This window comes from Litorivivens sp. (genome assembly GCF_041624475.1).
Classification (GTDB): Bacteria; Pseudomonadota; Gammaproteobacteria; order Pseudomonadales; family Spongiibacteraceae; genus Litorivivens.
The window spans coordinates 115,343-165,699 of the sequence record NZ_JBFJUX010000007.1; the positions used below are offsets into that span (position 1 = coordinate 115,343).

The window sequence follows — 50,357 nt, forward strand, 5'->3', positions numbered from 1 at the left end:
AGTGGCATATTGTCCTGTACGGTTTGATTCGGAGCAAGGGCTCTGTGTACTGGTGTGGTTGCTGCGACCAATTTTTAGAGATGTAACCCGATGAGTAACGATAATAAGGTAGTGCATTTGCGTGCAGGCCGGACAGCCTCCGGAGCACTGCCACCAGTATTTTCTGACTTGCAGAATTGTGCCTGGCGGTATCTGTCTGACTGCGCCCACCGTTTGCTGGATAATGCCGACGACGCGCTTTTTGAACTTGCCGACCGAGCGCTTCACGCCAATGAGCAGAACCTGTATTTCGAGGCGATGCGCGAGATTCGGGTGCACCGCCGCCGTATAGAAGCAGAATTTCGCCTGCAGCTGGCCAGCCCTTTGCAGATATTGGTTCAGGGTGGTCGCCATCAATCCGGTCAGGCCAAGCCGTTAGAGCTGCTCGATTATGAAGACATGGAAGAGCAGGTTGCGGTCGAGAGCATGGCCAGCAAGGCCAGCAAGCGCTACGCACAGGCCTTGTCCGCGCTTTCTGCGAGCTTCCATGCCTGGGGTGATTCCCAGGACGTGACACTGTCCGTGAATGAGAATTTCCTGCCTTTTACCCCGCTGAGTATCTGCGACGCCTTCGCCCAGGCGACCCGTGAGCTGGATCTGAACATCAAGCCCAAGCTGGTGTTGTTCAAGCTGTTTGATCGCCATGTGGTGTCTGAGCTGGGTGGTCTGTATCTGGAACTGTCCGGTGTATTGAAAACTGCAGGCTATTATCGCGAAGGCGAAAACAGTCTGCGTCCTCGCCCGGATGTTGCCGACCCGTCTGATCAGACGGTGCCCAATGAGCCTGTTGAGCAGGCTGAAGAATCTGTTGATGTCGACGAACTGGCGCAGCACACCGCAGGCACGGTATTTGATGTGCTCAAGGGCCTGCTTGCGGCCGACGGCAGCGAAGCGGGCGGCGGTAAGGTTCAATTGTCACGCGGCTCTCTGTTGAAGGTGCTGCAGGAGCTGCAAGGCTCCCAGCTTGAGCGCTTGCATGTCACCGCGCATTCCTCTGCGGGCGAAGTCGCCCAGTTGCCCTCTGACCTGGCTGACAAGCTGCGCAATGTGCGGCGCGATATGCTGGACGATTCAGACGAAAGCGTCGCCCAGCGCGATTTTGATGTGATCAACTTGGTGTCGCTGCTGTTTCAGTACGTGCTGGAAGACGACAGTCTGGCGAGTCCGATGCGTGCGCTGATCGCGCACCTGCAGATTCCCGTGCTGAAAGCCGCCATGCTCGACAAGCGTTTTTTCAGCAAAGAAGGGCATCCGGCCCGCCTGTTGCTGAACACCATTGCCGATGCCTGCATAGGCTGGCAGCCCGGTGGCGACCTGGAAGACGACCCGTTATACGCTGAAATTGAAAATCTGGTGCGGGATGTACTGGCGCGCGCTGATGGCAGTGCCGGGGTCTTTCAGGACGCACTGGATGAATTTAAAGTCTATCTGGAGCAGGAGCGGCGACGCGCAGACCGGGTTACCCAGCGCGTGCTCGATGCCCACGACGGCAAGCAGGTCGCCGAGCAGGCGCGTGAAATTGTCGATAGTCTGATTCAGGCCAAGCTCAGTGAAGTGTCTTGTCCCGACGTTCTGGCCACCCTGCTGACCGAGGGCTGGAGCAAGGTCCTGTTTTTGCAGTATGTGCAGCAGGGCGAAAACAGTGAGGCGTGGCGACAGGCGGTTTCTGTAGCCGACAACCTTCTGTGGAGTGTACAGCCGGTAGAGAGCACCGCGCACCGCGACAAGCTGCTGGCTGATTTGCCCAACATTCTGGAAAGCCTGCGCGCCGGTCTGAATCAGATTGGTTACAATCCCTACGATTTAAAAGAACAGCTTCAGCAACTGGAAGCTGTTCATATGGGCTTGCTGAAAAAAGGTCGCGACAATGATAGCGATGCGGTGGCAGAGGCGACTCCTGTCGAGAGTAGTCCCGAGAAGGATGTTGATCTGGACGCGCTGGATGCCTCACTGGCGGCCTCGCTGGGCGAAGCTCCGGCAGCCAGCGATTCCGAGCTGGATGAAGCTGAGCGCCGTCTGACCCGCCTGCAAGTCGGCAACTGGGTAGAGTTTTTGCAAGACGACGGTAATCGCCTGCGCTGTCGCCTGGCGGCCGTTATTGCCAGTACCGGGCGTCATATTTTCGTGAATCGCTCGGGCATGAAGGTGGCCGAATACGAGAAGAACGATCTCCTGCTCAAACTCGCCGGCGATCAGATGACGATGCTGGACGACGGCATGCTGTTCGACCGGGCTCTGGAATCTGTAATCAGCAACCTGCGTGATATGAAAGACAAGCCGGTTTGATGGCGTGCCAGTGGTGGCTTTGTGACCACAGGTGATCAGACTGCAGGTGAAAATTCCATCTCAACCAGCGGCTGGCTGACAGCCGCCGAGATATGCCCCTCTCCCAATTTCAATGAGCGCCCGCCAGGCTGCGAAGTCAGCCTGCTGGTGATTCACAATATCAGTTTGCCACCGGGTGAGTTTGGCGGCCGGCAGGTGCACGATTTCTTCACTAACTGCCTGGATTGCGATGCGCATCCGGCGCTGGCCGATCTGCGTGACCTGCAGGTCTCTTCTCATTTGCTGATAGACCGCCAAGGCCAACTTACCCAGTTTGTCCCCTTTGATAAGCGAGCCTGGCATGCGGGGGTATCCTGCTTTGCCGGTGTGGAGAATTGCAATGACTTCAGTATCGGGGTGGAGCTGGAGGGCACAGATGATACTCCCTACACGGAATCGCAATACGCGGCGCTCGCCCGCGTGACAAAGATACTCATGGCGCACTATCCTTTGCTGAATCCGGCGCGTATTGTCGGGCACAGTGACATTGCCCCCGGACGTAAAACCGATCCGGGGCCAGCGTTTGATTGGCATAACTACAAAAAACGGCTGAGTTAATGGAATTTCTAGCGATCATTACCGTGCTGGCAGCACTTCAGATCTGGGGCTATGGTGCAGTGCCGCAGCATGATGACTGGTTGGTTGCAGTTCACCAACGGGTGTCTTCGATCAATAATCTGCGTCTCCGTCTGGCGCTGCTGATCATGTTGCCGGTATTTGCGGTTTTGCTGCTGCAGGTGGCGCTGGAAGGCGTGCTGTGGGGCTTGCCCCTGTTGCTGTTTTATGTGGCGGTTTTGCTCTACAGCCTGGGGCGGGGCGATTTCCGCTCGCACTTGGCGCTGTATACCGACGCCTGGCACCGCGGTGATCTGCAGGGCGCAACAGAACAGGCCCATGAGTTGGAAGGTTTTGACCTGTCGGCGGTGCCGGGCAATGCCTCCGAGCTGCATGCCGAAGTTCGCAAGGCGCTTTTTTATCAGGGTTTTGAGCGTTGGTTTGCGGTGGTGTTCTGGTTTGTGCTGCTGGGCCCCGCTGCCGCGTTGGCCTACCGCCTGTTCCGCTTGTTGGGCAATCGGCCGGAAACCAGCCCAGAAGAACAGCAGTTGCTGGATCAGGGCATACAGTTTCTGGAATGGCTGCCAGCGCGTTTACTGGCCTTTACCTTTGCGGTTGTCGGTGATTTTGACCGTGTTGTCAGCGCAGTGAGTGCTCACCTTGTAGAGGCAAGCCGGGCGCCAGACCTGCTGGCCGACAGCGGCCACGCAGCTCTGGCCAGCCCCATGCGCGATGACTGCCCGGCGGACCAGTTCGCCAGCGAAGCCGAGGCGGAATTGAGCTGTGCCCAAAAGCTGATTTCCCGCAGCGTGGTGTGCTGGGTCGCCGTACTGGCCGTGCTTCAACTCTTTTAAGCGATGCGAATTGGCATTGATCTCGGCGGCACCAAAATTGAAGCCGTGCTTATGGATGAGCGCGGCCAGATCCATCAAACCCTGCGCGTAGCCACGCCGGCTTCGCATTACACAAAAACCCTTCAGGCAATTGCCGAGCTTGTATCCCAGCTGGAAGCCGACTGCGGCAGACCTTGCCCAGTCGGGATCGGCACGCCTGGTTCTCCCGCTCGCGCCAGTGGCCTGATGAAAAACTGCAACAGTGTGGTCTTGAACGGCAAAGCCCTGAAGGCCGATCTTGAAGCCCTGTTGCAGCGTGAAATTCGAATGGCAAATGATGCGGATTGTTTTGCCCTGTCCGAAGCCACTGATGGTGCAGGTGCTGGCTATAAAACTGTATTTGGCGTGATTCTCGGCACCGGAGTCGGCGGCGGGCTGGTGGTTAACCATCAGCTGATAGCCGGGCCGAATGGTCTCGCGGGAGAGTGGGGGCATAATCCGCTGCCCGGCGCCGATGAGCAGCGCCCCTGCTACTGCGGCGGCAGGGATTGCATCGAGAGCCACTTGAACGGCGCCGGACTCTTGACCATGGCTGTCGCGTCAGGCCGATCTGAACTGAATAAACTAACGAGCGCGCAGCAGCTCAGCGTTCTGGCCGAGCAAGGCAGTGAGTATGCAGCGGCGATCCTGCAAGACTATGCCCGCAAGCTGTCCCGAGCCCTGGCCACGGTCATCAATATCGTCGACCCGGACATCATCGTGCTGGGCGGTGGCCTGTCGAATATCCAGCGCCTTTACCGCCTGTTACCGCCGATGCTGGCAGAAGATGTGTTTGGTCGAGACTGTGTAACGCCGGTGGTTGCTGCCCGTTACGGTGATGCCAGCGGTGTGCGGGGCGCGGCCTGGTTGTGGCCGGTCGCGTCTGCGGAATTAAAGTAGAGTCGTTGTCATTGCGAGGAGCGTCAGCGACGGTTTACTTCGGATCGTCCTTGGGTTTGGCCGGTTGCCAAAGCACTTCCTCACCTCCATCGCGGCGGGCAATCAGACGCGCCAGTACAAATAACAGGTCTGAAAGACGATTGAGGTATTTGCGCACCGGCGGGTTAACCTCATCGGTTTTGGTCAGGGTGATCACGCAGCGCTCGGCCCGCCGGCAGACCACGCGCGCCAGATGGCATTGGGCCGCTGCCAGACTGCCGCCGGGGAGAATAAAATTCTTGAGCGGCGGCAGAGCTTCGTTCAGGCGGTCCAGCTCTGTTTCAATCGCGCTGATGCGTTCATCGCTGATCAAAGTAAAGCCGGGCACCGCAAGTTCTCCGCCGAGATCAAACAGGTCGTGCTGTATCTGTGAAAGCAGCGGCAGGTGCTCGTCGTTGGCAGGCAGTGACGCGATCAGTACGCCGACATGACTGTTGACTTCATCGACCGTGCCGATGGCTTCCATGCGCGGCGCATCTTTATCGATGCGGCTGCCATCGCCGAGACCGGTCGTGCCATCGTCGCCGGTGCGGGTATAGATTTTTGAAAGACGATGCCCCATGGTGTCCTCGTTTTGACCCTGTTTTGCAGTCGCTGCTGCGATAGAATAGCCATTTTGCCAGAATCGCAGGCGCGAGTCCTGGCGCTGGTCAGGAATAACCCGAATGATAGAATTCTTTCTCGGTGGGGCGCGTTCCGGCAAAAGTCGTCTGGCTGAAGCGGCGGTAGAGCGCAGTGGGTTGCAGAAGGTCTATCTCGCCACGGCCCAAGCCCGGGACGATGAAATGCAGCAACGTATTGCGCGGCACCAAAACGACCGCGGAGCGCAGTGGCTCACACTGGAAGAACCGCTGGCACTGACCCGGGTTTTGCAGGAGCAGGCCTCGCCGGATCGTTGTATTCTGGTGGACTGCCTTACGCTGTGGCTGAGTAACTGGCTGGAAGCGGACGAGGCCCGCTGGCCGCAGGTCAAACAGGAATTTATTGCTGCGCTACCCACGCTGCCGGGCCGGATTGTCCTGGTGAGCAATGAGGTAGGGCAGGGCATCGTGCCAATGAATGCGCTGGCGCGCCGATTTGTTGATGAGAGTGGCTGGTTGCATCAGGACTTGGCCGGCGTGTGCCAGCGGATGAGCTTTGTGGTCGCTGGAATACCTATAACACTAAAGGAGAATTGAGGTGGAAGAAGCGTGGTACCTGGAAGAAGCACCGGCGCCGGATGAGGATATTCTGGTGCAGGCCCGTGCCCGACAGGACAGTCTCACCAAGCCGAAAGGCGCACTGGGCCGGTTGGAAGAGGTGGTCATTCAGCTGGCAGGTAATCAGCGCACCCTCACCCCCGGTATTACCAAACCCGCAATTGTGGTTTTTGCCGGCGATCACGGTGTAGCGGCCGAGGGCGTTTCTGCCTATCCCCAAGCCGTTACCGGCGAAATGGTGCGAAACTTTTCCGCCGGCGGCGCGGCGATCACCGTGCTGGCGAGAAACCTGAATGTGCCCTTTCGGGTCTTTAACATGGGTACCGTCGATTCTCTGGAAGAGCTCCCCAACGTTGAAGACCGCCGTGTTGCCGGTGGCACCCAGAACATCTGCACCAGTCCGGCCATGGACGCGCGCCAGCTTGAAGACTGTATGACTGCAGGCAAAGAAGCCGTGGACTCGGCTGGTGATATCGATTTGTTTATCGGCGGTGAAATGGGGATTGGCAACAGCACCATTGCGGCGGCACTGGCGGTGGCTCACACCAAGCTTGCGGCTCAGGCGATGGTGGGACGTGGAACCGGTATTGATGATCAGGGTTTTGCGAAGAAGTCGGCGGTGGTGACTCGGGCGTTGTCCAAACACCTGCCGCATATGCGTATAGGCATTGATTACCTGCAGCGTATTGGTGGCTTCGAAGTGAACGCCCTGGCTGCGGCCTATATCCGCGCTGCACAAAAGGGTATTGCGGTTATGGTGGATGGCTATATCTGCACGGCGGCGGCGATGGCGGCGGTCAAAGTAAACCCGAGTATCCGGCCGTGGTTGTTTTTCTCTCACTGCTCAGCCGAGCCCGGCCACGAAAAACTGCTTAACAAACTTGAAGCGAAACCCCTGCTGTCACTGGAAATGCGGCTGGGCGAAGGCAGTGGCGCGGCGCTGGCCCTGCCTATTCTACAGTCAGCCTGTGCCCTGCATCGGGAAATGGCAAGTTTCGATGAAGCCGGCGTCAGTCGCAGTGTTTGATTTCAAAGTCACCACCATCGATCTATTGCGCCACGGCGCCTGTGAAGGCGGCGAAATTTTTCGTGGCAGTACCAACGTTGCGCTGAGTGACAAGGGCTGGTCGCAGATGCGCTCGGCCGTTGCCGAAGAGAGTGGCTGGTCGCAGATCGTCAGCTCTGATCTGAAGCGCTGCCGGGAGTTTGCTCACTGGCTGGCCGAAGAGCGCGGCATAGCCGTTGAAACCGATGCGCGGCTTCGCGAAATTCACTTTGGTGACTGGGAAGGTCAGCTCGTGGCCGAAGTGCGTGAACAGTACCCACAGGAATGGAAAGCCTTTTTTGGCAAACCGTCGCAGGCTGTAGCGCCAAACGGCGAAACCATGGTCGATTTCCATGCGCGGGTGACGCCGGCTATCGGCGAGTGGGCTCAGCAGCTTCGCGGCCAGCATTTTCTGGTGGTGGCCCACGGCGCGGTGATTCGTTCGATTATGGTGAACTGGTTGCAAATGCCACTCGATGGCATTACCAGTCTGTCAGTGCCCTATGCGGGCCTGTCACGTTTCAAGATTTTTGAGCAGGAAGGGAGTGAGCCCTGGGCGCAGTTGGTGTTTCATCGGGGGTAGTCTGCCCCTTTCTGCCTTAGGGAGAGAGTCGTTCAGTGTTTAAGAGAAAACAGAGCCTCAATATCCAAATGTTCTTCTAGGCAGTCCGCCAGTCTGTTCAGATTCTTTTCCAGCAGTGATTCAAAATCAAAATCCGAGCTTTGATTCAAACCCGCCCACTGTAAAATCGCATCACGTGCTGACTTTTTATCAAACACCCCATGCAAATAGGTGCCGAGCACTTGCCCGTTTTCGGATAAATAACCATCTCGCCCGTGTTCCACGGTCAATGCCGGATATTTATCAAGGTCTGGCCCGCTGCTAATGCCGCAATGGATTTCATAGCCCTGCGCCTCGCCTCCCAGTAATGTTCCCGTCGTATGCCGCAGTATTTTCGACTCGGTCATGGTGGTGTCAAAATCCGCGAGCCCCAGAGCGGTCGTTGAGCCCGCTGCGCTTTCAATCCCCTTGGGGTCGTGAACCTGTCTGCCCAGCATCTGAAAGCCTCCGCAAATACCCATCAGTTTTTTACCGAGAGTCAAATGCTTCTGGATCGATTGATCCCACCCCTGGGCCCTGAGAAAGTCGAGGTCGGAGCGGGTGTTTTTGGTGCCGGGCAGAATAATCAGGTCGCATTCGGGAATCGCCTGCCCCGGCCTGACGTACTGAAAGTCGACCAATGGGTGCAGGCGCAGGGGGTCGAAGTCTGTGTGATTGCCGATGCGGGAAAACACAGGAACACAGACCCGCAGCAGGCTGTCGTCAAGCACCTGACTGCGATCGACCGCATCTTCGGCTTCCAGATAAAAATCCTGCAGATAGGGCACCACACCGAGTACCGGTTTGCCGGTGTAGTCTTCCAGCCAATTCAGGCCGTTTTGCAGCAGGGCAATATCTCCGCGAAAGCGATTGATGATAAAGCCTTTTACCCGCGCGCGTTCGCTTTCGCTCAGCAGTGCGAGTGTGCCGACAATGTGGGCGAATACGCCACCACGATCGATGTCGGCCACTAGTATGACCGGGCAGTCTGCCGCCTCGGCAAAGCCCATATTGGCAATATCGCCCTCGCGCAGATTGATTTCTGCCGGGCTACCGGCTCCTTCCACCACCACATAATCGTATCGTTCGACCAGTCGAGAGTGGGATTCCAGCACTGCCTGCAGGGCTCGGGGTTTGTAGTTGTGATATACGGCGGCATCCATATTGCTGAGTGCCTTGCCGTGGATGACCACCTGCGCGCCAATATCGGTATTCGGCTTCAACAGCACCGGATTCATGTCTGTGTGCGGCGACAAACCGCAGGCGCGGGCCTGTACCGCCTGAGCCCGACCAATTTCACCGCCATCCACCGTAACCGCACTGTTCAATGCCATGTTCTGGGGTTTAAAGGGGGCGACAGAAAAGCCGCGTCGTTTGAGCACACGGCACAAGCCGGCCACCATGACACTTTTGCCGGCATCGGAGGTGGTGCCTTGTACCATCAGGGTGGCGGCGTTCAGGGTTCGTTCGGCTGCCATTGGTTTTCCATTACAAAATGCTCAAGAGGTGCACGCTCTGCCCAGGCTTCCTGTTCCAGCATGGGGCGATCATAAAATGATTCCACCGGGCCGAGACAGAGGATGGCCAGCGGTTCGCTGTCGGCGGGCAGTTTGAGCAGGGTTTTCAGATCGTCGGGCTCGAACAGGGAGACCCAACCCATGCCCAAACCTTCGGCGCGGGCAGCCAGCCACAGGTTCTGGATGGCGCAGGCCGTTGATGCGATATCCATATGGGGCATGGTGCGACGCCCGAAAATATGTGCTTCGCGTTTGTCTTTCAAGGTAACGACAAGCAGTTCGGCACAGTCGCGAATGCCTTCAACTTTCAGAGATAGAAACTCCGACTCGCGCTCGCCCATAGCGGCGGCGGTGGCTCGCCTTTCGGTTTGCACCAGGGCGTAGACCTGATCGCGCAGATTGTTATCGGTAATGCGAATAAAGCGCCAGGGCTGCATCAAACCGACACTCGGCGCGGCGTGTGCTGCGGACAGTAGACGAGCCAGCACCGACTCATCAACCTTGCCGCCGCAGAAGTGCCGCATATCCCTGCGTTCGTATATTGCACGGTACAAAGCCTGCTTATCAGCATCACTGTATGGCTCAGTCATTGACCGCTCCGGTGGCGGGCACAAAATAACGACGACCATCGACAGTCGTTTCTGCCAGCGGCTGTTGGTACAGGGTTTCCAATGCCGAGCGCTCCAGCATTTTGTTTGACTCGCCCCAACAGGCTCTGCCATCGGGGTAGAGCAGCAGAATATGGGTACACCAGCGGGCCGCCAGATTCAGATCATGCAGGCATAGCAATACCGCGCGTCCCGATTCTGCTTCACTGGCAAACAGATTCATCGCCTGCACCTGATGACGCAAGTCCAGATGATTGCCAGGCTCATCGGCCAGCCAGATGGTGGGTTGCTGGCACAGGGCGGTTGCCAGCGCCAGACGTTGGCGCTCGCCGCCGGACAGGGTGGAAACCAGTCGGTCTTCCAGTGCGCTCAAGGCTGTGCGTTTTAAGGCATCTCGAGCCAGCGCCAGATCTTCCGCCGTTTCCACATCCCAAGGGGCCATGTAGGGGTGGCGACCGATTAGTACGGTTTCCAGCACGGTTGCCGGAAAGCCGTCCTGACGCTCCTGAAACACTACCGCAATCTCTCTGGCAATCTGTTTCCGTCGCAATTGGGCAAAGCCCAGGTCATTCAGCTCCACGAAGCCCGAGCGGGGGCTTTTCAAGCCGGCCAGAGTATGGAGCAAGGTGGTTTTACCCGCACCGTTGGGGCCGAGCACGCCCCAGATCTGGCCGGGCTGAATAGAAAAGTCCAGCGGCGTGCCGTCGCCGCGCTCGGGAATATCAATAACCAATTGCCGGGCAGACAGCGTCGACATCAGCGGCTCCGGTACAAGAGGTAAAGAAAAGTAGGCACGCCGAGCAGGGCGGTGATGACGCCTGCCGGCAACTGTTCCGGGGCGATAATGGTTCTTGCCAGGGTATCTGCAAGCACAAGCAGGGCGCCGCCGGTCAGGGCTGCCGCCGGGAGTATCAGGCGCTGATCATTGCCGAGCACCAAGCGCAGCATATGAGGCACGACTAAACCGACAAAACCAATACTGCCGGCGGTGGTCACGGCGCTTGCGGTCAGCAGGCTGGCGCTACCGTAGATGCTCCATTCCAATGGCCGCACCGCAACGCCAAGCGCGGCTGCCTGCATCGGGCCACGGGCCAGCACATTCAGACTGCGCCCCAGTGGCAACAGAATCAGGCTGGTCAGAGCGAGAATAATCAGTGCCGGCCAGGGGCTGCGTGCGTAGGCCAGATCACCCATCAGCCAGTACAACATGCCCGGTAACTGCTCGGTGGGGCCGACCGCGAGCATAAAGGTAATAACGGCGCCCCAGCCTGAGGATACGACAACACCGGTCAACAGCAGGCGTGTGGTTGTCCAGCTGCCGCGCCCGTGGGCCAGACCAAAAACCAATACCGCCGACCCCAGTGCCCCCGCGAAGGCGGCGATCGAGACGATTGCCGGGGGCATTCCAGCTAGCATGCAGAGCAATGCCGCCACGGCTGCACCACCAGACAAGCCGAGTACATAGGGGTCGGCGAGCGGGTTGCGCAGTAATACCTGCATCAAGGCGCCGGCCACTGCCAACAAGCCACCGGTGGCAAAGGCTGCCAGCGAGCGCGGCAGGCGCAGTTCCAGAATCAGGGTGCGGTGCAGAGGCTCGCCGCCGCCGCTGATTACCGCCCAGAGTTCGCCGACGCTGATGGCAACACTGCCTGTGGACACACTGACGGCAATACAGATTACAGACGCTGCGGCCAGCAGTAACAGTGGCACGCTACGTCGTCGCAGGGCCTCAACGGCGGCCACGGGCCGTCTCCAGATTCCGGCAGAGCAATTCTATACCGTCGAGCAGTCGCGGGCTGGGCCGTTGCAGCGTGGAAGGCGGAACAAAAAACAGATTATCGCGCTGTACGGCGGTAAGGTTGCTGAAGGGGCGCCACGCATCCAGCCAGCCGGGGTCATCTTCCGCCATGCCGCCGGCAATGATCACTTCCGGGTCGGCGGCGAGTACCGCTTCTACACCGATGCGCGGAGTCAGTCGCGGCAGTTCTCCGAAAATGTTTTCGCCGCCACATAGTGTAAGCGCATGACCGATAAAGTGATTCTTGTTGGCGGTCATCAACGGGTTTACCCACACCTGATAAAAGGCGCGCACCGGCGCGGCATCTTCATATTTCTGGCGAAAGTGTTCTATGCCCTCTAGAAAGCGATTGGCCTCAGCGTTGGCTTCCTGTTCGGTGCCAGCGAGTACGCCGAGACGTTTTATCGTTGAGGCGATATCCTGAAAGTCGCGTTGATCACCGTGATAAACGGGCAGGCCGAGGTCGCGCAATTGTGCGACCTGTTCACGGGGGTTGCCTTCCTTCCAGGCGATGATCAGGTCGGGTTGCGCGGCAACAATGGCTTCCATATCAAAGCGATTGTAGCTGCCGATCCGGGGCAGGGCCTTGGCGGCTTCGGGGAAATCGGAAAAGGTCACTGCGGCAATCACCTTGCTGCCGGCGCCGGCGGCGAACAGCAGCTCGGTGGCGCCGGGAGAAAGCGCAATAATACGTTCAGCGGGTTTGGGTAGGCAGACGGTATGATTGATATCGTCGACAACGCAGCGCTCTGCCTGCGCGGGCAGCGTTAAAAGTATCAGCAGCAGAAAACGGTATAGCGCTACCATTCGATGCCTTTGCGGGCCTTGATGCCCGCCTGAAAAGCGTGCTTTTCCACATCAACCACGGACACGGTATCGGCCAGTTCACACAGGGCTTTGGATGCCGCGCGGCCTGTTACGATAACTGATTGTTCGCGGGGGCGATTGCGCAGGGCTTCGAAAATACGTTCCTGAGTCACCCAGCCGTATTTCAACACATAGGTCAGCTCGTCCAGCAGAACGAGATGAAGCGACTCATCCGTGAGAAGAGCTTCAGCCTTTTCCCAGGCCTGATTGGCGGCTTCGATATCCCGATCCCGATCCTGGGTTTCCCAGGTAAAACCGGTGCCCATAATATGGAAAGGCACCTCGGGGCAGCGCTGCTGAATAAAATCCCGCTCGCCGCAGTCCCAGGTGCCTTTAATAAATTGCACGATACCGGCCTTGTAGCCGTGACCCAGACAGCGGATCACGGTCCCAAAACCGGAGCTGGATTTACCCTTGCCATTGCCGGTCAGTACAATAAGCACGCCGCGCTCTTCCTGAGCCTGAGCCACTTTTTCATCGACCAGTGTCTTGCGGCGCTGCATGGCTTTCTTATGGCGTTCGTTGCGGTCTGTGCTCATTTGCTGTTTCCTTTGGTTCAGTCCGGCCTATTCAGACAAGCAAGGATACGTGGCTTACTTTGGCTCGTAAACGAGCGTCAACATGGAGGTAAGCCCCTCGCTGTCGAAGCCGCGCGCGGTTTCGTAGCTGCGATCAAACAGGTTTTTCACGCTTAGCTGTGCAGAAAAACTGGGTGTGAAGGCGTAGCTGGTTCTCAGGTTGACGAGGGCAAAGCCTGACAGCTCCTGTTTGTTGGCAGCATCCTCGTAGCTGCGACCTTGGGCGCGAACCTGAATGCCGTAACTCAAACGATCCAACTGGCGATCGGCGCTGACAGTGGCGGCTCGGCGAGGACGGCGGCGCACATCGTTGTCCGTAGCAACGTCCAGCGGTCGCAAGACTGTCAGGTTGGCATTCAGTTGCCAGTCGCTAACCCGCGCAAATACCGTCAGTTCGCCGCCGCGAATCTCAGCCTCACTGATCTGGTCAGTAGTAAAGGTGGCGGGGTTGTACTGGATCAGGTTTTCTACGTCATTTTCAAACGCCGCCAGTGACCAGCCAAAATTATCCTCCCGGTAGCGCAGTTCCACTTCCGTGTTTTCAGATTCTTCGGGAATGAAACTGGGGTTGCCGAAATTGGGGAAGTAAAGCTGGTTAAAGGTGGGTGCTTTAAAGCCGGTACCCTTGGACAGAATCAGGCGAGTGCCTTCAAACAAGTCGATGCCATAGCTGGCGGTCCAGGTTCTGAAAGAGCCGAACTGCTCGTTGTCCTCGTGGCGACCGCCAAGAGACAGATCCTGGGCGCCGAAGTCGCTTTGCAGCTGCACAAAGCCGGCTTTGTTGTAGCGTTCATCGACGTCGTAGTTGGTGGTGCTATCGACGAAATCATCATAGTACTCCGCGCCAACGGAAACCACGTGGCTGCCCAAATATACGTCGTTCTGCCAAAGGGCGCTGTCGCGGCGCGTGGTGAAGCGCGAGCGCGATGTGGGATTCAGGTCATTCAGTGACAGACTATCATCCTTGGATTTACCAAGGCGCAGGGTGCTGACCCAGCTCTTTGATAGCGACACGCTGGCATCGGCGCTGACAGTCTCGATTACAGACTCGCTGGATGGCAGTGCGTTGGGAGAAAAGGCGCTGTCGAATTCATTTTCTGATTCGGTGCGCTGGTAGCTCAGTCCAAAATCGGCTTTACCTAGCTTGGCGCCGGAGCGGAAACTTAAGCCGGTGGTGCGATAGGCGTCGTCGTCGCCATTCTGGCCGGTATCGCTGATCAGGTTGTCCATGCCCTGAGTGTCAAAGTGAGTCAGCATAAGGTTGGCATAGGCGCTATCATCACCTACTGACAATCCCGCCACGGCTTTACTGGTGTTGCGGTTACCGTAGCCTGCTTTCAACAAAGGCGAGACACCGCCATTTAAGCTTCCTTTGCGGGTGAAGATCTGAATCACACCGCCAATTGCATCACTACCGTAGAGGCTGGAACGCGGGCCGCGAACGATCTCAATGCGTTCTATCTGTTCCGGCTCCAGCATGGAGAGATTGGCAGTGCCCAGCGTCGCGCTGCCGACGCGTTGTCCGTCGATCAGCACCAGCGTATGGCTGGAGGCGTTGCCCCGAATAAACACGCTGCTGGAAGAGCCGACGCCGCCGTTGCGGGTAATGGTGACGCCGGTAGTGTTGGTCAGTAGTTCCAGCACATCGCGGGCCTGACTGCGCTCGATCTCTTCACGATCAATAACAGTGACAGGCGCCAGCGTGGCGTCGACGTTCTGTTGGGTTCTGGTTGCAGTGACCAGCGTGGTTTCAACCGGGTTGGCAAGTGAAACGGCACTGCTCAAGGTGAGTGCAGTAACGGTAAGTTTTTTCATGGATTTCCCCAATGCATTGTTGTTAACGCAATGAGGGAGGGGTGGGGTGATATACAGGTATATGACCCGATGAAGCCCTCCGCGTCATCGTTGTATCTGCATGGGCCGGTTCCGGGCTGTTATCGGTTCAGACATTCAAACGCGATAATTACCGTTGCGGGGGCAGCGCTGGACTGGGTTCATGTGAACCGGCACCAGACTTCCCGTTTAACCCGCGCCTGTACTGACTGACAACTTAAATCAGCACCCGCGGGCACCCAAGGCAGGTGCGCGCACTCTACTGACTGCGGGCCGGGCTGTCAACGCGGTGAGTGGGTACTGACAATTTCATCCAGCAGCGACTGATTCATAGGAGTGTGTATGGAAAGGCGCTGTGCTTCGCGGCATAGATAGCCGGTTATCGCATCAATTTCGGTTCTGCGACCGGCTTCGACATCCTGCAACATTGAGGAGCGGTTGGCAGCGGTCTTATGGGCAACGTCTGTCACCGTATCCAGTAAGTTGGGTACCCAGTGCTCTCGCCCCAGCGCCTGGCTGACGGCCGAAAATTCCTCACAGATCACTTTGAGGTCGCGGCAAGCCGCCGGGAGATCAAGCAGTTCGCCATTGCGGCATCGATACCGAACGGTTAGCGGATTGATCGCGCAATTGATGGCAAGTTTGCGCCACAGGAGGGCGAGAATATTGTCTTTGGCTGATACCGGGAATCCCGGGCAAGACAGGCCGTCGGCGATTACTCCTGCCTGTGTTGCCGAGTCATCAAAACCTCCGATCAGTGTCTCGCCACGGCCAGCCGGCCTTATAGAGAAACGCGCGCTGCGGTTGGCGCCGACGGTGGTGGTGCCGCAATATAAACGAATTTCGGGATAAAGGGCCTTGATCTGCTCGGCAATGCCCATGCCATTTTGCACCAGCACCAGCGCCGTGTTTTCGTGAAAGTGAGGTGCAAGGGGGCTGAGGGCATCAAGCGTCTGATAGCTCTTGCAGCACACCAACAGGTGATCAATGGGCTGGGTAAGAGCCGCAGCAGTGGTGGCCGGCACGGGAAGCGATTGCTCGCCTTCAATGTGCAATCCATCATAATTGCCCAAGGCATCTTCCCTGAGCAGTAATTGAGGGCAGCGACCGGCCTGATAGAGCCGCGCAGCCCAGAGTCCACCGATGCTGCCGGCGCCCAGAATCAGCCAGGGCTCAGTCATGACAAGCTTCTCGCAGCAGTGCTACCATTCGGTGCCCATGTGATGTAAGAGAAAGTGTCATGCCATCCTTTGATATCGTTTCTGAAGTGGATCTGCACCAGTTTACCAATGCCGTCGACCAGGCGCAGCGTGTCATTGATAATCGCTTTGACTTTAAAGGAGTCGATGCCGCCTTCAAACGCGAAGAGCTGGGCGTCACCATGTTTGCCGAAGCTGATTTCCAGCTCAGTCAGATGGAAGACATGCTGCGCGCTGCCTTGATCAAATGCGACATCGACCCGCTGGCCATGGAAGTGGGCGAGCCGGCGACCGCAGGTAAACAGGTCAAGGTAATGATTAACATGAAAAACGGTCTGGAAGCGGCACTGGCCAGAAAAATCGTAAAACTGATCAAAGACTCCAAGCTGAAAGTCCAAAGTCAGATTCAGGGCGATCAGGTGCGTGTCACGGGAAAAAAACGTGATGATTTGCAGCAGGTGATGGCCTTGTTGCGGGCCGAAGATCTGGAGCAACCGCTGCAGTTTACTAATTTCAGGGATTAATTTTTGCGGATGTCCCTCTCCCTCCGGGATGGAGTTGGGGTGAGGGGCAGTTCACGCCCACGCCATAATCGCTTGCACGATCAAACTCCTGTGTACATTATTGGGCGCTGAATAATGATACTCACTGACAGGAGAGCACTATGAGCGATGCCGTTCTGACCGAAGTAGCTGATGGCGTAATGACCATCACCATCAATCGCCCCAAAGCCAAAAATGCCGTCAACCTCGATGTAGCCAAAGGCATCGCTGCGGCAATGGACGAACTGGACAGCAACGACAGTATTCAGGTCGCTATCCTCACGGGTGCTGAGGGCACTTTCTGCTCAGGCATGGATTTGAAGGCTTTCGTCAGTGGTGAAATGCCCTTTATCGAAGGCAAGGGTTTTGCCGGTTTGGTGGAGTCACTGCCGAAAAAGCCTTTGATTGCTGCGGTAGAAGGGTTTGCGCTGGCCGGCGGCTTTGAGCTGATGATTGCCTGTGATCTGGTGGTTTCGGCCAACAGTGCGAAGTTCGGCATACCCGAAGCCAAACGTGGCCTGGTGGCCGCCGCCGGTGGCCTGATGCGCTTGCCGCGCCAGATTGCTCCGCGCATCGCCATGGAGCTGGCGCTGACCGGTGATTTTATCGATGCCAATAGGGCCTATGAGCTGGGTTTGATCAATCGCGTTGTCGAGCCGGGTACCGCGCTGGAAGGCGCCAAAGCGCTGGCCAAATCCATTGCCGCTAATGGTCCGCTGGCAGTGATCAAGTCCAAGGAAGTGATTCTGGAATCACAGGACTGGTCACTGGATGAAATGTTCCCCAATCAACAGAAACAGGTGGATGTGATTTTCAGCAGCGAAGATGCGATTGAAGGTGCGACGGCCTTTGCCGAGAAGCGGGCGCCGAACTGGAAGGGGCGCTGATCCAGCCCTCACCTCATTCCCGAAGTAACTCGTGTCTGCTTCTAACTCCTGTTGGGAGCGGGCAAGGGGCGGTGGAATTTTCAAATGCGAGCGCCAATGCCGCTTGTGGTGGCTTCTACAGAAGTGGGGGCTGCCTCCATTCTTTACCTCCGCGATCGCCTGCAGCCACGAGGCAGGCTTTGTCGGCGAACATGAGGGTCATCTCTTTAGTGACTGTGTCGCGCTTTCCGGTGTGCTCGCGGATCGCTTTGTCTCCCGGGAAGCGTGTTGGCAACGCGGTAAGCACGTAGACAACCTCTTGGGGCAGGCCGTGAGGATTAAACGGAAAGGGTTTGAAGCACTGGTGTTTCGCATGCAGCAGGAGCTGGAAGCACCTTCATGGGTGCTTGAAAAACTGATTGCCAAGACGAATCAGATTTACGCAATTCGACTACTAGCTCACGCTTGGTCAATTTTTATGTAATTGAACAGAAGGGCGTGGCGCAAGATTGCTCATGAAGACTTACAGTGTAAGCGTACAGCACGCTCCGATAATTGTTATAGGCCATTGGCGACGTCACTCTGTCGCTGGTGGCGGTAAGCCTTCGGACTGCAGCCAATATGTTGGCGAAAGGTACGGGAAAAGTAGGTCGGATCGCTGAATCCCAGTTTCGCTCCTATAGTGGCAATAGCTTGATCGCTGCTGCGAAGCAGGTGAGCAGCCTGAATCAGTCGCCGTTCGTTGCGCCAGCTAAATACGCTTAAACCGGTGTGTTCTTTGAAGAGTGCGGCGAGCCGTGAGGGAGACATATGCACCGCCGAGGCGACCTGCTCCAGAGTAAAAGCCTCACTCAGATGTTCTTCAACGAAGCGTTTCGCCTTGTCGATGCGGTTATCGCTTACCCGGTGATGGCTTTGTGAAAAATAGCTGCTGCAGCGCAATATAAACTGCAATAAGAGATTAGCTTCCAGATCATGCATTACGGCTGAGGGATGCAAACTGTTGTCGACCAGATCTTCAAGCACTCGCCTAATTTTTTTTCGCTCGGATTTGGGAACTTTCACATAACCTACGTGCGGAGCTGGGGTTGGCCAATCGAGATGGTGGCGCCAGTCAGTGTGTGGGTGAAAGCTGATATAGAAATGGTTCCAGCGCCGCGCGATGGTGGAGCGTTTTAGTGAATACATGGCATTGGGTGGCAGTAGCAGTACATCACCGGGGGATATGGTGAGATCCCGAATACCTGCTTTAAGCGTTGCCTGACCGGAGACGGTGTAGAGCAGCGTCCAGCGAATATTCCTGGCGGGCTGGGAAAGCTCCAGATCAAAGGCGCTGCCAGCCTCGCGCTCGACATAACCAACGACCACTGGCTGGCGAATGATGGCATTGGTATCGAGCACCGAGGCGTACTGATGATGAAACTCCTCGGCTTCCTGTGGGGTAAAGCTGGCATGCTCTCCGAGGCGTTCAGTCCAGACCTTGGCCAGCTGCTTCAGTGACTCCTGGCTGTCGAGTTCGCGCTGAATCTGCGCGATCCATTCCTTGAAAACTGCTACCGTCACGCTGACCCCGCGCTCGGCGAAATAACGATAAAACACCTCCAGTTGATCGGCGCCCAGTTGCCGCCCCTGTATTACCCTCAGCATTGCCAGAGCGGCCTGTTGGGCACCTAAAGCTTCAGTAATATCGTTAAAGTCTGCGGTCACATCGTTCTACCTGCCTGTGAATACAAGGCCTATATTGCTTATAAAGCACAGAGTTTTCCAGGCTGCATAAATGTGCGCCGGTAATATTCTTAAAGTCCAAGTATAAGAAACGATTATTTTCAGGAGCTTGCAACTATGTCTGTACAAGAATCCTCAGCCTGTTTGATTCGTGGGGGCACCATCGTCGATGGCACCGGGGCGCCGTCCTATCAGGGCGACGTGCGGATCGCCGACGGTGTGATTCAGGAGATTGCACCCGCGTTGGAGCCGAATTCCGGTGAAGCGGTGGTGGATGCCGGTGGCTGTCTGGTTACACCGGGATTTATTGAAACTCACACCCACTTCGACGGCGCCATGTGGTGGGATTCCGAGTTGGATCCGCTGCCTGGTTTTGGGGTTACCACCACTATCATGGGCAACTGCGGTTTCAGTGTCGCGCCCATATCGGAAGAGGAAGCGGTTCGCCGTGAGGTCGTTAGTATCTTTTCCTTTTTTGAGGACATCCCGAAAGAGCCGTTCTTCAGTGAGTTGCCCTGGGACTGGCGGAGTTGGCCAGAGTATAAAGATTCGATGGTTCGCAACGTCAAACTGCCGACAAACTACGCCGCCTTCTGCGGGCATATTGCTCTGCGTCTTGCAGTAATGGGGCTTGAAGCCTGGGATCGGGCCGCGACAGCCGCTGAGATAGAGCGAATGGCGGCCTTGCTTGACGAAGCCCTGTCTGCCGGCGCTCTGGGGTTGTCGTCCAATTTGTTTGATCACGATGGTGAAGACCGTCCGGTGCCGACCTTAAAGGCTGACGATGCCGAGTTCCGGGCGTTGTTTGAAGTCATGGACAAACACAAGGGCAGCTGTTTTCAGGTGATTGTCGATGTCTTTCGTGCCATGACGGCACCCGAGTCGATGGTGCGCATTGCCCGCCTGATGGAAGGTCTGAATGTGCGGGTGCAATGGGGCGGCTTGCCGACGCTGGTCTTTCAGCGGGACATGATGGGCATTCAGGCGCCCCTGGTAGAGCTCCACGAGCAATTCAAGAAAGAAGGCCGCGATTTTTGGACAGCTTTTGCGCACATTCCGGTCACTTCGACGCTTAGTGTGCAGAGTTCGCTGATTTTCGCCCAATCCAATGACTATGTCTGGCATGAGGTTGTAACCACTGAAACGGACGAAGCCAAGATCGCCCTTATGCGTGATCCAGACTGGCGCAAGCGGGCTCGCGCCTCCTGGGACAACGAAACCTTTGAGTTTTCTCCTTTTCCCCGCGGTCGTGCGGAGCAGTTGATTCTTATGAATACCGACAATGGCGTCGGACCCATCGGAATAACGGTTGGCGAGTACATGGAGCAGATTGGCGCCGAGCACCCCTCCGACGCGATGGCGGAATGGCTTATTGCCAACGGGCTGGAATCCACGGTCACCATGCCACCCTTCGAGATGGACACGGAGATGGTCTTGAAGCTGCTGCGCGATCCAAAGGCCGTAGGCAATGTCAGTGATGCCGGGGCGCACGGACAGATGCTCTGCGGCGGTGGCGAAAATATCAAACTGATTACGGAGTTTGTCAAAAAGAACAAGCAGCTTTCTATCGAAGAGGCCGTGCACTCGCTAACCGGCAAGATCGCGAGGCACTTTTCGCTGCCGGATCGCGGCGAGCTCGGCGTGGGTAAAAAGGCCGATATCACGGTTTTTAGTCTCGATGAAATTCAGGAGCGCGAAATGCGTCGGGTCTATGACGTGCCAGACGGAAAGGGCGGTCATACCTGGCGATGGACCCGCGATGCGGCGCCAATGCGGCTGACCATGGTCAACGGTGTACCTACCTTCGATAGCGGTGGACCGACTGGTACTCGCCCCGGCGAGATGCTTGAGCCGGCCTGAATCAGTTTACGCGCAACGCCCGACCGGGAAATGACTCATTAATAAAAGTGGTAGTCGGCGGGATTGGGCTGCTTGGTCATGCGCCAGTAATCAATAATTCTAAACGGCAGGTTGGCGGTAATACGGCCCTGCTCATTTTTGTACCAGCTGTTGACGCCGGGCCAGCCCCAGGCGGCGCCTTCGTTAGCAGCATCCACTCGCTTGTTGTAGTCGTCATGAATATCCCGGCGGCAATCCATGGCTTCTTTGCCGGTTTCAAACAATAGTTTGAAACTGCGCAGTATATAGTTCACCTGTGATTCGGCGTTGTGGGCAATACTGCCAGCCACCACAAGGTTGGTATTGGGCCCATAGATGCAAAACAGATTGGGAAAGTTAGGTACGGTGATGCCCAGATAGGCGCGACCATTGTTGCCTTCCCACTGTTCATTGAGGTCAATGCCATTGCGGCCGGTGATCTTCATTGGGAATAGAAAACGGTCGGCGTGAAAACCGGTGGCGCAGACAATGGCATCTACCTCGTGCAGCCTGCCGTCGCTAGTAACAATGCCGTTTGCCATGACTTTTTCAATTCCGTCGGTAATCAAATCGACATTGTCCTGCTGCAGGGCCTGCAGGTAACAGCCGTTGTCCTGCAAAATCCGTTTACCGAAGGGTGGATAGTCTGGCAGGACCTTGGCGATCAGCTCCGGGTCGTCGACCTGTGACTTGATCCACTCGGTGAGCACAATGCGCATATCTTCATTGGAGGCACTGACTGAGAGCGGGCTGTTCCACGTCGGGTCGACCTGTGTTTTGGCAAAAACCCCTTCGGTGGCTGTGTAGAACAGCCAGAAGCGATACCACTTAGAGTAGTAGGGTAGTTTTTTCAGTGCCCAGCGCTGGGCTTCGGTCACCGGTGAGTGATATTCCAGATTGGGAAACATCCAGGCGGGGGAGCGCTGAAAAACCAGTAGCGGTGAACCCGCCTTTGCCATTTCCGGAATAATCTGTAGAGCGCTGGCTCCACAACCGATTACCGCTACGCGCTTGCCTGAGAGATCGCAGCCTTTCGGCCAGGCGCCGGAGTGAATGACCGGCCCGGAAAAACTGTCCAGCCCATCGATGGCAGGCAGTTTGGGGCGGTTGAGTTGTCCGACCGCGCTAATGACTGCACAGGCTTCCATGTGTTCTCGATCACCGTGTGCGTCGATAGCCGTAACCGTCCAGCGGTTGTTCGCATCATCGTAGACTGCCGATTCCACTTCCGTGTTAAATCGGATTTTATCGCGCACCTTGTATTCATCGGCGCAGTGCTCGTAGTAGTCGTGAATCTCCTTGGCCTTGGGGTAGTGGCTGCTCCAGTCGTGGTTGGGTTCAAAGGAATAGCTGTAACTGTGGCCCTGAACGTCCACGCGGCAGCCAGGGTAGCGGTTCTCGTACCAGGTGCCGCCGATGGCCGGATTCTTTTCGATAATCCTGCAGGGAATACCCGCTTCATCGAGCCGAATGGCCGCCAGCAGGCCGCCCATGCCCGCGCCAATAATAACGACCGGAAAGTTGGCTGCTCGCGCCTTCAATTTTGCGTTATCAAACTCAACGGCGCGATGGTCAACGCCATCAATGGCAATCTCTTCCTTGATAAATTCACGGTAGTCGCCCTCGATATGCTGGCCGCTCATAAAGTCGAGCATATCGTTGATTACACTCTCAGATAGGACTGGCAGTTCGCAGCCGCGTTCACGATAGGTGCGGATGGCCTTCAGCGCGTGGGCGCGGATCTCGGCGCCCTGCTTAAGGGTCAGACTGCCGTCTTCGAGCGGTTCAGTTTGTGTTGAGGCTTCCACCACGTCCATGACGCGGGGGCGAAGATTGCTTTTGAGCAGGTCAGTGTTGCCTGTCATATGAACGATAGACATGATCAGTGCGGGTGGACTGAGTTCTTCCAGTGCACGGGCGATAAAGTCTTCGTCTTCGGTTATGGGGTCCACTCGGGCTTCAAGGTTTTTGTTCATGCGTATGTGCTCAGAATAATGATATTGCGGTGCGCTGTGATTCTTTGGTAATCAGGCTTTCCTGTAGGGGTGAAGAAGCATGGGAAAGCCGGGTGTCCACTGCCTGCACGGGAGATGTCCTCCGGTATCTTAAGGCTGTTACTCTGCGTCAGATACCAGAGTGGGCTCAGGCCGAAGACAATTCATCCTCCATATTGACTATAGTGCGAATTTTGTCAGAAATTTCATGTCAGTGTGGAGTATGGGGATATGGCAGCGCGCTATGGGTTCTGCCGAGTCGCAAGTGCGTTCACCTGAATCCTGATCTCGCGTGAGACCCATTCGCCATTGGGGTCAGACTCCATTCCCATGTCTACCTCCGCCCGGTCGAGTACCAGCTCGCCGTATATGCGCAGTGTATCGCCGCTTTGTTCCAGCGTTAGCGGCGCCATAGCCACGGGGTGGTGCTTGATGGTCAGGGTGCCGGGCAGGGCGTAGCGATTGTCACCCAAGGCATCGGCAGTGTTTGCCGTATAGGTAGCAAAGGGATAAACGCTCGCGTTAAACCACTCTTCCTGGGGCAGGGTGCGATCGTGCATGGGCGCGCCATCGGTGGCGGATGCGGTGTCTATCACCACAGCAATTGCCGGTGTGCCGGTGGCGTTGTCAAAACGCAGTTCTGCCTGCCAGCGGGTGAACTTTCCCTTAAACGCCTTTCCGGCATGGGTACCGGAAAAATGTATATGGCTCTCGCCGGAGAGCAGCAGCCAGTGTGGTAACCCGGTGGGAAAATCTTCTGTTAGTTCCGCGAGTGCCTGTTCCGCCGACGAGGCATCCTGTTCGGGAGCGTCGCCAGAAAGGCTCAAGCCAATAGCGAGCAAAGCGGCAAGGCTCAGTGTCGCCGCAGCCGCTGTGAGAGGTCGCGTTTTTGCCTGATATGGCTGGGGAGTGGCTTTCGCCAGCGCCGGAATCATGTGGGTGAGCACGGCGTCTTTCAAGACTAGATGATGGCGCAGTGCGGCGCCAATATGCAGCGCCAGCAGCAGGGTAAAGGCCCAGCTTAAATATTCGTGGGCGGGTAATATCCAACTTGCCAAAAACTCCCGGGTTTCTGGAGACAGGGTATTCAGGGCCAGCAAGTGCGGCACTTCAAACAAGCCAAACCATACGGTGGGTACGTTCAGCGGATTGTCGCCGCGCCACTGGGTTGAAACGTAGAGCCAGCCACTCAGGGGAATGCCAATCATCAGCCCGTAGAAAGCTATGTGGGTAAGCCGTGCGACAAGCTGCTCCCAGCGAGCGGTGGCCTCGGGCAGTGGTGGGGCGGGATGCAGCAGGCGCCAGCCCAAGCGCAGCAAGCTCAGTACAAGGATCAACAGACCAAGCGACTTATGCCGTTGAAAAACATTGGTGGCGAGATTTTGGGTGGCGTCATCGTTCAGGGCGTCACCCATCCACCAGCCAAAGCCCAGGTTAATTAGAATGCAGACAGCGATCACCCAATGCAGGGTGATCGCAATAGCGTTGTAGCGGTAGCTCATTTATTTGGCTGCTTGCTCTACTACCTGGTGCAGCTCGCCCTCAAAGTTGACGGTAACGGTATCGCTGACCAACGGGGGGTTAGTCAGATGTGTCATGCCGAACTGGGAGCGTTCAAAGCTGCCGCTTACGGAGAAGCCCAGCGCGCCATAACCAAAGAAGGGGTGCTGTGGCTCCTGACCAACCAGTGTTGCTTCCAGCTTTACGGGATGGGTTTGCCCCAGCAAGGTCAAATTGCCGTCGATCTCAAGCTTGCCCCCTTTTTTTGCGATGCCTGTCGAAGTGTAGGTAATGGTGGGGTATTCGCTGGCGTTCAGAAATTTCGGGCTTTGAGTCAGGTCCTCTTCCCAGGTTGTGAAAGGGGATTTTTCGTGCGTCGCCTGATAATCACCGGTGTAGTCAGTATCGATGGAAGATGCATCGATGGTCACAGTGAGTGACGACTGGCTGATATTGTCCGGATCCAGATCGACCTGAATATCATAATCAGTAAAACGCATGATGTAGTTGGCCAGCCCCAGGTGATTAACGCTGAAGGCCAGGGTGGAGTGATAGGGGTCGTGCTTGTATTGGCCTGCGGGTACCTTCAGTTCGATGGGCGCGGCAGTCGTTTCCTGTTGGGACGATGGGCCGCAGGCGCCGAGCAGCAGGGTGGCAGCCGTTAGTGTGGTGGCAGCTATAAGGGGTTTAGTCATTAATATTCCTCCGAGGGTCTGGGTATTGGTTTTATGCCGGTCGCGCTAGTGTCGGCCATAGTGCTCCCCTTCGACAAGCGATGTTCTGCACAAGTTCTGCAAAGCGATTTTGCATTAATTATGAACAGCGTGTTGACTAATAAACAGGAGCCCCACAAAATTGCTTAATAGTAATCACCAGTGATGATAATAGGGTAAAGGCTCATGGCGCGAAGAAGGGATAAGGCAGCAACGCGGGAAGCGATACTGGAAGCGGCGCGCACGGTGTTGGCATCAGATGGCCCGGATGCGCTCAGCCTATCGAAGGTGGCGAACCTGGCGGGTATCAATCGCGGTACGGCCTATCAGCACTTTGAAACTCGTGAACAATTGATCAAGGCGACGGTGCAGTGGGTGAGTGATCATCTGTCCAATACAATCTTCGGTGAAGTGGGTGTCGACGAGGCCGGGCATTGGGAAGGTGGTGCGGAAGACCGCCCGCTTTACGAGGTGGTTGAAGGGCTGGTCGACTTCGCCGTCGATAACCCGGCCCTGTGTCGAATCTGGCTGTTTGAAGTGCTGGCTTCGGACAAGCCCGGCGAGGACAAATTTTTCCGTCAGTTCAAGGAGTCAACACAGCAGATGGCGAAAGCTGAGGTTGCCAAGGGCGGGATTGATTCGGAAGCTCTGTCGGTTCTTATGCTGGCCGGTTACTTTCTGTGGCCGGTGTGGGTGGACTCCCATGCCAAGACTAAAAAAGAGCGGGAAAACATGAAAACCCGTATGCGGCAGGAAGTGCTGCGTTTGTTTTTGCACGGTGTTATCAAAACCGATGACCACCCGCACATTCTCAAGCACGTTCGCGACCGCGAAAAGCAGCGTTCAGATATCAAAGTGAGTTGGTAAGGCTTTTTTGCGATAGCTTACGTTTATGCTATGCGGACTCTGTCCGATAACCGGGGAGAAGTTATTTAACTGAGTTGCCCTAGCCCAGCGGCGCAACACTTTTCAAAATCAAGCTCACCAACTGGGTCTGCTGGCTGACCCCGGTTTTAGAAAAGATCGATCTCAAGTGCGCGCGCGCGGTATTGCGACTGATATGCAGGCTGGCGCTGGCGTCGTCCAGACTCAGTCCGTTGGCCAGTGCGGTGGCCAGTCGACTTTCCGCCGGCGTGAGTCCAAACAGCTGGGTAAGTGAAGCCTGGGGTGCTTCAACACGCGCTGTGGCATCGCTGACAAAGACCGCGATGACCGCTTCCTGGTCGGTTTCCCGGTGGCGCTTAACCGCCAGCGGGCGCACAGTTAAACCCAGCTGACATTCGCCGCTGTGGTCGTAAACCGGCATGGCCTGGGCGAAAACGGTATCACCGTGCACGCGGGCTTTCAGCGCGGCTTCGATGGCGACTTTCAGTTTCTGGGTATCGACGGGGCGTTCCAGTACCAGTTTGCCCGCACTCAGGGATATGCCCCGGTCGGCATCCAGCAGGCGCTCACCCATGGGGTTGGCCTCTATAAGATGGCCTTTGTCATTCAGGAAAAACGTCGCCACCGATAACTGTGAAACTGCCTGGGCGTAGATTTCTTTTTCACTGCTGACACTTTCCAGACGGCTGTGGATGCGCAGCGCCCGCTTCAGATGAGGTATCAGGCGATTGAGCAGTGCCCGTTCATCCCGCGTGAAGCCCGGCTCACCCTTGTTTCGCGTCAAGCGCAGGCTGGCGTCGATATCACTGCCACTGGTCAGTTCCACGCCCGCGATGTGATGAATTCCGAAGGGCTCCATGCTGAGTTGGTAAAACTCGCTGTTCTGCAGGGCGTCTAAATCAAGGTGTTCGTCGAGGGTGACGGTCACGTTGTCCGGCATATTGACGAAGGGGTCCATACTGTAAAACTGGTCACTGTAAGGGTTGTCGCCAATTTCACCCTCAAGGCCGGGGATGCCGTCGGCCAGAATTACCCCGCGCTCCTGCTCGTTGGGCAGGCGCAGCATCAGCACAATGCCCTGGGCCTTCAAGGCGAGGCGCAAAGTCTTGAGACAGTCAGACCAGACCGGTTCACTGAGCGGAGCATCATAAATGGCTTCAATCAGGGCGTGTTCGCTTTTATCCATGCTGTTATCTGCGAGCCGTTTTGCCCCATGCTACAGGAAAGCGTTTGATCGCTGATAGTCCGGGCAGACGATGCTAGCACTTGGGGCTTCTGCGATAACGGGCATATCAGATTGAGAGGATTGATCCATGAATGAGTTTGCAGGCAAGGTGGCCGTAGTGACAGGTGCCGCCAGCGGTATCGGTGAGGGGCTGGCGCGGCATTGTGCGGGCGAGGGTATGAAGGTGGTGCTGGCGGACGTGAACGACGAGCGAGTGGAAGCGCTGGCCAGCGAGCTGGGGGCGGTGTGGCGTAAAACCGACGTATCAAAGGCGGAGGAGCTCGAGGCCCTGGCGGACTTTGCCTTCGACCAGTTCGGGCAGGTCGATCTGTTGTTCAACAATGCCGGCGTGCTGATCAGTGGCACTACCTGGGAGGTGCCCTTGAAGGACTGGCGCTGGATTCTCGATATTAACCTGATGGGCGTGCTGCACGGCGTGCAGGCTTTTGTGCCGCGAATGCTGGCACAGGGGACAGCGGGCCATATCGTTAATACGTCGTCGCTGGCGGGCCTGTTGGCAGCGCCCTTGATGGGCCCCTATACCGTCGGCAAGCAGGCGGTGTTGGCGCTGACCGAAACCCTCCACTACGAGTTGCAGCAGAGCCCCATTGGCGTTTCCGCGCTGTGCCCCGGCCCCATTGCTACTGCAATAGCGGCCTCTGGCGAGGGCCGCGACGCCCAGGCCGAACAGAGTGAGGGCCAGAAACAGCTGATGCAGTTTTTGAACGACGGTATCAGTCAGGGCATGTCGCCCGCTGCCTGTGCCGAGCTGGTTTTCGATGCCATTCGCAAAGACCAGTTCTGGATTTTTACCCACGAGGATTTCAAGCCCGAATACCGGCGCCGTATTGATGAGCTGATAGCCAATTGCAACCCCAGCTACGAGCAGTACACCGTCGATGAGTAATCGTTAATGGTGTGCTCGCAGGGGCGGGTGCTAATCTCAGGGCAGACGATTATCTAACTGACAAAACATAACAAGGCGGTATGACTATGGGTATCTATGCCATGACAGGCGGCGCCACCGGCATCGGCGCGGCGATCAAACAGCAACTTCGCGGTGAAGGGCACACGGTCATTGTGGTGGATATCAAGGACGCGGATATCATTGCGGACCTTTCTACGACGGAAGGACGTCAGGCCGCTGTCGACGGTATTCGTGCCGCAGCGCCCGAGGGCCTCGATGGCTTTGTGCCCTGCGCTGGGCTGGGGCCGGCGGCGCGCCCTTATTCCCTGATTACTCGTGTGAATTACTTTGGCGCGGTGGCGACCACCGAAGGCGTGCTCGACCTGCTCGCTAAGCGCAAGGGCAGTATTGTCATGATTTCGTCAAACTCGGCGCCTATGCTTCCGGACGACGAGTATACCGAGCTGCTGCTGGCCGGTGATGAAGCGGGCGCCTGCGAATTTATCGATAAAAAGGACGCCAATCACGCCTATGCAGGCAGCAAGCGGGCCGTGAGCCAGTGGTTGCGCCAGAAAGCGCCGGAATATGCGGCTCAGCGAATTCGCCTGAACGCAGTGGCGCCCGGGATTACCCAGACACCGCTGGTTGACGCCTCCCACGCTGACCCGGAAGTGGGCGAAGCAATGAAGGCCTTTGCTGCCAGCGTCCCATTTGGCCGGGTGGGGGACCCGAAAGATATTGCCGAAGCGGTGTGTTTTCTGTTGAGTGAGCGAGCCAGTTTTGTCACCGGCTCCATCCTGTTTGTGGATGGCGGTCACGATGCGATGCTGCGTGCGAAACAGTTCTAGCGGGGGCTTCATAACTCTGGAGAATTGACGTAGCCTCGCGGCTGTTTCCTTTTCAGCTTTTTGGTTATTGCACAGGGCTGCGCATGTTCGCCACCATTACACCGGTTATCGTCCCGATCATTGTCTGCATCGTGCTGGGCATCTGGTGGGGGCGCAGCCAGCCCAGCTTTCCCAATGCCTTTGTCGGTGACCTGGTGATGAAAATCGGCGCGCCAGCGCTGATTATCGGCACCCTGGGTACGACGGAACTGCAGCTGAAAGCTTTGCTGGATGTGATTGTTGCGGCGCTGGTGCTGATGGCTATTACCGCGGTCTTTGCCGTGGTGGTCTGTCTGCTGTGCCGCTGGCCCCTGCGCGATATCGGCATCCCGCTGGTGGTTGGCAATTCCGGCAATATGGGCTTGCCCCTGTGTCTGTTTGCCTTTGGCCCGGAGGGGCTTGCCCTGTCGCTGGGCGTGTTTGTCCTGTTCAGTTTGACCCACTTCACCCTGGGTAGCGCGCTATTGGCGGCTGAAATGCCTGGCCGGGCGCTGCTGAAATCGCCGGTTGTGTGGTCGGGTTTGCTGGCCGTTCTCCTGGTGGCCGTAGATTTTCAGTTTCCGTTAACCCTCAGCAATACCCTGAACTTGCTGGGTGGGATGGCTATTCCGCTGATGCTGCTGACGCTGGGAGTGTCGCTGGTTGGCTTAAAGCTGAAAGATGTGGCAACGGCCGTAGCCATGGGCTGTGCCCGTATTGTCGTGTCCGTCGCGGCGGGGGTTTTGACGGTGGCCTTGCTGGATCTGGAGGGCGTGCTGCGGGGCGTGATTTTATTGCAGGCAGCGACACCGGCTGCGGTATTCAACTACCTGCTGGCGCAGCAGTACCGGCGCAGCCCGGAAGCAGTGGCAGGCCTGGTGATGGCCTCGACGCTGATCAGTTTTGCGACCATTCCCCTGGTGTTGGTTTTTTTAATATAGGGTGTTTGCCTTCCCTGTATAGCGGGTAGTGTTACTGCCAGCCGCGCTTGTCCTGTATTTCTTCGACAATCTGCACCGCGTTGTCGTAAACCTTGCGGACATTCACGTCGACGCCAGCTTCGTAGCGCCGGGAAATCATGGTCACTGGGAAGACAAATTCCCGCTTGCCTGGAATTTCCAAGGCGCGGCTGCGTCCCAGCTTGTCGATATAAATGGTCCAGAACAGGCCTTTTTCCTTGCGCAACAGCTCCCCGAGGACAATGCCCATACCCTGCAGTTTGGCGGTTTCATCCCTTTTTATCAGGCCGCGATCCAGCAAGGTCTGCATGACTTCCAGGTCGTTTTGTTTGTTGCCGTTGATGCGGCGCCCCAGATTCAGGCTCGCGATGTCATCCAGCGACTGAATCTGGTTTTCCATAAAACGCCGGTCAAATTCCGACGGGGCTTCGGTACGAAAGGTTTCTGCTGCCAGCAAGGCGGGCAACAGAGCAAGAACTATGGCTAACATTGCTCGCATGGCTGATCTCCTGTCGGGTTTTGTGTCTGGATAGTAAGTTAGACCGGATTTTAGGCCCAGAGTTTAGTCAGTACCAGTGCCGGACCTTGTGAAACCTGGCGCGGGCCGTAAAAGTCGCTTGAGCTTGGGCAGACCCACCATTACCATTAGCGCCTTGCTTAATTTGGGAGAGTGTAAATGATTACCGGCAGTATGGTCGCGCTGGTGACCCCCATGCTGGAAGACGGCAGTCTTGACTGGCAGGGGCTGGGCAACCTGATCGACTGGCACATCGAAAGCGGTACCGATGCGATTGTGGCCGTCGGCACGACCGGTGAATCGGCGACTCTGGATATGGACGAGCACTGTGAGGTGATTCGCAGCGTGGTCGCCCGTGTGGCTGGCCGTATTCCGGTCATTGCCGGCACTGGCGGCAACTCGACCACGGAAGCCATTGAACTGACCGTGTCTGCCAGCAAGGCCGGTGCCGATGCCTGTCTGCTGGTCACTCCTTACTACAACAAGCCGACCCAGGAAGGGCTGTACCGCCACTACAAGACCATTGCCGAGGCGGTCAATATCCCCCAGATTCTCTACAACGTGCCGGGGCGCACTGCCTGCGACCTGAGCAACGAGACGGTTTTCCGGCTGGCGGACATCGATAATATTGTCGGTATCAAGGACGCCACAGGTGATATGGTGCGCGGCAAGGCTCTGATTGATGGCGTGTCTGGCCGTCTGGCGGTGTATTCCGGCGACGACGCTACCGCCATGGAACTGATGCTGCTGGGTGGGGTCGGAAATATCTCCGTGACCGCCAATGTGGCACCGGTGCAGGTCGGAGAAATGACAAGGGCAGCCATCGCGGGTGATCGCGAAACGGCTGAACGTATAAATAAGACGATTGAAATCCTTCATCAGAAGCTGTTTCTGGAATCCAACCCGATCCCGGTCAAGTGGGCCCTCTACGAAATGGGGCGCATGGAGCAGGGGATTCGTCTGCCGCTGACGCCGTTGGGCGAGTGGGCGCGTGACGAATTGCGTGAGGCACTGAAATCGGCTTCTGTTCTGTGAGTTATCGAATGTTGATGAGCCGTGTCTGGTTTGTAGTACTGACTGTTATGCTGGTAAGCGGGTGTACCTGGCGTGATCGCGCCAATGATTACCGTCAGGCCCAGCTGACCAAGCCTCTCGTTTTGCCGCCGGGCATTGAAAGTACGGCGCTGCATGACAGCTATCGCGTACCGGGCATCGAATCCCACACCGTTTTGCCGGGCAAGTTTGCTGTGCCTCAGCCGGACCCTCTGATCAAAGATGTCGAGCAGGGGGTGGTGCGCATTCAGAAAATGGGTGAAGACCGCTGGATACTGCTCGACGGTTCGCCGGGCCAGATCTGGCCCCGCTTGCGCGGTTTCCTCAATCTGGGCGGTTTTCCGGTGGCTCGCACCGACGCGGTTAACGGCATTATCGAAACCGGCTGGGTTCAGCCGCGCAGCGAAGATCTGCCGCGTGAGCGGTTTCGCTTCCGCATAGAGCAGGGTGTTCAGCGTGGCACCAGCGAAATCTACGTTCTGCAGTCGGTGGTTGATAATGACCAGGGCCACTGGCCGCGGGGTTCCTTCAGTGAGCAGCGCGAGCAGGACATGACCATGGCCCTGGCTCAGTATTTGGCCGATTCCGAGGCGGCGAGCAGTGTTTCTATGCTGGCGGAACGCAATGCTGAAACCGGCGGGAAAATTTTCCTCGAGCAGGGCGAGCCCCCCTACATTCGTCTGTTGTTGCCCTTTGATCGTGCCTGGGCCTCGCTGGAAAATGCCTTGAACAAGGCTGGTTTTGTGGTGGATGACCGCGATCGCAGTCAGGGGCGTTATTGGGTGACCATTGATGGTGAGAGCGATAAAGCTCTGTGGTTTCGCCGCCTGTTGAAAGACAAGGAACTGGATGTAGATGCCTTCATTGTGCAGATGATTGAAGTCGGCTCAAATGAAATGCAGATTCGCGTTGTGCCGCAGGAAGGCGAACAAAGTGATGCGGACGTCATTGATCGGGTACTGAAACAGATCAAGGGCTTTATTTCCTGATACTGATTCCTCACAGGCAAAATAAAACACAACATGCGTTTTGCTTCATTGGGAAGCGGCAGTCGTGGCAACGGGACACTGGTTGAATCCGGTGATACCTGCCTGCTGATCGACTGCGGCTTCACCGTCAAGGAAACCGAGCGCCGTCTGGCACGGCTTGGTCGCAGCGCAGATGATTTGAGTGCCGTCCTGGTGACTCATGAGCATTCGGACCATATCAAGGGGGTCGGTCCCCTAGCTCGCAAGTACGGTTTATCGGTTTATGCCACTCACGGCACAGCCCAGTACGAGGGTATGGCCGGGCTGCCCGGCCTGTGCGAAGTGAATACCCACGGCACCTTTCTTATTGGCGATGTCGAAATTTCCGCTGTCGCTGTGCCCCACGATGCGCGCGAACCCTGCCAGTATGTGTTCGCCAACCGTGGGCGGCGCCTCGGCCTGTTGACGGATCTGGGCAGTATTACGCCCTTTGTGATTGAGCAGTATCGGGACTGCGACGCGCTGGTATTAGAGTTCAATCACGACAGCGACATGCTGGCAGTTGGGCCTTATCCGCCGAGCCTGAAGCGCAGAGTTGGGGGTGACTGGGGGCATTTGAACAATCATCAGGCGGCGCAATTGCTGTCGATGGTGGAGCAGGCCCGCTTGCAGCATCTGGTGATGGCGCATATCAGCGAGAAAAATAACACCGTCGCCCTGGCAGAGCAGGCCTTGGCTGCGGTGATGACGCACTGCGAAGCGGTATTGTCTGCGGATCAGGAAGCCGGCTTTGACTGGCTGGCGATAAACTAGGGTTAGCAGCGTTATCCGGCGCCGCGTCAGCTCAGTCGATCAGCCCGTACTGATCGCGCAGAATCTCAATGATCTCAGCTTTAGGGTTCTCCGACAGCGTCAGTTTTTCTCCGGTGATCTTTTCCGCAATATCTACATAAGTTTTGGATACCTGCAGCATGACTGCTTCGGGTAAGGCGTTGTCGCGCGCCAGTGCAGCGCGTTCAGTCATGCGGTTTTTATTCAGCAATATATCCGGGTCGGGGAAGTGGCTGAGGAGCAGTTGCCGAAAACCCTCTTTGGAATTTTCCACGATTTCGCCCTGCCGGTAGGCTGCGCCGTCCCAGATGCGCGAGGAATCCGGGGTGCCCACCTCGTCCATGTAAATGAGTTTTTCATTGCCGGCCTTGTCGGTGACGTAGCCAAACTCAAATTTGGTATCCACAAAGATCTGGTCGAGTTTGGCTAGCTCTTTGCTGATCAGTTCAAAACCGTCGCTGAGCAGTTTTTCGTAGAGGTCGATGTCGGCTTTGCTGGAAAAATTGAAGGCGGCGAAGTTGTCTTCGATATTGGCGCGGGTGATATTCACATCATCCTGTTCCGGCACGCCGGGCAGGCCTTTGAGAATGCCTTTTGTGGAAGGGGTGATCAGCAGCTCCGGCAGCTTCTGGTCTTTCTGTAAATTGTCGGGTACCGCAATGCCGCAGAATTCGCGTTCGCCCTTGGCGTAGGCCCGCCACATGGAGCCCGTAATATAGTGTCGGGCAATGGCTTCAATCATCACCGGGCGGGCTTTTTGCACGATCCAGACGAAGGGGTGGGGAATATCCAGAATATGGCTGTCGGCCAGCCCCTGATCGCGAAACAGCTGGAACCAGTGGTTGGCGATGGCATTCAGGGCTGCGCCTTTGCCCGGCACCCCCTGCAGGCCGCCTTCGCCATGCCAGATGCATTCGAAGGCGGAAATGCGGTCGCTGATAACCATAATGGCCAGCGGGGCATCGGCGGCCACGTCGTAGCTTTTCTCGGCGATCAGGCGGCGACTGTCAGCCTCTGTCAGCCAGTAAACCGAGCGTACTTTACCGCTGTGCACCGGGGCGTCGGTACGGATAGGAAGATCGTTATTTACCGCCAAAACCGTGTCGGCAAGACTCATGCTGGTGTTGTCCTGAAATAGCGCGCGCAGGCTGAATCAAATGCGAAGCCAGCCACCCTTTGCTTGCGGGGGTATCAGGTGGAGGGCTGAGTGAAGTCGCCGATTCTAGCAGATACTGCGCGGCTTGCCATCGCTGTCCGCTTGGGCTCAGCTCGGCCTGGATGCTTCGGCTTCCCAGGGTTTGGGCTTCTTCCACTTTTTGTTGCTGATCCACCAGCTTTCCGGCTGTTCCCGGGCCGAGCGTTCGCAGGCCTCAATAAAACGTTCCAGTATTTCTGTGCCGCCGCTGGTGTGGGGCGGTTCAGCCAGTATTTCCCAGCGAATACTGTAGCGGCCACGGCTAAGCCGGCGTGGGTGGGCGAAGATTACAACCGACTGACCGGCTTCGGCAATGGTCTGCGGCCCATAGTAAAAGGGCGCGCGTTGGCTGAAGAAGGGATGCCAAAAGCGTTTTTCGCGGCTGATGGGCGACTGGTCGGCGGCCAGCAGCATGGCGCGAAAGGATTTGCGCTGACGAAGCACTTCCCGGGCTACGTTTTTAATGGGAATGGGTTTGCCAAAGCGCGCTCGTCCCGCTTTGATGATGCTATCCATCCTTTCATTGTGAAGGGGTTTGTAGACGCCGGCCACGGGGCAGGGCAGAGCGAGACAAATACGGCCGACCATCCATTCGATATTGGTCTGATGAAGGGTCACAATAAGCATGGACTGCTGCTTTTCTATAAAAGGCGCCAGCACTTCCGGGTTTTCAATCGTGACGCGATCTCGCAGCTCCTCTTCGCTCATACTGAAGCCTTTGAGGGTTTCAATGGCCGCTTCGCTGAAATTGCGCTGAAACTCCCGGCGGATGCGATTGCGCTCGGCATCGCTTGCGTCCGGGAACATTATCCGGAGGTTCTTATCTATGACCTTGCGTCGATAGCCGACAACATCGAAGGCCAGCACCCGCAGGCAGGCAGCCAGAGCGTACAGCACGGGCATGGGGATGTAAGACAGGGCTTTGATCAGGGCGTTCATAGGGCTGTATTGCAGTGCTGGAGCGCGTATAGTAACGGAAATTTCACAATCAGACTTTATAATAATCGGCCGATGTTGTGATGCTTGTCGGCGTTTGGTCACCACAGGGTACCCGTAATTCCAGCCTCACGAAGCCATGCCGGTAAGAGATACAGGTTTTATGCAGACAGTTCAACGCTATATTCCCCTCGCGAGCACGCTGCTGTTTGCGCTCGCCGGTTGGTTGGCGGCGCTGCTAGTCTGGGAACTGGTGCTGTTGTTCACTCCGGTGAAAATAGACAGCGAACCCGCTGTGGCAGCGGCCGTTGCGACGCCTGAACCGGCCGCCTATGACCTGAATGCCCTGGTTTCAGTGCCGCTGTTCGGTGAGGCGAGTCGGGCGGTGGTTGCGGCCCCGATCAGCGAGGACGTTAAACGCAGCAATCTGCGTATCACCTTACTGGGGGTGGTCGCCGGCGGTGATACCGGGGTTGCCATTCTCAAGCACGATGGCAAGGAATACGCCTATAAAGTGGGCGACCAGTTGGATGTAAGTGAGACCATAACCCTGGCGGCGGTGGCGCCGGACTATGTGATCATCTCCCGCGCCAGTGGTAATGAGAAAATAGAGCTGGAAAAATTGCGTCGCGGCATAGGTCGCAATGATGTGCGCGTGGTGCAGCGCGATGGATACCCCAGCAAAACCATTAATCTCAATGATCCCTCCATTCGCCGCCTGGTGGGTGATCCGAAGCAGACACTGAATAACAATCCCTTGCGCCTGACCCGCTATATTTCCGCCCAGCCCTATGTGGAAAACGGGAAAACCCTGGGCTTTCGGGTACAGCCGGGCCGAGACAAGCGCCTGTTTGGCCAGCTGGGCCTGCATCCGGGGGATGTGGTGGTCGCCATCAACAACCTGCGGGTGGGTGAAGCGCCAGTGAGCGATCTGTTAAACTCCGTCAACAATAGCCAGTCGGTTGAGGTGGAAATCCGCCGCAACGGGCAGCAGCAGACAATAAGACTGAATCTATGATGAAAATTTTCCGGCGGGCCTGCAGTGTTCTGGCCTTGAGTATCGCCTTGCTTTCTGTGCCTGCAGTGGCCGAAGAAACCTTTGAGCTGGATATGCGCGGGGTTGATATCCGCGAGTTCATCAATACGGTGGCCAAGCTCACCGATAAAACCATCATTATGGATGATCGCGTCAAAGGTGACGTGAACATCAAGAGCCCGCGACAACTCAATCGCTCGGAGCTGTATGAGGTTTTCTTGCTGCAGCTCGGCGTCAGCGGTTTCGCGGTGGTAGATATGGGCAACGGTATCCTCAAAGTCATTCCCAATCAGGCCGCGAAAATTGAGGGTATTGAGGTTCAGGTGGAAGGGGATGAGTCCCTGCAGAGCGAATCCATCATCACTCGCATTGTGCAGGTGCAGAATGTGGATGTGGACAAGCTGATTCCATCGCTGCGACCGCTGATTGATAACCGCACCGGGGTGATTACGCCTTACAGCGCCTCCAATGTCATTCTGATTACCGATCGCGAATCTAACGTCCGGCGTCTGCTGCAGATTATTCAGCAGGTTGATAGAGCCGACTCCCAGTCCATGGAAACGGTACCGCTGGAAAATGCCTCGGCCAAGGAGCTTGAACGAATACTAACCAAGCTGATTAACGATCAGGCCAAAGAGCAGGGTACCCCGAAGCCGATTATCACCTCCGATCTGCGCACCAATACGTTGGTGATTTTCGGTGACCAGAATTCGCGCGCCTACCTCAAGAAACTGATTCGCGAACTGGACAGTGAAATCAAAACCTCCTCCAACGTAAAGGTTCACTACCTGCGCTATGCCAAGGCCGACGAAATGGTGCCGGTGCTGAAAAGCGTGAGTGAGGCCATGCTCAAGCAGGAAGGCGAGAAAGAGTCCGCCAGCAAGAGCAATATCAATATCGAGGCCCACGGGCAGACCAATTCTGTGGTGCTCTCGGGCAGCCCTCATATCATTCGCAACCTGGCCAGCGTTATCAGCAGTCTCGATATTCGCCGCGCTCAGGTGCTGGTTGAAGCTATCATTATCGAGTTGACAGATCGCCGCGCCAAAGAACTGGGTGTGCAATGGTTGTTCCGTGGCGACCCCTCCGGGACTGCGCCGATCGGTGGAGTAAACTTTGGCTCTGCCTCGCCGGCGGGTATTTTCAATGTGGCCTCCGCGGCCAGTGCCGGTGGTGAAGCGCTGGCCGGTGTGCTGGGCAGTCTGCAGGGGGTTTCTGTCGGTGTTGGCAAAATCCGGGATAACGGCTTCAGCTTTGGCGCATTGATGACGGCATTAGCCAGTGACACCGAATCCAACATTCTGTCTACCCCGAGCCTCTTGACGCTCGATAATCAGGAAGCGTCGATTCTGGTGGGCAGTGAAGTGCCGGTCATCACGGGTTCCACCGCCAGCGCAAACAACAATAATCCCTTCCAGACCATTACTCGCCAGGAAATCGGCATCAAGCTGACGGTTACGCCGCAGATCAATGAAGGTGACGCGGTGCAACTCAATCTGGAGCAGGAAGTCTCGTCGCTCAGCGGCGTATCCGCCTCGGATATCATTACCGACAAACGGACCATCAAGACCTCGGTGCTGGTCAATGACAATCAAACCATCGTTCTCGGCGGCCTGATTGACGACGATATCCAGCAATCTACCGAGAAAGTGCCGATATTGGGTGACATGCCTATCATCGGGCGACTTTTCCGCGCCGATCGCACCCAGAAAGTGAAGCGCAATCTGATGGTCTTTATCCGGCCCACCATCGTGCGGGATTCGGAAACCCTGCGTGGACTGTCGTCAGAAAAATACAACTATATTCGCGCCCAGCAGATCATGTTGCACGAAGGCGGGATCAACCTGTTTCCGGAAGCGAAGGCGCCGGTACTGCCGGCCTGGACCGGCCTTGATCCGTCACCGGCGGGTGTGATGCCGGAGCTGGAAGCGGACGTCGAGCCTGCCGCGCAGCCCGAGGAGTAGGGCGGCACTATGCTGAGCTATTCCTATGCGCGCAAAAATCAGGTCCTGCTGGAAGGCGAGGGCGAGAGCTGTACGCTGCTGATATGTGACAACACCCCGCCGGAAGCCTTGACCGAAGTGCGTCGAGCGCTGGGTAGAGGTGTTGCGACCGAGCGCTGTGAAGCGGCGATTCTTGCTGAAAAAATCAACGCTGAATATCAGCAACAATCCGGCGCGGCGGGTATGGAAGCCATTGGTGATATCAGCAACGAAGTGGATCTGGATAAGCTTATTGAGGACATTCCGGAGTCGCAGGATCTGCTCGAATCCCAGGACGACGCCCCGGTTATTCGCCTGATCAACGCCCTGTTTGCCGAAGCCCTCAAGCTGGGGGCTTCGGATATTCATATCGAAACCTACGAAAAAATGATGTCGGTGCGCCTGCGGGTAGACGGCATTCTGCAGGAAGTACTCAGTCCAAATCGCCGTCTGGCACCGCTGCTGGTGTCGCGTATCAAGGTCATGGCAAAGCTCGATATCGCCGAGAAGCGCGTGCCGCAGGATGGCCGCGTGAGCCTGAAAATTGCCGGCCGTTCGGTGGATGTGCGGATCTCAACCATTCCCTCCAGTTATGGCGAGCGGGTGGTTATGCGGCTGCTCGACAAACAGGCGGCTCGTATTGATTTGACCCACCTGGGAATGCCTGCCGGTACCCTGGAGCGCTTTACCCAGCTGCTGAAAAACCCCAATGGCATCATTCTGGTTACCGGTCCGACCGGTTCGGGCAAGACCACCACCCTGTATGCCGGGCTGACGCTGTTGAACGATCGCATCCGCAATATTCTGACGGTGGAAGACCCGATCGAGTACGCCGTCGACGGGATTGGTCAGACCCAGGTCAATACCAAGGTCGGCATGACCTTCGCCCGCGGCTTGCGCGCGATACTGCGCCAGGATCCGGATGTGGTGATGGTCGGTGAGATTCGCGACGGCGAGACGGCTGAAATTGCCGTGCAGGCGAGTTTGACCGGTCACCTGGTGCTCTCGACGCTGCACACCAACAATGCCGTTGGCGCGATCACTCGACTGGTCGATATCGGCATCGAACCCTATCTTATTTCTTCGAGCCTGAAAGGCATTCTGGCCCAGCGTCTGGTGCGCAAGCTCTGCACGGACTGCCGTGAACCGCACCCGATGGACGAGGCGGAAGCCGCCCTGCTGGGTGATCGCAATCTTGCTGGCAATACGGCTTATCTCGCTAAGGGTTGTGAGTCCTGCCATCAAACCGGCTATCGCGGTCGCAGTGGTATCTACGAGCTACTGACAGTCGATCGCAAGGTCAGCGAGCTGATTCACAACGGCGCTGGCGAACAGGCCATCGTAGATGCGGCGCGCGGCCATATGACCCGGCTGTTGAACGAAGGTCGGCGGCTGGTGCTGGAAGGTACGACCAGCATTGATGAAGTGCTGCGCAGTGTGCGCGAGGACTCTGACGATGCCAGCTTATGATTATGTGGCACTGGATGCCACCGGCAAACGCCAGCGCGGCATCCTCGAAGCCGACTCCGATCGATTGGCACGGGCTCAGCTGCGCGAAAAGCAGCTGATACCGGTTGAAGTCAGCGAATCCCGCAAAAAACAATCCGGCAGCGGTGGTGGTTTTGCGTTCTTGCAGAGCGTCAGCGTCAACGACCTGTCGCTGTTTACCCGGCATCTTTCTACTCTGGTGCAGTCGGGTATTCCGCTAGAGGAAGCCCTGCACGCCACCGCGCGGCAGACCCGGCATCGGCGTTTGCAATCGGTGGTCATGAGCCTGCGCTCGCGGGTATTGGAAGGGCATAGTCTGGCCGACGGCCTGCGCGATTTTCCGCGGGTTTTCTCGCCGGTTTTCCGCTCATTGGTGGCGTCAGGGGAACAGTCCGGTGATCTGGGGCAGGTGCTTGAGCAATTGGCCGATTACACGGAAAACGCTCAGAAGCTCCGCTCAACCGTCACCCAGGCGATGGTCTACCCGATTGCGTTGACGGTGGTGGCCGTGTTGGTTATCGGGGTGTTGATGGTTTACGTGGTGCCCAAAGTCGTGGCCCAGTTTGATCACTATGGTCAGACGCTGCCGCTGTTGACCCGGGTGTTGATCACGATCAGCGAAGGTATGGCCAGTTACTGGGTGCATGCGCTTGTGTTGCTCGCTTTACTGTTTCTGGCCGGGCGCTGGTGGCTGAAGGATACAGACCGTCGCAAACGGGTGCACCGGAGGCTGTTGCGCGTTCCGCTGGTTGGCGACGTCTTGCTGTCGGTGGATTCGGCCCGCATGCTGCACACGCTGGCCATTTTGCTGGCCAGCGGTGTGTCATTGATAGAGGCCATCAAGGTGGGGCTCGGCACGCTGAATAATCTCCATCTGCAGGAGGGCATGGCGCAGGTCGCCAACGATGTCCGCGAGGGCAAGAGCTTCAGCTTTGCCCTGCAGCAGATGGACGAATTACCGCCGATGGCGGTGTATATGATTACCAGCGGTGAGCAGAGTGGTGAGCTGGATACCATGGTGCGCCGCTCGGCGGACAATCTCGCGCGGGAAGTTGAAGCGCGCGTCAGCATCATGACCAGCCTGCTGGAGCCGCTGCTGATCGTCGGAATGGGGCTGGTGGTGGTGACCATTGTACTGGCGATACTGCTGCCCATTCTGCAATTGAACAATCTTTCCGGTTTTTAGTAACGGAGCATTAAAGAGGTGAGTGTGAATACAGTCAGACTGCAACGCGCCGCAGGTTTTACCCTGCTGGAAATCATGGTCGTTATCGTTATTCTCGGGCTGCTGGTGTCCATCGTAGCGCCTAACGTACTGCAGAATCAGGACCGTGCCATGGTGGAAAAAGCCCGCGCCGATATCGCGATGCTGGAGCAGGCGCTGGATATGTACAAGCTGGACAACCACAGCTATCCCACCACGGATCAGGGGCTGGACGCGCTGGTCAACAAGCCGACCTCCTCACCGGAGCCGCGTAACTACCGCAGCGACGGTTATATCAAGCGGCTGCCACAGGACCCCTGGGGCAATCAGTACCAGTACCTGCAACCGGGTGAACACGGCCCCTTCGATCTTTATTCCACTGGCGCCGATGGCGATGAAGGTGGAGAAGGTCTGGCCAGTGATATCGGCAACTGGTAATCGCGCAGCACAGATTCCAAGCCGCCAGCGGGGCCTTACCCTGCTGGAAATCCTGCTGGTGGTGCTGATTATCGGCCTGATGAGCACGGTTGCGGTACTGACGCTGCCCTCCGACAACGGTCAGCGTGACGTGCGCACCATGGCTGAACGCATGGTCGCCCTGTTTCGCTACGCCCGCCAGGAAGCGGTGTTCAGTGGGCTTACCCACGGCATCGTCTGGCGAGAGGGGCGTCCGGAACTGCTGCGTCGCAGCGAGGACGGTTGGGATGTGGTGGCCGACAAGCGTCTTAAATCCCTGCAGGAGCGCGCTGTCGATTTCCCCATGTTTCTGGAAACCGAATCCCGGCGGCTGGATCTTACTCAGGATTACGAAGCCCCCCAGATTCTGTTTACCAACGACGGCCAGGTATCGCCTTTCCAGCTGGTGATTACTCACCGCAACCGCACCGCCGAGTTTCAGTTCACTGACAGTCTGACGCTGGAGCCGCAGTCATGAAGCAGCGCGGCTTTACTCTGCTGGAAATCATGGTGGCCCTGCTGTTGTTTGCCGTCGGCGCCGTGTCTCTGGCCAAAGTTATTGGTGGCAGTGCCATGCATGTGGACGAACTGGCACGGCGTCAGTTTGCGATGCTGCTGGCGCATAACCAGATGGCTATGGCGCAACTGGAAGGTCGCGTTGCCAATGACAATGGCAAGGCGGTGCAGGGTCCCTATCAGTATTACTGGGAATTACAGGTATCCAAAACCGATACCGACGCGATACTGCGCCTTGATCTGGATGTTCGAGATGATCCGGCGGAGCCACCGCTGGCAAGCCTGAGCGCCTTTGCCGGGAAGCCCGGGCTATGAGGGGGGTGGGCAAGCGCAGCGCGGGCCTGACACTGATCGAGCTGCTGATCGCCATCGCGATTCTGGCGGTGCTGGCAGTACTGGCCAGTACCTTGCTCGGTACCTCGCTGGAGAACCAGAAGCACCTGCGTATCAGTAGCGCCAATCTGGAAGAACTCGGTCTGTCGCTGACGCTGGTGCGCCGCGATCTGGAGCAGACTTTGAACCGCACGGGGCGGGATCTCTATGGCGAGCGGCAGTCAGCGCCGATTCAAAGTTTTGCCGAAGGCGAGCAGTTTCTGCTGGAGTTCGCCCGCGATGGCCGCCGTCAGCTGCCCGGCGAAACGCTGAGCAGTTCGCTAGAGCGGGTGCGCTATGCCCTGGAAGATGGCGAGCTGATCCGCTACAGCGCGGCGGTGCCGGATCCAATCAACGCTACGCGCTGGCGTAAGCAGCGCCTGGCCGACGATATTGTCGACGCCAGTTTTGGCTTTTTCAGCGGCGAAAAGTGGGAGCGACAGTGGCCCCCCGAGCAGGTAAGTGCTACGGGCGACTCGCTGGCATTGCCGCTGGCCGTATCCCTGCGCCTGGAAACCCGGCGCTGGGGCGTGATCGAACTGATTGCCCTGTTGCCCGGAGTCAAAGATGAAGCAGGCTGAGCGGGGTGCGGCTATGATCTTTGTGCTGCTGGTGGTGGCGACTTTGTCGATTGTCGCGGTGCAGATTACCGAGCAGTTGCGTTTCAATGTTAAGCGGCTGGATAACCAGCGTCAGAATACCCAAGCCTACTGGTATAGCCTCGGCGGCGAACAGCTGGCGCGCACACTACTGGAACAGATAGAGGCGGACAAGCCGGTTCACAGGGGGCAGCCTTGGGCCACCGAAGATGCGGTGTTTCCAATTGACGGCGGTATGCTGCAGGGCCGGATTCGCGATGCCCAGGCCTGCCTGAATGTGAACAATCTGTTGGTGTCACGTACGCCAGGCGAAGCGGAACCGGCGCCGACAGCCAGCCAAAAGCAGTTTGTCGCCTTGTTGGGCCTGTTGGGTTTTGAGCAGGCGCGGGCTGAATTACTGCGCGAGCGGATTCAGGACTGGATCGACGCAGACTTCCAGCCCAATGGCCTTAACGGGGCTGAAGATCTGGTGTACAGCGATCGTGAGCAGCCACTGCAAAGCGCCAACCAATTGATGGTCAGCCTGACGGAGTTGAATCTGATGGCGGAACTGAGTGTTCAGGAACAGGCGCTGCTGGAGGAAATGCTTTGCGTCTTGCCGGTCAGTGACTCTGCCGTCAATGTGAATACCCTCAGTCCCGATCAGGCTCCCTTGCTGGTAGCGCTGCTGAATGCGGCCATTTCACAGGAAGATGCGCGAGCCCTCTTGCAGCAGCGACCGGAGAACGGCTGGGAAAGTGTCGACCAGTTGTTGGCTGATCCGCTGCTGGCGGGCAAGGAAATACCTGAAGACTACCGCGCGACCCTGGCTGTTCAGTCTGCCTTCTTTCGTGCCACAATTAACGTTTTATACTTCGATACGCGGTTTAATCTGCAATCCCTGATGAAACTGGATAACAACAAAGCCAGCCTTGTAGCGCGGCGTTATGGAGAACTGTTTTGAGCGCCGTACTGTTACTGGCCCTGCGCGCAGAGGATGCGGGTGAATGGCTGTTGTGGGAAGAGGGGCGTGTGCTTGAGCACGGCCAGCTTCAGGCAGACCTTGAACAGCTCAAGCATCTGAGCCGGCAAACGCCGGTAACCGTGCTGGTGCCGGGCGAGGAGGTTGTCCAGTTTTCGGTTACCCTGCCGGTTGCCGGCGCGGCTGCTGTTTCCGCCTTACCCTATCAGATTGAAGACCGCCTTAGCTGCGAGCTTGAGGCGGTGCACTATGCCCACGAGCGCATTCGGGCCAATACACCCTGCCGGGTGTGGGTGGTTGAGCGCGGGCGAATGTCCCGCTGGCACCAGTTTCTGCAGCAATCGGGAATGCGCATTCGCCGGGTGATGCCGGATTACGCTCTGCTGCGCAGCGGTGTGATTGTTAAGGCGGCCGATCGCGTTATTGCAAAATTGCCGGATGCTGCCGCTTCACTGGAAAGCGCGCTGGCCGAGGACTGGCTGGCACTGCAATCGCTGGACGAAGCTTCACTCACGCAGGTAACGGTGGATGGCAGTGAAGGTGTGCTGCTGCAAGCACTGGCTCAGCACAGTGAAAATGACGAGGTAAATCTCTGTCAGGGGCGCTTTGCGCTGCACGATCCGGTCAAAGACGCGCTGGCAATGGTACGTTGGCCGGCGATCGCGGCCGGGCTGATCCTTGTTCTGCACTGGACTTTGCTGGCCTTGAGTGCCTTGCAGATCGGTGCGCAGGCGGACCAGTACGATCAGGCCGCCGAAGAGCTTTATCGCAAAACCTTTCCCGATGCGCGCCGAGTGGTAAATGCGCGCAGCCAGATGAAAAGCCAGCTCAATGCCCTCGAAGGTCAGCAGGGCGAAGGCGGGCTGCTGCCATTGTTGGCGCCGGTTGCGACGGCCTTCAGTGGCCAGTCCGATATACAGGTCAGTCAATTGCTGTATCAGGCCGCGGGCACCAGTTTGCGGCTGACCGTTGATGCGGCCAACTACGGCGCAATCGACAGTTTCAGCAATGCCTTGCAGGGGCAGGGCCTGTCGGTCAGTCGAGGCACCTTTCGCCAGAATGGCGAGCGGGTTGCGGGCCAATTAAGCCTGACCCGGGAGGGTGGATCATGAACTGGCGTGAGATTGACTGGCGCATGACCCAGCGCACCCCGCGAGAGCGCCAAATCGTCTACGGGGCGCTGGTGATTGGCATACCCCTGCTGATCTGGGCTCTGATTTGGGAGCCTTTGCTGGACTGGCGCGCGAGTGAGCAGCAGCGTCTAACTGCTCGACAGAATACGCTGGAGTGGATGCAGGGCGCCGCCGCAAAAATTGAGCTTTACCGTCGTTCCGGTCGCAATTCGGGTGTGCAGGTGGCGGGCTCGCCTGAGCAGAAAATCACCCGCACCGCAGCGAGCCTGGGACTCGCGCTGTCGCGGATTGAGCCCGGCGGCGAGCAGCGCTTTAACGTCTTTTTTGCCGATGCCAATTACCAGAACCTGCTGCGCTATCTGCACCAGATGCAGGAGCAGGGCCTTGTTATTGAATCGCTGACCATGGGGCAACTGCCCCAGCCGGGACAGGTGTCGGTGCGCATGACACTGGGAGCATCACTGTGACCGTCAAGCGCGCACTGCTGGCCTTTGGGCTCGCTTTCCTTATTGCTCTCCCCCTGACTTTCCCCGCCTCGCTAATCTCTCGGCTGGTGTCACTGCCCGAGGGAATCGCGCATGCTCCCCTATCGGGTTCGCTTTTCAATATTCACACGGACTGGGTGCAGGTCAACGGCATTCGCCTGAAAGGCGTATCGGCCAGGCCCTCGTTTGGTGGACTGTTTAGCGCTACCCCGTTGGCGTTGCAGGTTACAGCGCCTGTGGCCGCCGAAGGGCAGCTTGGCGGCAGCGGCAGTGCCTTGAAGCTGTCGGCGGTGGAGGCGCGCAGTCAGTTTGAAAACCTTCGCCCCTTGCTGGGCTTGCCGGGCTTGGGTATCGACGCGAGCATCGCTGTTGATATCGACACGGCCAAACTTCTCGATGGGCGCTGCGCTGAACTCGACGGTGAACTTATTCTGTCCGAGCTGGAAGGCCAGGGCTTGCCTGAGCTCAGTGATATTCGCGCTACTCTTAGCTGTGATAAAGGCAGGGTGTTGATTTCTGTCGCGCCGGACAACACTCTCCGTCTGTCGGGCACGGCGACATTAACGCCGCAAGGCCGCGCCGATGTTGATATGACCGTCGAACCGCCTCCCGGCCCTTTATTTGAACTGTTTGTCGATTTTCTTGGGCAGCCGCGCGATGGCAAACGCTTCCAGATCCGCTTTCGCTCCTGAGGCGCTGATCTGTCACGGTGACCCGCCTGCTGAATGTCGGCAGGTCGTCGAGCGGCTCAAGCTTGATTTGCTGACTGACGACGATTCTCTTGCTGCAAATACGCTGTCTCTCTACTGGCGGGATGGCGTACTGAGTCTGGGGCGGGCTGGCAGCCGTGAGCACCCGGTGGCAGTGGATTTTGTACGCGCACTTCAGCAGCGGCGGCAAGGCCCGGAGCTACTAGTGAAAGCGGTTACCGGCAATCTGTCAGTAAAACCCTCGGTGATTGATGCCACCGCCGGCCTTGGCCGCGACACGGCGATTCTGCTGTCGCGGGGTTTGGCGGTGACGATGGTGGAGGAGAATCCGGTGGTGTGTGCTTTGCTGGATAATGCGATGGACCGCCTTCGCGCCGAGCCCGGGCTGGCTGAGGTCGCGCAGCGACTTGGCCTGAGCCGTCTCAATGCCTGCGACTATCTGGCCGTGAATCGGGCCGATGTGGTCTACCTCGACCCGATGTTTGCAGTGTCGGGCAAATCGGCATTGGCAAAAAAAGATATGCAGTTATTTCAGAGCCTGCTGGGGCATGGCAATGATGGCGAGGCCCTGCTGAATGCGGCCCTTGCCAGTGCCGATTTTCGGGTGGTGGTTAAACGGGGCACGAAAGCGCCTCCGCTGGCTGGCCGCGAGCCCGGCTTTGCCATCAAGGGCAAGGCGGTGCGCTTTGACGTTTACCCCTTGAAAAGCCTTAAGCAGCTGGTTAAGGCCTGATTGCCACCCTTATATTTTAAGGGCACAACTGGCGCAGTATTTCCGTGTAGATGTCTGAAAGCTGCTCGATATCAGCGGCCTTCGCACATTCATCCACCTTGTGAATGGTGGCATTGACCGGACCGAGCTCAACCACCTGGCTGCCGGTCGGCGCTATAAAACGACCGTCCGAGGTTCCGCCGGCGGTGGACAGGGTTCCTTCACGCCCGGTCACAGTTTTAATCGCATTCAGTGTCGCATTGACCAGCTCACCTTCGGCGGTGAGGAAGGGCTGACCGCTGAGATTCCAGTCCAGTTCGACATCCAGGCCGTGCTTGGCAAAGATGGCTTCGGTTCGCTCGCGGAGCGCCTGATCGGTGGTTTCGGTGGAAAAGCGAAAATTGAAGACAACTTCCAGGGTGCCGGGAATGACGTTGGTGGCGCCGGTACCGGCATTGATATTGGAAATTTGAAAACTGGTCGCAGGGAAGTGGTCGTTGCCCTGATCCCACTCAGTGGCGGCGAGCTCGGCCAATGCAGGCGCCGCCTGATGCACCGGGTTTTTCGCCAGGTGGGGATAGGCCACATGCCCCTGAACACCGCGCACCAGCATGCGACAGCCCAGCGAACCGCGCCGTCCGTTCTTGATGATATCGCCTACCTGTTCGGTGGAGGAGGGCTCCCCCACCAGGCAGAAATCGATCTGTTCTCCCTGTTGCTGCAGCCACTCGACCACTTTCACTGTACCGTTTACCGCAGGGCCTTCTTCGTCGCTGGTGATAAGAAAGGCAATGCGACCGGAATGGTCGGGGTTGCCGGCGACAAAACTTTCGCAGGCGGTGATCATGGCGGCCAGACTGCCTTTCATGTCGGCGGCTCCTCGGCCGTGAACAAAGCCGTCGATGATGGCCGGTTCAAAGGGTGGGTTGCGCCACGCATCGCTGGGGCCGGTGGGCACCACGTCGGTATGGCCCGCAAAACAGAACAGGGGGCCTGACTCACCGCGCACTGCCCAGAAATTTTTGACTTCGCCAAAATTCAACTCGGTGCAGGTAAAGCCAATGTCGGCCAAACGTTTCATCATCAGCTGCTGACAGTCGGCGTCTTCGGGAGTAACCGACTCGCGGCGAATCAGATCAAAGGTGAGTTCGAGCGTAGATGAGAGAGACATGGGCATACCTTGAAAAATGTTGGCGCCATTTTATCAGACTCTGCCGTGACATATAGCTTTAACCCCGCCGTCGCACGCCTGTCATTTTTGCTACTTATGCTGACAGCCTCAATTCATCGGAGGAGGTTCGTGTTTATGTCAGCGACTGCAGGATCGGCGATTAACCAGCCAAGGTCTCACGAGCAGCTGCGCCAGCAGATCAAGGAGCAGATTGAACAGTACCTTGCCGAGGGCGGGCAAATCCGGCGTCTGGCTGCGCCCGAGTTCCAGCCGCAGCGAAGTGTTTCCGTCAGGGGAACGCTGGCGATGGACTGATCGCCGTTCCTGCTGGGTTACCATTTTGTCTCTGTGATGTCAGTGGGGTTTCCACTGAATTTTAGGGGGCAGTTTATGTCAGACCTGCTAGGCTGTACTCTAGGTTTTAATTCGAACGAATTGGCTGGAGCAGTAAATGCAAGCAGACTGGCAGTCCATCGTACAACGGGCCACGGAGCTTCGGCACCGCCTGCATCGGCGGCCCGAAATTGCCTGGTCTGAATTTGAAACGGCGAAAACCATTCGCGGCCTGCTCGACGAACTGGACATTCCCTGGCGCGCCTGCGCCGAAACCGGCACCGTGGCCTGTCTGGCGGCAGGGGCCACCGGCCGTCATATCGCCCTGCGGGCAGACATTGATGCGCTGCCGATTCGCGAGGCGAGCGGCGTTCCCTGGCAGTCTGAAAATGACGGCTTCATGCACGCCTGTGGACACGATGGCCACACCGCAACCCTGTTTGCCGCCCTGTGGTGGTTGCGCGCCCACGAAAATAAACTTCCCGGCCCGGTAACCCTGTTGTTCCAGCCCGCCGAAGAGGGTGGCCACGGCGCACGTCGAATGGTTGAAGAAGGCGCGTTGGACGGGGTGGAGGCCATTTTTGGCTGGCACAACTGGCCGGCGATTCCCGCCGGCAAAGCCGTGTGTCCGGACGGCGCTGTAATGGCCGCCAACGGTACCTTTAAAGTAACTCTGCGAGGCCGAGGTGGTCACGCCAGTCAGCCGGAACTTTGCCGTGATCCGGTACTGGCGGCTGCTGCGGTGGCACAGGCTTTGCAGCAGATTGTTTCGCGGCGGCTTGCAGCGCAAAGCGCGGCAGTGGTCAGTGTGACGTCAATCGATGCGCGCAGCGCGGAAACGGTCATTCCGGATACGGCAAGCCTTGCGGGCAGTATCCGACTGCAATCTTCCGATATGCGAGAACAGGTAGAAAACCTGATTCGGGAAATTGCCGTAGCCAGTGCCAGCGCTTACGGTGTGAGCGCAGAGGTGGATGTTGTGCCCCGCTATGGTGCCACTTGCAATCACAGTGACGAAGCTGGGCAGATGCGTTCCGCACTGGCTGCGGTTCTCGGCGACGATTGGCAGTGCGATAAAACGCCGGTGCCCATTATGGCTTCGGAAGATTTCAGTTATTACCTGAATGCAGTGCCGGGCGCCTTTGCTTTGATAGGTGCCGGGGATGGTGATTCGACGGACCACCCCTGTCATAACCCGCATTATGATTTTCGGGACGCTTTGATTCCCGATGTGGCACGGGTCTTTCTGCAGTTAGCTGGCGCGCCGATGCCACCTGTCAACCCCTAAGCGTATTCGTTACTGGCAAAATTCACGCTGTTGTAGCTGCATTTTGCGATCACCGGTTAAACATGTTGGTATATAAGCAAACGTTATTTTGAGGAACCTTCAAGGGGTTGCGAGCCCTTCCTGAAGCCACGAAGTTTTACAGTCGAGGAGAACGGAAAATGGAAGTATTTGAACAATGGGAATCCAATATTCGCGGTTACTGCCGTAGTTTCCCCACCGTTTTTGCATCTGCCAAAAACGCTCGCCAGATAGACGAACAGGGCAAGTCCTATATCGATTTTTTTGCCGGCGCCGGTGTTCTTAATTTTGGGCACAATAATGAGCGCATGAAAAAAGCTTTAGTCGAGTTTATTGAGTCCGACGGCGTTGCCCACAG

At 57.2% G+C, this 50,357-nt stretch carries 50 protein-coding genes, 1 pseudogene and 1 riboswitch; of the genes and pseudogenes, 33 read left to right on the forward strand and 18 right to left on the reverse strand.

Translation table 11 applies throughout. The features are described 5' to 3' along the window. The first annotated feature begins 90 nt into the window (after window positions 1–90). Genes ABY734_RS09695 through ABY734_RS09710 form a run of 4 tightly spaced genes read left to right on the forward strand, consistent with a single transcriptional unit; the run spans window position 91 to window position 4,691 of the window. Window positions 91–2,325, forward strand: coding sequence for a DUF1631 domain-containing protein (locus ABY734_RS09695; protein ID WP_372778794.1), 2,235 nt, complete (start codon window positions 91–93; stop codon window positions 2,323–2,325). A 21-nt stretch (window positions 2,326–2,346) separates the two neighbouring features. Continuing rightward, window positions 2,347–2,922 (forward strand): 1,6-anhydro-N-acetylmuramyl-L-alanine amidase AmpD, encoded by a 576-nt coding sequence (gene ampD / locus ABY734_RS09700; RefSeq protein ID WP_372778795.1) that lies wholly within the window; start codon window positions 2,347–2,349, stop codon window positions 2,920–2,922. Next, complete coding sequence (gene ampE / locus ABY734_RS09705) at window positions 2,922–3,773, forward strand: regulatory signaling modulator protein AmpE (RefSeq protein WP_372778796.1); 852 nt, start codon at window positions 2,922–2,924, stop codon at window positions 3,771–3,773. The genes ampD and ampE overlap by 1 nt, the downstream gene beginning before the upstream one ends. Before the next feature lie 3 nt (window positions 3,774–3,776). Continuing rightward, window positions 3,777–4,691 (forward strand): ROK family protein, encoded by a 915-nt coding sequence (locus tag ABY734_RS09710; RefSeq protein WP_372778797.1) that lies wholly within the window; start codon window positions 3,777–3,779, stop codon window positions 4,689–4,691. A gap of 34 nt (window positions 4,692–4,725) precedes the next feature. On the opposite strand, the gene ABY734_RS09715 is transcribed toward ABY734_RS09710, so the two are convergent. After that, entirely contained in the window at window positions 4,726–5,292 is a 567-nt protein-coding gene (locus ABY734_RS09715) for a cob(I)yrinic acid a,c-diamide adenosyltransferase (protein ID WP_372778798.1), read from the reverse strand. A gap of 103 nt (window positions 5,293–5,395) precedes the next feature. On the opposite strand from ABY734_RS09715, the gene cobU reads away from it, so the two are divergent. Genes cobU through ABY734_RS09730 form a run of 3 tightly spaced genes read left to right on the forward strand, consistent with a single transcriptional unit; the run spans window position 5,396 to window position 7,557 of the window. After that, window positions 5,396–5,908 (forward strand): bifunctional adenosylcobinamide kinase/adenosylcobinamide-phosphate guanylyltransferase, encoded by a 513-nt coding sequence (gene cobU / locus ABY734_RS09720; protein WP_372778799.1) that lies wholly within the window; start codon window positions 5,396–5,398, stop codon window positions 5,906–5,908. A gap of 1 nt (window position 5,909) precedes the next feature. Next, entirely contained in the window at window positions 5,910–6,956 is a 1,047-nt protein-coding gene (cobT, locus tag ABY734_RS09725) for a nicotinate-nucleotide--dimethylbenzimidazole phosphoribosyltransferase (RefSeq protein WP_372778800.1), read from the forward strand. Beyond that, window positions 6,949–7,557, forward strand: coding sequence for a histidine phosphatase family protein (locus ABY734_RS09730; protein ID WP_372778801.1), 609 nt, complete (start codon window positions 6,949–6,951; stop codon window positions 7,555–7,557). Before cobT ends, ABY734_RS09730 begins: the two co-directional genes overlap by 8 nt. Before the next feature lie 32 nt (window positions 7,558–7,589). Here ABY734_RS09730 and ABY734_RS09735 read toward each other — a convergent pair whose 3' ends face one another. The 8 genes from ABY734_RS09735 to ABY734_RS09770 all read right to left on the reverse strand — a co-directional run bounded on the left by ABY734_RS09735 (window position 7,590) and on the right by ABY734_RS09770 (window position 15,957). Next, window positions 7,590–9,053: a cobyric acid synthase gene (locus ABY734_RS09735; protein ID WP_372778802.1), complete on the reverse strand. Its 1,464-nt coding sequence runs from the start codon at window positions 9,051–9,053 to the stop codon at window positions 7,590–7,592. After that, the gene (gene bluB / locus ABY734_RS09740) at window positions 9,032–9,682 is read right to left on the reverse strand and encodes a 5,6-dimethylbenzimidazole synthase (protein ID WP_372778803.1); all 651 of its coding nucleotides are present in this window, start codon (window positions 9,680–9,682) and stop codon (window positions 9,032–9,034) included. The genes ABY734_RS09735 and bluB overlap by 22 nt, the downstream gene beginning before the upstream one ends. Beyond that, complete coding sequence (locus ABY734_RS09745; RefSeq protein WP_372778804.1) at window positions 9,675–10,457, reverse strand: ABC transporter ATP-binding protein; 783 nt, start codon at window positions 10,455–10,457, stop codon at window positions 9,675–9,677. Before ABY734_RS09745 ends, bluB begins: the two co-directional genes overlap by 8 nt. After that, a complete protein-coding gene (locus ABY734_RS09750) occupies window positions 10,457–11,410 on the reverse strand; it encodes a FecCD family ABC transporter permease (RefSeq protein WP_372778849.1) in 954 nt (317 codons plus the stop codon). The genes ABY734_RS09745 and ABY734_RS09750 overlap by 1 nt, the downstream gene beginning before the upstream one ends. Window positions 11,411–11,429: 19 nt before the next feature. Next, entirely contained in the window at window positions 11,430–12,305 is an 876-nt protein-coding gene (locus tag ABY734_RS09755; protein WP_372778805.1) for a cobalamin-binding protein, read from the reverse strand. Then, window positions 12,299–12,904 carry a cob(I)yrinic acid a,c-diamide adenosyltransferase gene (cobO, locus tag ABY734_RS09760; protein WP_372778806.1) on the reverse strand — a complete coding sequence of 202 codons (606 nt, stop codon included), beginning with the start codon at window positions 12,902–12,904 and terminating at the stop codon, window positions 12,299–12,301. The genes ABY734_RS09755 and cobO overlap by 7 nt, the downstream gene beginning before the upstream one ends. A gap of 54 nt (window positions 12,905–12,958) precedes the next feature. Next, window positions 12,959–14,758 (reverse strand): TonB-dependent receptor domain-containing protein, encoded by a 1,800-nt coding sequence (locus ABY734_RS09765; protein ID WP_372778807.1) that lies wholly within the window; start codon window positions 14,756–14,758, stop codon window positions 12,959–12,961. An 85-nt stretch (window positions 14,759–14,843) separates the two neighbouring features. Further along, window positions 14,844–15,024, reverse strand: a riboswitch (cobalamin riboswitch). A gap of 33 nt (window positions 15,025–15,057) precedes the next feature. Continuing rightward, a complete protein-coding gene (locus ABY734_RS09770; protein ID WP_372778808.1) occupies window positions 15,058–15,957 on the reverse strand; it encodes a ketopantoate reductase family protein in 900 nt (299 codons plus the stop codon). 59 nt (window positions 15,958–16,016) lie between these two features. On the opposite strand from ABY734_RS09770, the gene ABY734_RS09775 reads away from it, so the two are divergent. Next, window positions 16,017–16,499, forward strand: a complete 483-nt coding sequence (locus ABY734_RS09775) for a YajQ family cyclic di-GMP-binding protein (RefSeq protein ID WP_372778809.1) — start codon at window positions 16,017–16,019, stop codon at window positions 16,497–16,499. Window positions 16,500–16,639: 140 nt separating this feature from the next. Further along, the gene (locus tag ABY734_RS09780) at window positions 16,640–17,404 is read left to right on the forward strand and encodes a crotonase/enoyl-CoA hydratase family protein (RefSeq protein WP_372778810.1); all 765 of its coding nucleotides are present in this window, start codon (window positions 16,640–16,642) and stop codon (window positions 17,402–17,404) included. A 537-nt stretch (window positions 17,405–17,941) separates the two neighbouring features. Here ABY734_RS09780 and araC read toward each other — a convergent pair. Next, window positions 17,942–19,090: an arabinose operon transcriptional regulator AraC gene (gene araC / locus ABY734_RS09785; RefSeq protein WP_372778811.1), complete on the reverse strand. Its 1,149-nt coding sequence runs from the start codon at window positions 19,088–19,090 to the stop codon at window positions 17,942–17,944. 135 nt (window positions 19,091–19,225) lie between these two features. Here araC and ABY734_RS09790 point away from each other — a divergent pair, with 135 nt between their 5' ends. After that, window positions 19,226–20,968, forward strand: coding sequence for an amidohydrolase family protein (locus ABY734_RS09790; RefSeq protein WP_372778812.1), 1,743 nt, complete (start codon window positions 19,226–19,228; stop codon window positions 20,966–20,968). 38 nt (window positions 20,969–21,006) lie between these two features. On the opposite strand, the gene ABY734_RS09795 is transcribed toward ABY734_RS09790, so the two are convergent. The 3 genes from ABY734_RS09795 to ABY734_RS09805 form a co-directional block, all read right to left on the reverse strand. Beyond that, window positions 21,007–22,962 carry a flavin-containing monooxygenase gene (locus ABY734_RS09795; RefSeq protein ID WP_372778813.1) on the reverse strand — a complete coding sequence of 652 codons (1,956 nt, stop codon included), beginning with the start codon at window positions 22,960–22,962 and terminating at the stop codon, window positions 21,007–21,009. 260 nt (window positions 22,963–23,222) lie between these two features. Continuing rightward, window positions 23,223–24,482 carry a cytochrome b/b6 domain-containing protein gene (locus ABY734_RS09800; RefSeq protein ID WP_372778814.1) on the reverse strand — a complete coding sequence of 420 codons (1,260 nt, stop codon included), beginning with the start codon at window positions 24,480–24,482 and terminating at the stop codon, window positions 23,223–23,225. Continuing rightward, on the reverse strand, window positions 24,483–25,175 hold the full coding sequence (locus tag ABY734_RS09805; protein WP_372778815.1) for a YceI family protein: 693 nt from the start codon (window positions 25,173–25,175) through the stop codon (window positions 24,483–24,485). A gap of 204 nt (window positions 25,176–25,379) precedes the next feature. Here ABY734_RS09805 and ABY734_RS09810 point away from each other — a divergent pair, with 204 nt between their 5' ends. Then, window positions 25,380–26,060, forward strand: a complete 681-nt coding sequence (locus ABY734_RS09810; RefSeq protein WP_372778816.1) for a TetR/AcrR family transcriptional regulator — start codon at window positions 25,380–25,382, stop codon at window positions 26,058–26,060. Between the two features lie 79 nt (window positions 26,061–26,139). Here ABY734_RS09810 and ABY734_RS09815 read toward each other — a convergent pair whose 3' ends face one another. Beyond that, on the reverse strand, window positions 26,140–27,264 hold the full coding sequence (locus ABY734_RS09815) for a helix-turn-helix transcriptional regulator (protein ID WP_372778817.1): 1,125 nt from the start codon (window positions 27,262–27,264) through the stop codon (window positions 26,140–26,142). 127 nt (window positions 27,265–27,391) lie between these two features. On the opposite strand from ABY734_RS09815, the gene ABY734_RS09820 reads away from it, so the two are divergent. The 3 genes from ABY734_RS09820 to ABY734_RS09830 all read left to right on the forward strand — a co-directional run bounded on the left by ABY734_RS09820 (window position 27,392) and on the right by ABY734_RS09830 (window position 30,017). Then, window positions 27,392–28,210, forward strand: coding sequence for an SDR family NAD(P)-dependent oxidoreductase (locus tag ABY734_RS09820; protein WP_372778818.1), 819 nt, complete (start codon window positions 27,392–27,394; stop codon window positions 28,208–28,210). An 80-nt stretch (window positions 28,211–28,290) separates the two neighbouring features. Next, the gene (locus tag ABY734_RS09825) at window positions 28,291–29,058 is read left to right on the forward strand and encodes an SDR family oxidoreductase (RefSeq protein ID WP_372778819.1); all 768 of its coding nucleotides are present in this window, start codon (window positions 28,291–28,293) and stop codon (window positions 29,056–29,058) included. An 83-nt stretch (window positions 29,059–29,141) separates the two neighbouring features. Continuing rightward, window positions 29,142–30,017, forward strand: a complete 876-nt coding sequence (locus ABY734_RS09830) for an AEC family transporter (RefSeq protein ID WP_372778820.1) — start codon at window positions 29,142–29,144, stop codon at window positions 30,015–30,017. 31 nt (window positions 30,018–30,048) lie between these two features. Here ABY734_RS09830 and ABY734_RS09835 read toward each other — a convergent pair whose 3' ends face one another. Beyond that, complete coding sequence (locus tag ABY734_RS09835; RefSeq protein ID WP_372778821.1) at window positions 30,049–30,534, reverse strand: DUF3806 domain-containing protein; 486 nt, start codon at window positions 30,532–30,534, stop codon at window positions 30,049–30,051. Window positions 30,535–30,711: 177 nt separating this feature from the next. Here ABY734_RS09835 and dapA point away from each other — a divergent pair, with 177 nt between their 5' ends. From dapA to ABY734_RS09850, 3 genes are read left to right on the forward strand one after another with little or no spacing between them, the layout of a single operon-like run. Then, window positions 30,712–31,587, forward strand: a complete 876-nt coding sequence (gene dapA, locus ABY734_RS09840; RefSeq protein WP_372778822.1) for a 4-hydroxy-tetrahydrodipicolinate synthase — start codon at window positions 30,712–30,714, stop codon at window positions 31,585–31,587. A gap of 8 nt (window positions 31,588–31,595) precedes the next feature. After that, window positions 31,596–32,594: an outer membrane protein assembly factor BamC gene (gene bamC, locus ABY734_RS09845; RefSeq protein ID WP_372778823.1), complete on the forward strand. Its 999-nt coding sequence runs from the start codon at window positions 31,596–31,598 to the stop codon at window positions 32,592–32,594. A 33-nt stretch (window positions 32,595–32,627) separates the two neighbouring features. Continuing rightward, window positions 32,628–33,386, forward strand: coding sequence for an MBL fold metallo-hydrolase (locus ABY734_RS09850; RefSeq protein WP_372778824.1), 759 nt, complete (start codon window positions 32,628–32,630; stop codon window positions 33,384–33,386). A 31-nt stretch (window positions 33,387–33,417) separates the two neighbouring features. On the opposite strand, the gene ABY734_RS09855 is transcribed toward ABY734_RS09850, so the two are convergent. Both ABY734_RS09855 and ABY734_RS09860 read right to left on the reverse strand, forming a co-directional pair. Beyond that, a complete protein-coding gene (locus ABY734_RS09855) occupies window positions 33,418–34,521 on the reverse strand; it encodes a phosphoribosylaminoimidazolesuccinocarboxamide synthase (protein ID WP_372778825.1) in 1,104 nt (367 codons plus the stop codon). A 147-nt stretch (window positions 34,522–34,668) separates the two neighbouring features. Beyond that, window positions 34,669–35,538 (reverse strand): lysophospholipid acyltransferase family protein, encoded by an 870-nt coding sequence (locus ABY734_RS09860; protein WP_372778826.1) that lies wholly within the window; start codon window positions 35,536–35,538, stop codon window positions 34,669–34,671. Between the two features lie 160 nt (window positions 35,539–35,698). Between ABY734_RS09860 and gspC the strand changes: the two genes are divergently transcribed. The 13 genes from gspC to ABY734_RS09925 are packed head-to-tail and all read left to right on the forward strand — an operon-like array spanning window position 35,699 to window position 47,210. Beyond that, a complete protein-coding gene (gene gspC / locus ABY734_RS09865) occupies window positions 35,699–36,553 on the forward strand; it encodes a type II secretion system protein GspC (protein ID WP_372778827.1) in 855 nt (284 codons plus the stop codon). Continuing rightward, complete coding sequence (gspD, locus tag ABY734_RS09870; protein WP_372778828.1) at window positions 36,550–38,535, forward strand: type II secretion system secretin GspD; 1,986 nt, start codon at window positions 36,550–36,552, stop codon at window positions 38,533–38,535. Before gspC ends, gspD begins: the two co-directional genes overlap by 4 nt. Window positions 38,536–38,544: 9 nt before the next feature. Beyond that, the gene (gene gspE / locus ABY734_RS09875) at window positions 38,545–40,023 is read left to right on the forward strand and encodes a type II secretion system ATPase GspE (protein WP_372778829.1); all 1,479 of its coding nucleotides are present in this window, start codon (window positions 38,545–38,547) and stop codon (window positions 40,021–40,023) included. Next, window positions 40,010–41,227: a type II secretion system inner membrane protein GspF gene (gene gspF / locus ABY734_RS09880; RefSeq protein ID WP_372778830.1), complete on the forward strand. Its 1,218-nt coding sequence runs from the start codon at window positions 40,010–40,012 to the stop codon at window positions 41,225–41,227. Before gspE ends, gspF begins: the two co-directional genes overlap by 14 nt. Window positions 41,228–41,251: 24 nt before the next feature. Further along, window positions 41,252–41,683: a type II secretion system major pseudopilin GspG gene (gene gspG / locus ABY734_RS09885; protein ID WP_372778831.1), complete on the forward strand. Its 432-nt coding sequence runs from the start codon at window positions 41,252–41,254 to the stop codon at window positions 41,681–41,683. Continuing rightward, window positions 41,664–42,179: a type II secretion system minor pseudopilin GspH gene (gene gspH / locus ABY734_RS09890; RefSeq protein WP_372778832.1), complete on the forward strand. Its 516-nt coding sequence runs from the start codon at window positions 41,664–41,666 to the stop codon at window positions 42,177–42,179. Before gspG ends, gspH begins: the two co-directional genes overlap by 20 nt. Beyond that, window positions 42,176–42,532, forward strand: a complete 357-nt coding sequence (gene gspI, locus ABY734_RS09895) for a type II secretion system minor pseudopilin GspI (RefSeq protein WP_372778833.1) — start codon at window positions 42,176–42,178, stop codon at window positions 42,530–42,532. The genes gspH and gspI overlap by 4 nt, the downstream gene beginning before the upstream one ends. 5 nt (window positions 42,533–42,537) lie before the next feature. After that, the gene (gene gspJ, locus ABY734_RS09900) at window positions 42,538–43,170 is read left to right on the forward strand and encodes a type II secretion system minor pseudopilin GspJ (protein WP_372778834.1); all 633 of its coding nucleotides are present in this window, start codon (window positions 42,538–42,540) and stop codon (window positions 43,168–43,170) included. After that, the gene (gspK, locus tag ABY734_RS09905; RefSeq protein ID WP_372778835.1) at window positions 43,157–44,131 is read left to right on the forward strand and encodes a type II secretion system minor pseudopilin GspK; all 975 of its coding nucleotides are present in this window, start codon (window positions 43,157–43,159) and stop codon (window positions 44,129–44,131) included. The genes gspJ and gspK overlap by 14 nt, the downstream gene beginning before the upstream one ends. After that, the gene (gene gspL, locus ABY734_RS09910) at window positions 44,128–45,261 is read left to right on the forward strand and encodes a type II secretion system protein GspL (RefSeq protein WP_372778836.1); all 1,134 of its coding nucleotides are present in this window, start codon (window positions 44,128–44,130) and stop codon (window positions 45,259–45,261) included. The genes gspK and gspL overlap by 4 nt, the downstream gene beginning before the upstream one ends. After that, window positions 45,258–45,749, forward strand: coding sequence for a type II secretion system protein GspM (gene gspM, locus ABY734_RS09915; protein ID WP_372778837.1), 492 nt, complete (start codon window positions 45,258–45,260; stop codon window positions 45,747–45,749). Before gspL ends, gspM begins: the two co-directional genes overlap by 4 nt. Continuing rightward, window positions 45,746–46,459 (forward strand): type II secretion system protein N, encoded by a 714-nt coding sequence (gene gspN / locus ABY734_RS09920; protein ID WP_372778838.1) that lies wholly within the window; start codon window positions 45,746–45,748, stop codon window positions 46,457–46,459. The genes gspM and gspN overlap by 4 nt, the downstream gene beginning before the upstream one ends. Next, the gene (locus tag ABY734_RS09925; protein ID WP_372778839.1) at window positions 46,425–47,210 is read left to right on the forward strand and encodes a class I SAM-dependent methyltransferase; all 786 of its coding nucleotides are present in this window, start codon (window positions 46,425–46,427) and stop codon (window positions 47,208–47,210) included. The genes gspN and ABY734_RS09925 overlap by 35 nt, the downstream gene beginning before the upstream one ends. 16 nt (window positions 47,211–47,226) lie before the next feature. Here ABY734_RS09925 and dapE read toward each other — a convergent pair whose 3' ends face one another. After that, window positions 47,227–48,360, reverse strand: coding sequence for a succinyl-diaminopimelate desuccinylase (gene dapE, locus ABY734_RS09930; RefSeq protein ID WP_372778840.1), 1,134 nt, complete (start codon window positions 48,358–48,360; stop codon window positions 47,227–47,229). A 135-nt stretch (window positions 48,361–48,495) separates the two neighbouring features. Here dapE and ABY734_RS09935 point away from each other — a divergent pair, with 135 nt between their 5' ends. From ABY734_RS09935 to ABY734_RS09945, 3 genes and pseudogenes are all read left to right on the forward strand, one after another. Continuing rightward, window positions 48,496–48,675, forward strand: coding sequence for a hypothetical protein (locus ABY734_RS09935; RefSeq protein WP_372778841.1), 180 nt, complete (start codon window positions 48,496–48,498; stop codon window positions 48,673–48,675). Between the two features lie 136 nt (window positions 48,676–48,811). Then, window positions 48,812–49,981: a N(2)-acetyl-L-2,4-diaminobutanoate deacetylase DoeB2 gene (gene doeB2, locus ABY734_RS09940; RefSeq protein WP_372778842.1), complete on the forward strand. Its 1,170-nt coding sequence runs from the start codon at window positions 48,812–48,814 to the stop codon at window positions 49,979–49,981. A gap of 158 nt (window positions 49,982–50,139) precedes the next feature. Then, window positions 50,140–50,357 (forward strand): annotated as a pseudogene (locus ABY734_RS09945) (diaminobutyrate--2-oxoglutarate transaminase); the annotation flags it as partial.

Coding starts and splice junctions, on each gene's coding strand:
- ABY734_RS09805 (WP_372778815.1), bottom strand. CDS start 25,175: ATGACTAAACCCCTTATAGCTGCCACCACACTAACGGCTGCCACCCTG.
- gspK (WP_372778835.1), top strand. CDS start 43,157: ATGAAGCAGGCTGAGCGGGGTGCGGCTATGATCTTTGTGCTGCTGGTG.
- ABY734_RS09815 (WP_372778817.1), bottom strand. CDS start 27,264: ATGGATAAAAGCGAACACGCCCTGATTGAAGCCATTTATGATGCTCCG.
- cobU (WP_372778799.1), top strand. CDS start 5,396: ATGATAGAATTCTTTCTCGGTGGGGCGCGTTCCGGCAAAAGTCGTCTG.
- ABY734_RS09790 (WP_372778812.1), top strand. CDS start 19,226: ATGTCTGTACAAGAATCCTCAGCCTGTTTGATTCGTGGGGGCACCATC.
- ABY734_RS09755 (WP_372778805.1), bottom strand. CDS start 12,305: ATGGTAGCGCTATACCGTTTTCTGCTGCTGATACTTTTAACGCTGCCC.
- ABY734_RS09780 (WP_372778810.1), top strand. CDS start 16,640: ATGAGCGATGCCGTTCTGACCGAAGTAGCTGATGGCGTAATGACCATC.
- ABY734_RS09855 (WP_372778825.1), bottom strand. CDS start 34,521: ATGAGTCTTGCCGACACGGTTTTGGCGGTAAATAACGATCTTCCTATC.
- ABY734_RS09695 (WP_372778794.1), top strand. CDS start 91: ATGAGTAACGATAATAAGGTAGTGCATTTGCGTGCAGGCCGGACAGCC.
- ABY734_RS09830 (WP_372778820.1), top strand. CDS start 29,142: ATGTTCGCCACCATTACACCGGTTATCGTCCCGATCATTGTCTGCATC.
- ABY734_RS09860 (WP_372778826.1), bottom strand. CDS start 35,538: ATGAACGCCCTGATCAAAGCCCTGTCTTACATCCCCATGCCCGTGCTG.
- gspI (WP_372778833.1), top strand. CDS start 42,176: ATGAAGCAGCGCGGCTTTACTCTGCTGGAAATCATGGTGGCCCTGCTG.
- gspC (WP_372778827.1), top strand. CDS start 35,699: ATGCAGACAGTTCAACGCTATATTCCCCTCGCGAGCACGCTGCTGTTT.
- ABY734_RS09770 (WP_372778808.1), bottom strand. CDS start 15,957: ATGACTGAGCCCTGGCTGATTCTGGGCGCCGGCAGCATCGGTGGACTC.
- ampE (WP_372778796.1), top strand. CDS start 2,922: ATGGAATTTCTAGCGATCATTACCGTGCTGGCAGCACTTCAGATCTGG.
- gspE (WP_372778829.1), top strand. CDS start 38,545: ATGCTGAGCTATTCCTATGCGCGCAAAAATCAGGTCCTGCTGGAAGGC.
- bamC (WP_372778823.1), top strand. CDS start 31,596: ATGTTGATGAGCCGTGTCTGGTTTGTAGTACTGACTGTTATGCTGGTA.
- ABY734_RS09820 (WP_372778818.1), top strand. CDS start 27,392: ATGAATGAGTTTGCAGGCAAGGTGGCCGTAGTGACAGGTGCCGCCAGC.
- ABY734_RS09835 (WP_372778821.1), bottom strand. CDS start 30,534: ATGCGAGCAATGTTAGCCATAGTTCTTGCTCTGTTGCCCGCCTTGCTG.
- cobO (WP_372778806.1), bottom strand. CDS start 12,904: ATGAGCACAGACCGCAACGAACGCCATAAGAAAGCCATGCAGCGCCGC.
- ABY734_RS09735 (WP_372778802.1), bottom strand. CDS start 9,053: ATGGCAGCCGAACGAACCCTGAACGCCGCCACCCTGATGGTACAAGGC.
- ABY734_RS09850 (WP_372778824.1), top strand. CDS start 32,628: ATGCGTTTTGCTTCATTGGGAAGCGGCAGTCGTGGCAACGGGACACTG.
- ABY734_RS09715 (WP_372778798.1), bottom strand. CDS start 5,292: ATGGGGCATCGTCTTTCAAAAATCTATACCCGCACCGGCGACGATGGC.
- ABY734_RS09925 (WP_372778839.1), top strand. CDS start 46,425: ATGGCAAACGCTTCCAGATCCGCTTTCGCTCCTGAGGCGCTGATCTGT.
- ABY734_RS09935 (WP_372778841.1), top strand. CDS start 48,496: ATGTCAGCGACTGCAGGATCGGCGATTAACCAGCCAAGGTCTCACGAG.
- ABY734_RS09775 (WP_372778809.1), top strand. CDS start 16,017: ATGCCATCCTTTGATATCGTTTCTGAAGTGGATCTGCACCAGTTTACC.
- dapE (WP_372778840.1), bottom strand. CDS start 48,360: ATGTCTCTCTCATCTACGCTCGAACTCACCTTTGATCTGATTCGCCGC.
- ABY734_RS09795 (WP_372778813.1), bottom strand. CDS start 22,962: ATGAACAAAAACCTTGAAGCCCGAGTGGACCCCATAACCGAAGACGAA.
- gspF (WP_372778830.1), top strand. CDS start 40,010: ATGCCAGCTTATGATTATGTGGCACTGGATGCCACCGGCAAACGCCAG.
- ABY734_RS09800 (WP_372778814.1), bottom strand. CDS start 24,482: ATGAGCTACCGCTACAACGCTATTGCGATCACCCTGCATTGGGTGATC.
- gspM (WP_372778837.1), top strand. CDS start 45,258: ATGAACTGGCGTGAGATTGACTGGCGCATGACCCAGCGCACCCCGCGA.
- doeB2 (WP_372778842.1), top strand. CDS start 48,812: ATGCAAGCAGACTGGCAGTCCATCGTACAACGGGCCACGGAGCTTCGG.
- bluB (WP_372778803.1), bottom strand. CDS start 9,682: ATGACTGAGCCATACAGTGATGCTGATAAGCAGGCTTTGTACCGTGCA.
- ABY734_RS09825 (WP_372778819.1), top strand. CDS start 28,291: ATGACTATGGGTATCTATGCCATGACAGGCGGCGCCACCGGCATCGGC.
- gspD (WP_372778828.1), top strand. CDS start 36,550: ATGATGAAAATTTTCCGGCGGGCCTGCAGTGTTCTGGCCTTGAGTATC.
- dapA (WP_372778822.1), top strand. CDS start 30,712: ATGATTACCGGCAGTATGGTCGCGCTGGTGACCCCCATGCTGGAAGAC.
- ABY734_RS09745 (WP_372778804.1), bottom strand. CDS start 10,457: ATGTCGACGCTGTCTGCCCGGCAATTGGTTATTGATATTCCCGAGCGC.
- ABY734_RS09765 (WP_372778807.1), bottom strand. CDS start 14,758: ATGAAAAAACTTACCGTTACTGCACTCACCTTGAGCAGTGCCGTTTCA.
- ABY734_RS09810 (WP_372778816.1), top strand. CDS start 25,380: ATGGCGCGAAGAAGGGATAAGGCAGCAACGCGGGAAGCGATACTGGAA.
- ABY734_RS09710 (WP_372778797.1), top strand. CDS start 3,777: ATGCGAATTGGCATTGATCTCGGCGGCACCAAAATTGAAGCCGTGCTT.